Source organism: Hylemonella sp. P2_B10 (genome assembly GCF_056404875.1).
Genome location: NZ_JBFUDE010000002.1, coordinates 1 through 56383, shown reverse-complemented (window position 1 = coordinate 56383; position 56383 = coordinate 1). Strand labels below are relative to the sequence as shown.

52 protein-coding genes, 2 tRNA genes and 1 pseudogene (1 of these 55 cut by a window edge) are annotated in these 56383 nt (G+C 65.4%); 33 read left to right on the top strand and 22 right to left on the bottom strand.

Annotation, left to right across the window (positions count from 1 at the left end; all coding sequences use genetic code 11):
- The 5 genes from AC1DX2_RS08090 to earP all read right to left on the bottom strand — a co-directional run.
- Positions 1-698 carry the 5' portion of an LOG family protein gene (locus AC1DX2_RS08090; protein ID WP_477195823.1) on the bottom strand. 175 nt of this gene lie to the left of the window's left edge, so only the first 698 of its 873 coding nucleotides appear in the window; its start codon is at positions 696-698; the stop codon falls past the left edge of the window.
- Between the two features lie 42 nt (positions 699-740).
- Positions 741-1637, bottom strand: a complete 897-nt coding sequence (locus tag AC1DX2_RS08085) for a ribose-phosphate diphosphokinase (RefSeq protein WP_477195822.1) — start codon at positions 1635-1637, stop codon at positions 741-743.
- On the bottom strand, positions 1637-3229 hold the full coding sequence (locus tag AC1DX2_RS08080; RefSeq protein ID WP_477195821.1) for a thymidine phosphorylase family protein: 1593 nt from the start codon (positions 3227-3229) through the stop codon (positions 1637-1639). The genes AC1DX2_RS08085 and AC1DX2_RS08080 overlap by 1 nt, the downstream gene beginning before the upstream one ends.
- 121 nt (positions 3230-3350) lie before the next feature.
- The gene (gene efp / locus AC1DX2_RS08075) at positions 3351-3905 is read right to left on the bottom strand and encodes an elongation factor P (RefSeq protein WP_477195820.1); all 555 of its coding nucleotides are present in this window, start codon (positions 3903-3905) and stop codon (positions 3351-3353) included.
- 158 nt (positions 3906-4063) lie between these two features.
- On the bottom strand, positions 4064-5173 hold the full coding sequence (gene earP / locus AC1DX2_RS08070) for an elongation factor P maturation arginine rhamnosyltransferase EarP (protein ID WP_477195819.1): 1110 nt from the start codon (positions 5171-5173) through the stop codon (positions 4064-4066).
- A 104-nt stretch (positions 5174-5277) separates the two neighbouring features.
- On the opposite strand from earP, the gene uvrC reads away from it, so the two are divergent.
- The 8 genes from uvrC to AC1DX2_RS08030 all read left to right on the top strand — a co-directional run bounded on the left by uvrC (position 5278) and on the right by AC1DX2_RS08030 (position 12624).
- Positions 5278-7218 carry an excinuclease ABC subunit UvrC gene (uvrC, locus tag AC1DX2_RS08065; RefSeq protein ID WP_477195818.1) on the top strand — a complete coding sequence of 647 codons (1941 nt, stop codon included), beginning with the start codon at positions 5278-5280 and terminating at the stop codon, positions 7216-7218.
- 40 nt (positions 7219-7258) lie between these two features.
- Positions 7259-7834 carry a CDP-diacylglycerol--glycerol-3-phosphate 3-phosphatidyltransferase gene (gene pgsA / locus AC1DX2_RS08060; RefSeq protein ID WP_477195817.1) on the top strand — a complete coding sequence of 192 codons (576 nt, stop codon included), beginning with the start codon at positions 7259-7261 and terminating at the stop codon, positions 7832-7834.
- 9 nt (positions 7835-7843) lie between these two features.
- The gene (locus AC1DX2_RS08055; RefSeq protein ID WP_477195816.1) at positions 7844-8749 is read left to right on the top strand and encodes a DMT family transporter; all 906 of its coding nucleotides are present in this window, start codon (positions 7844-7846) and stop codon (positions 8747-8749) included.
- Between the two features lie 5 nt (positions 8750-8754).
- Positions 8755-9855 (top strand): tartrate dehydrogenase, encoded by a 1101-nt coding sequence (locus tag AC1DX2_RS08050; RefSeq protein WP_477195815.1) that lies wholly within the window; start codon positions 8755-8757, stop codon positions 9853-9855.
- Positions 9856-10145: 290 nt separating this feature from the next.
- The gene (locus AC1DX2_RS08045; RefSeq protein WP_057675617.1) at positions 10146-10418 is read left to right on the top strand and encodes an HU family DNA-binding protein; all 273 of its coding nucleotides are present in this window, start codon (positions 10146-10148) and stop codon (positions 10416-10418) included.
- Positions 10419-10435: 17 nt separating this feature from the next.
- Positions 10436-10511: transfer RNA gene (locus AC1DX2_RS08040), tRNA-Val, on the top strand.
- A gap of 62 nt (positions 10512-10573) precedes the next feature.
- Positions 10574-12508 carry a SurA N-terminal domain-containing protein gene (locus tag AC1DX2_RS08035; RefSeq protein ID WP_477195814.1) on the top strand — a complete coding sequence of 645 codons (1935 nt, stop codon included), beginning with the start codon at positions 10574-10576 and terminating at the stop codon, positions 12506-12508.
- Between the two features lie 40 nt (positions 12509-12548).
- Positions 12549-12624 (top strand) — tRNA-His (locus AC1DX2_RS08030).
- A 62-nt stretch (positions 12625-12686) separates the two neighbouring features.
- Here AC1DX2_RS08030 and AC1DX2_RS08025 read toward each other — a convergent pair.
- Positions 12687-13661: an NADPH:quinone oxidoreductase family protein gene (locus tag AC1DX2_RS08025; RefSeq protein ID WP_477195813.1), complete on the bottom strand. Its 975-nt coding sequence runs from the start codon at positions 13659-13661 to the stop codon at positions 12687-12689.
- Positions 13662-13805: 144 nt separating this feature from the next.
- On the opposite strand from AC1DX2_RS08025, the gene surE reads away from it, so the two are divergent.
- The 6 genes from surE (at position 13806) to rlmD (ending at position 19299) form a co-directional block, all read left to right on the top strand.
- Positions 13806-14576, top strand: coding sequence for a 5'/3'-nucleotidase SurE (gene surE, locus AC1DX2_RS08020; protein WP_477195812.1), 771 nt, complete (start codon positions 13806-13808; stop codon positions 14574-14576).
- The gene (locus AC1DX2_RS08015) at positions 14573-15400 is read left to right on the top strand and encodes a protein-L-isoaspartate(D-aspartate) O-methyltransferase (protein WP_477195811.1); all 828 of its coding nucleotides are present in this window, start codon (positions 14573-14575) and stop codon (positions 15398-15400) included. Before surE ends, AC1DX2_RS08015 begins: the two co-directional genes overlap by 4 nt.
- A gap of 11 nt (positions 15401-15411) precedes the next feature.
- Positions 15412-16269 (top strand): peptidoglycan DD-metalloendopeptidase family protein, encoded by an 858-nt coding sequence (locus AC1DX2_RS08010; protein WP_477195810.1) that lies wholly within the window; start codon positions 15412-15414, stop codon positions 16267-16269.
- 16 nt (positions 16270-16285) lie between these two features.
- A complete protein-coding gene (locus AC1DX2_RS08005; RefSeq protein ID WP_477195809.1) occupies positions 16286-17326 on the top strand; it encodes a sigma-70 family RNA polymerase sigma factor in 1041 nt (346 codons plus the stop codon).
- Between the two features lie 110 nt (positions 17327-17436).
- The gene (locus tag AC1DX2_RS08000; RefSeq protein ID WP_477195808.1) at positions 17437-17832 is read left to right on the top strand and encodes an iron chaperone; all 396 of its coding nucleotides are present in this window, start codon (positions 17437-17439) and stop codon (positions 17830-17832) included.
- Between the two features lie 24 nt (positions 17833-17856).
- Positions 17857-19299: a 23S rRNA (uracil(1939)-C(5))-methyltransferase RlmD gene (rlmD, locus tag AC1DX2_RS07995; protein ID WP_477195807.1), complete on the top strand. Its 1443-nt coding sequence runs from the start codon at positions 17857-17859 to the stop codon at positions 19297-19299.
- A 217-nt stretch (positions 19300-19516) separates the two neighbouring features.
- On the opposite strand, the pseudogene AC1DX2_RS07990 reads toward rlmD, so the two are convergent.
- Together AC1DX2_RS07990 and AC1DX2_RS07985 are read right to left on the bottom strand one after the other, a co-directional pair.
- A pseudogene (locus AC1DX2_RS07990) lies at positions 19517-19774 on the bottom strand (hypothetical protein); the annotation flags it as partial.
- Positions 19775-19913: 139 nt separating this feature from the next.
- Positions 19914-20603 (bottom strand): Bax inhibitor-1 family protein, encoded by a 690-nt coding sequence (locus tag AC1DX2_RS07985; RefSeq protein WP_477195806.1) that lies wholly within the window; start codon positions 20601-20603, stop codon positions 19914-19916.
- A 203-nt stretch (positions 20604-20806) separates the two neighbouring features.
- Here AC1DX2_RS07985 and AC1DX2_RS07980 point away from each other — a divergent pair, with 203 nt between their 5' ends.
- Positions 20807-21214, top strand: coding sequence for a GlcG/HbpS family heme-binding protein (locus AC1DX2_RS07980; RefSeq protein ID WP_477195805.1), 408 nt, complete (start codon positions 20807-20809; stop codon positions 21212-21214).
- Between the two features lie 51 nt (positions 21215-21265).
- Here AC1DX2_RS07980 and AC1DX2_RS07975 read toward each other — a convergent pair whose 3' ends face one another.
- Positions 21266-21508, bottom strand: coding sequence for a (2Fe-2S)-binding protein (locus AC1DX2_RS07975; RefSeq protein WP_477195804.1), 243 nt, complete (start codon positions 21506-21508; stop codon positions 21266-21268).
- Between the two features lie 190 nt (positions 21509-21698).
- On the opposite strand from AC1DX2_RS07975, the gene AC1DX2_RS07970 reads away from it, so the two are divergent.
- The gene (locus tag AC1DX2_RS07970) at positions 21699-21980 is read left to right on the top strand and encodes a FeoA family protein (protein ID WP_477195803.1); all 282 of its coding nucleotides are present in this window, start codon (positions 21699-21701) and stop codon (positions 21978-21980) included.
- The gene (feoB, locus tag AC1DX2_RS07965; RefSeq protein WP_477195802.1) at positions 21977-23860 is read left to right on the top strand and encodes a ferrous iron transporter B; all 1884 of its coding nucleotides are present in this window, start codon (positions 21977-21979) and stop codon (positions 23858-23860) included. The genes AC1DX2_RS07970 and feoB overlap by 4 nt, the downstream gene beginning before the upstream one ends.
- A 243-nt stretch (positions 23861-24103) precedes the next feature.
- On the opposite strand, the gene AC1DX2_RS07960 is transcribed toward feoB, so the two are convergent.
- A complete protein-coding gene (locus AC1DX2_RS07960; protein ID WP_477195801.1) occupies positions 24104-24475 on the bottom strand; it encodes a hypothetical protein in 372 nt (123 codons plus the stop codon).
- A gap of 300 nt (positions 24476-24775) precedes the next feature.
- On the bottom strand, positions 24776-25597 hold the full coding sequence (ppsR, locus tag AC1DX2_RS07955; RefSeq protein WP_477196654.1) for a posphoenolpyruvate synthetase regulatory kinase/phosphorylase PpsR: 822 nt from the start codon (positions 25595-25597) through the stop codon (positions 24776-24778).
- 219 nt (positions 25598-25816) lie between these two features.
- Here ppsR and ppsA point away from each other — a divergent pair, with 219 nt between their 5' ends.
- The 7 genes from ppsA to dnaB all read left to right on the top strand — a co-directional run bounded on the left by ppsA (position 25817) and on the right by dnaB (position 34103).
- Positions 25817-28237, top strand: coding sequence for a phosphoenolpyruvate synthase (gene ppsA, locus AC1DX2_RS07950; protein WP_477195800.1), 2421 nt, complete (start codon positions 25817-25819; stop codon positions 28235-28237).
- A gap of 37 nt (positions 28238-28274) precedes the next feature.
- On the top strand, positions 28275-30587 hold the full coding sequence (locus tag AC1DX2_RS07945; RefSeq protein ID WP_477195799.1) for a VC_2705 family sodium/solute symporter: 2313 nt from the start codon (positions 28275-28277) through the stop codon (positions 30585-30587).
- A 434-nt stretch (positions 30588-31021) separates the two neighbouring features.
- A complete protein-coding gene (rpsF, locus tag AC1DX2_RS07940; RefSeq protein ID WP_477195798.1) occupies positions 31022-31393 on the top strand; it encodes a 30S ribosomal protein S6 in 372 nt (123 codons plus the stop codon).
- 27 nt (positions 31394-31420) lie between these two features.
- The gene (gene priB / locus AC1DX2_RS07935) at positions 31421-31732 is read left to right on the top strand and encodes a primosomal replication protein N (RefSeq protein WP_477195797.1); all 312 of its coding nucleotides are present in this window, start codon (positions 31421-31423) and stop codon (positions 31730-31732) included.
- 10 nt (positions 31733-31742) lie between these two features.
- Positions 31743-32024, top strand: coding sequence for a 30S ribosomal protein S18 (rpsR, locus tag AC1DX2_RS07930; protein ID WP_477195796.1), 282 nt, complete (start codon positions 31743-31745; stop codon positions 32022-32024).
- A 13-nt stretch (positions 32025-32037) separates the two neighbouring features.
- Entirely contained in the window at positions 32038-32490 is a 453-nt protein-coding gene (rplI, locus tag AC1DX2_RS07925; protein WP_477195795.1) for a 50S ribosomal protein L9, read from the top strand.
- Between the two features lie 203 nt (positions 32491-32693).
- A complete protein-coding gene (gene dnaB, locus AC1DX2_RS07920; RefSeq protein WP_477195794.1) occupies positions 32694-34103 on the top strand; it encodes a replicative DNA helicase in 1410 nt (469 codons plus the stop codon).
- 400 nt (positions 34104-34503) lie between these two features.
- On the opposite strand, the gene AC1DX2_RS07915 is transcribed toward dnaB, so the two are convergent.
- The 3 genes from AC1DX2_RS07915 to AC1DX2_RS07905 form a co-directional block, all read right to left on the bottom strand.
- On the bottom strand, positions 34504-36207 hold the full coding sequence (locus tag AC1DX2_RS07915; protein ID WP_477195793.1) for a PhoH family protein: 1704 nt from the start codon (positions 36205-36207) through the stop codon (positions 34504-34506).
- Between the two features lie 194 nt (positions 36208-36401).
- A complete protein-coding gene (locus AC1DX2_RS07910) occupies positions 36402-36878 on the bottom strand; it encodes a peroxiredoxin (RefSeq protein WP_477195792.1) in 477 nt (158 codons plus the stop codon).
- A 157-nt stretch (positions 36879-37035) separates the two neighbouring features.
- The gene (locus AC1DX2_RS07905; RefSeq protein ID WP_477195791.1) at positions 37036-37410 is read right to left on the bottom strand and encodes an Mth938-like domain-containing protein; all 375 of its coding nucleotides are present in this window, start codon (positions 37408-37410) and stop codon (positions 37036-37038) included.
- Positions 37411-37482: 72 nt separating this feature from the next.
- Here AC1DX2_RS07905 and AC1DX2_RS07900 point away from each other — a divergent pair, with 72 nt between their 5' ends.
- The 6 genes from AC1DX2_RS07900 to moaD all read left to right on the top strand — a co-directional run bounded on the left by AC1DX2_RS07900 (position 37483) and on the right by moaD (position 43682).
- On the top strand, positions 37483-38721 hold the full coding sequence (locus AC1DX2_RS07900; RefSeq protein WP_477195790.1) for a pyridoxal phosphate-dependent aminotransferase: 1239 nt from the start codon (positions 37483-37485) through the stop codon (positions 38719-38721).
- Between the two features lie 94 nt (positions 38722-38815).
- Complete coding sequence (locus AC1DX2_RS07895) at positions 38816-40138, top strand: homoserine dehydrogenase (protein ID WP_477195789.1); 1323 nt, start codon at positions 38816-38818, stop codon at positions 40136-40138.
- Positions 40139-40140: 2 nt separating this feature from the next.
- Positions 40141-41619, top strand: a complete 1479-nt coding sequence (gene thrC / locus AC1DX2_RS07890) for a threonine synthase (protein ID WP_477195788.1) — start codon at positions 40141-40143, stop codon at positions 41617-41619.
- 12 nt (positions 41620-41631) lie between these two features.
- Positions 41632-42174, top strand: coding sequence for a molybdopterin-guanine dinucleotide biosynthesis protein B (gene mobB / locus AC1DX2_RS07885; RefSeq protein ID WP_477195787.1), 543 nt, complete (start codon positions 41632-41634; stop codon positions 42172-42174).
- Complete coding sequence (locus tag AC1DX2_RS07880; RefSeq protein WP_477195786.1) at positions 42171-43418, top strand: molybdopterin molybdotransferase MoeA; 1248 nt, start codon at positions 42171-42173, stop codon at positions 43416-43418. The genes mobB and AC1DX2_RS07880 overlap by 4 nt, the downstream gene beginning before the upstream one ends.
- Positions 43419-43430: 12 nt before the next feature.
- The gene (moaD, locus tag AC1DX2_RS07875; protein WP_477195785.1) at positions 43431-43682 is read left to right on the top strand and encodes a molybdopterin converting factor subunit 1; all 252 of its coding nucleotides are present in this window, start codon (positions 43431-43433) and stop codon (positions 43680-43682) included.
- An 18-nt stretch (positions 43683-43700) separates the two neighbouring features.
- On the opposite strand, the gene dapA is transcribed toward moaD, so the two are convergent.
- Positions 43701-44609, bottom strand: a complete 909-nt coding sequence (dapA, locus tag AC1DX2_RS07870) for a 4-hydroxy-tetrahydrodipicolinate synthase (protein WP_477195784.1) — start codon at positions 44607-44609, stop codon at positions 43701-43703.
- A gap of 327 nt (positions 44610-44936) precedes the next feature.
- Here dapA and AC1DX2_RS07865 point away from each other — a divergent pair, with 327 nt between their 5' ends.
- Complete coding sequence (locus AC1DX2_RS07865) at positions 44937-45428, top strand: molybdenum cofactor biosynthesis protein MoaE (RefSeq protein ID WP_477195783.1); 492 nt, start codon at positions 44937-44939, stop codon at positions 45426-45428.
- A gap of 18 nt (positions 45429-45446) precedes the next feature.
- Here AC1DX2_RS07865 and AC1DX2_RS07860 read toward each other — a convergent pair whose 3' ends face one another.
- Positions 45447-46007, bottom strand: coding sequence for a hypothetical protein (locus AC1DX2_RS07860; protein ID WP_477195782.1), 561 nt, complete (start codon positions 46005-46007; stop codon positions 45447-45449).
- A gap of 131 nt (positions 46008-46138) precedes the next feature.
- Between AC1DX2_RS07860 and clpB the strand changes: the two genes are divergently transcribed.
- Together clpB and AC1DX2_RS07850 are read left to right on the top strand one after the other, a co-directional pair.
- Positions 46139-48742: an ATP-dependent chaperone ClpB gene (gene clpB / locus AC1DX2_RS07855; protein ID WP_477195781.1), complete on the top strand. Its 2604-nt coding sequence runs from the start codon at positions 46139-46141 to the stop codon at positions 48740-48742.
- A 411-nt stretch (positions 48743-49153) separates the two neighbouring features.
- Positions 49154-49627 carry a PaaI family thioesterase gene (locus AC1DX2_RS07850; RefSeq protein WP_477195780.1) on the top strand — a complete coding sequence of 158 codons (474 nt, stop codon included), beginning with the start codon at positions 49154-49156 and terminating at the stop codon, positions 49625-49627.
- Between the two features lie 58 nt (positions 49628-49685).
- Here AC1DX2_RS07850 and AC1DX2_RS07845 read toward each other — a convergent pair whose 3' ends face one another.
- The 6 genes from AC1DX2_RS07845 to hutU form a co-directional block, all read right to left on the bottom strand.
- The gene (locus AC1DX2_RS07845) at positions 49686-49889 is read right to left on the bottom strand and encodes a hypothetical protein (protein ID WP_477195779.1); all 204 of its coding nucleotides are present in this window, start codon (positions 49887-49889) and stop codon (positions 49686-49688) included.
- A 196-nt stretch (positions 49890-50085) separates the two neighbouring features.
- Positions 50086-50883, bottom strand: a complete 798-nt coding sequence (locus tag AC1DX2_RS07840; protein ID WP_477195778.1) for an ABC transporter ATP-binding protein — start codon at positions 50881-50883, stop codon at positions 50086-50088.
- A 5-nt stretch (positions 50884-50888) separates the two neighbouring features.
- On the bottom strand, positions 50889-51668 hold the full coding sequence (locus AC1DX2_RS07835; protein ID WP_477195777.1) for an ABC transporter permease: 780 nt from the start codon (positions 51666-51668) through the stop codon (positions 50889-50891).
- Between the two features lie 19 nt (positions 51669-51687).
- On the bottom strand, positions 51688-52644 hold the full coding sequence (locus AC1DX2_RS07830) for an ABC transporter substrate-binding protein (RefSeq protein ID WP_477195776.1): 957 nt from the start codon (positions 52642-52644) through the stop codon (positions 51688-51690).
- Between the two features lie 76 nt (positions 52645-52720).
- Entirely contained in the window at positions 52721-54310 is a 1590-nt protein-coding gene (gene hutH, locus AC1DX2_RS07825) for a histidine ammonia-lyase (RefSeq protein ID WP_477195775.1), read from the bottom strand.
- 60 nt (positions 54311-54370) lie between these two features.
- Positions 54371-56074 (bottom strand): urocanate hydratase, encoded by a 1704-nt coding sequence (gene hutU, locus AC1DX2_RS07820; protein WP_477195774.1) that lies wholly within the window; start codon positions 56072-56074, stop codon positions 54371-54373.
- Positions 56075-56383 lie beyond the last annotated feature (309 nt).

Below are 56383 nucleotides of genomic sequence, written 5' to 3'. Positions count from 1 at the left end.
TTGGCCTTGCGCGTCTGCACCAGCGTGATGACCTCGAACAGCTCATCCAGCGTGCCAAAGCCGCCGGGAAACGCCACCAGCGCCTGCGCCCGCATCATGAAGTGCATCTTGCGCATGGCGAAGTAGTGGAACTTGAAGCACAGCGCGGGCGTGATGTAGGGGTTGGGCTCCTGCTCGTGCGGCAGGCCGATGTTCAGGCCCACGCTTTGCGCGCCCATCTCGTGGGCGCCGCGGTTGGCCGCCTCCATGATGCCCGGGCCGCCGCCGGTGCAGATGTACAGGCGCTCGCGCTTGGGCCGGGTGGTGGCGTAGCCGGCCACCAGGCGGGCAAACAGCCGCGCCTGGTCGTACCACTGGGCATTCTTCACCTGCAATTGGGCCGCGGCCAGCGCCTGCGGGTCGCCACTGGCTTGGGCCGCATCTAGCGCCAGCTGCGCCTGCTCGGGTGAGCGAAAGCGCGCGCTGCCGTAGACCACGATTGTGTTCTCTATGCCGGCGGCGCGCTGCTCCAGGTCGGGCTTGAGCATTTCCAGCTGCATGCGTATGCCGCGCGTCTCGCGGCGCAGCAGGAATTCGGGGTCGGCAAAGGCCACGCGGTAGGCGTCGGCTTCCAGCGGCGTGCCGGCGTCGAAGTGGTATTTGAGTTCGGCCCAGGCATCGGCCAGGGTGCGGTCGTTGGGGTTCAGTGCGCCATCCATCCCAGCATTGTCATGCAAAGCGCCGACCTGCGGGCCGCCGGGTCAGGCTTGCAGAACTTGCCGCAGCGCCTGGGCGATGGTGCTGGCCACGGACACCGCATTGGTGGCGTGCCGGATGCAGTCGGTGCTCCAGACCTCGTCCACCCCCGCCTGCTGTATCAGCGCCAGCGCGTCGCCGGCAAACAGCGCATGCGTCACCGCCACGTCCACCGAAGTGGCGCCAGCCTGCAACAGCAGGCGTGCGGCCCCCGCCAGTGTCTCGCCGGTGCTGGCCACGTCGTCCAGCAGCACCACCTGGCGGCCGGCCACACCCACCCCATCGGGCAGCAGGATGTCCACCACGTGGTCGCTGTGCCGGGTCTTGCGGCACACCGCGTGTTCCAGGCCATGGGCAGCAGCTGCCGCCGCCACCCATTGGGCGGATTCTTCATCCGGCCCCACCAGCAGTGGCCGCTGGCGCTGGCGCGCGATCAGTTCCCCAAGCGCCGGGGCCGCGCTCGGGGCAATGGCCTGCACGGAGGGAATGGCCTCGGCCAGGGTGGCCACACGGTGCAGGTGCGGGTCCACGGTGATCACGGCGTCGAACAGGTCGGCCAGGAAGTGCCCCACGATGCGCTGGCTGACCACCTCGCCGGGCGTGAACTCGGCGTCCTGCCGCATGTAGGCCAGGTAGGGGGCGACCAGGGTCAGGTGGCGCGCGCCGTGCAGGCGCGCGGCGCGCCCGGCCAGCAGCAGCTCCAGCAGCTTCTCGTTCGGGTTGTGCAGTGAGCGCAGCAGCACCACGCGTTCAGGCAGCGGCCGGGGCAACCGCAGGCTGATTTCGCCATCGGGAAAGCGGTGGCGCGCCAGCGGCAGCGCGTTCAAGCCGGCGGCCTGCGCCAGGTTGGCGGCGAAAGCCTGCTCGTCTTCGAAATACAACAGGGCGGGGGGCATGGTCATCAGAACTCCACGAAGACACGCGGCACTTCGGCGGCGCTGCCAATGCTGAAACCGCTGGCGCGGGCGCAAGCCTCGCGGGCGAATTGCAGGTCGCTGGGGAATGCCGCGTGCACGCGGTACAGCGGCTCGCCGGTCGCGACGGCATCGCCCAGCTTCTTGAACAGGTCCAGCCCGGCGCCGGCGGCCTTGGGCGCGCCGGCCGCGCGCGCCAGGTGCGCCACGTGCAGGTTGTCGATGCCGGTGACCACGCCATCGCGTTCAGCCGTCACGTCGAAGCTCAAAGCGCCCAGTGCAGGGTTGTTGTGGTCGAAATGCCTGCTGCCCTGCGCGGCCACGATGTCGTTCATCTTGGCCAGAGCGCGTCCGGAGTCCAGGATGTCGCGCGCGATAGAGAAGCCGTCGCCGCCGCGCACATCGGGGTCGCACTCGATCAGCCGGCCGGCCAGGCGCAGCGCCTTCTGGCGCAGGTCGTTGGGTGCGCGCGGGTCGTTTTCCAGCACGCGCATGACGTCGCGGGCTTCCAGCATGGGGCCGATGCCGTTGCCAATGGGCTGGCGACCATCGGTGATGACCACGTCCAGCGACAGGTGCATGCGGCCGGCCACGTACTCGAACAGCTTGCGCAGCCGCTGGGCGTCGGCCATGGAGCGCACCTTGGCGGTGGGGCCAATGGGGATGTCCAGCACCAGGTGGGTGGAGCCGGCGGCAATTTTCTTGGACAGGATGGAAGCCACCATCTGCCCCGGTGAATCCAGCGCCAGCGGGCGCTCCACCGAGATCAGCACGTCATCGGCCGGTGACAGGCTGGCGGTGCCACCCCAGGCCAGGCAACCATGGTGCTGGCGCACCATGTCCGACAGTTTGTCCAGCGGCAGTTCCACCTCGGCCAGCACCTCCATCGTGTCGGCGGTGCCGGCCGGCGAGGTGATGGCGCGTGACGAGGTCTTCGGGCACAGCATGCCGTAAGCCGCCACGATGGGGACCACCAGCATGGAGGTGCGGTTGCCGGGAATGCCGCCTATGCAGTGCTTGTCCACCACCAGCGGGTCGTGCCAGTCCATCCGGTGGCCGCTGGCCACCATGGCGTCGGTGAGGAAGAACACCTCCTCGCGGTCCAGCTCACCCCTGCTGGTGGCCACCACGAAGGCGGTCAGCTCGATCTTGGAATAGCGCAACTGGGCGATGTCGCGCACGATGCCCGCATAGTCCTCGCGGTCCAGCCGCTCGCCGGCGATCTTGCGGTGCAACGCTGCGATGGAGGCGGGCGGCACGGCTTGGGAGATGAAGGCCGGCATGGCGTCCTGCACGGCCAGTTGCGAAAATGCGTCTTCCGACAGGCCAATTTCCTCACGGCCCACGATGCTGGCGTCGTCCACCACATTCAGCGTCGCCAGGATACTGTGGCCGTTGGTGCGCACCTCGACCTTGGACAGGGCCTGGAAACCCTCGGCCCGGTACAGCGCGCAGTCGCGGTGCAGGTAGGCCACGTTTTCACGGTAGGTGTCGATGGCCACGCGGCGCAGGGTCAGCGAGGTGGGGGCGGGCCGCGCCGTCGCGACGGGCAGGGCCTGGGCGTCTGTTGCAGTGCTCATGCGTATAGCCTACCCTGGCCGGTGGCGCGACAACATGTCCCAGATCAATTGGCCTGGGGGAAGCAACAAAGCAAAAAGGCTTCCCGAGGGAAGCCTTTTCAGAGGTCTGCGCGGACGGCGCTCAGACGCGGCGGCGGTACTCGCCCGTGCGGGTGTCGATTTCGACCTTGTCGCCCTGGGCGACGAAAATCGGCACGCCGACTTCAAAGCCGGTGGCGATCTTGGCGGGCTTGAGCACCTTGCCCGAGGTGTCGCCCTTGACGGCCGGCTCGGTCCAGGTGATTTCGCGTTCCACGCTGGTGGGCAGTTCCACCGAAATGGCCTTGCCTTCGTAGAACACCACTTCCACCGCCATGCCGTCTTCCAGGTAGTTCAGTGCGTCGCCCATGTTTTCGGCTTCGACTTCGTACTGGTTGTAGTCGGCGTCCATGCACACATACATGGGGTCGGCGAAGTAGGAATAGGTGCAGTCCTTCTTGTCCAGGATGATCTGGTCCATCTTGTCGTCGGCCTTGAACACCACTTCGGTGCCGAAGTTGGCGATCAGGCTCTTGAGCTTCATGCGCACGGTGGCGGAGTTGCGGCCGCCGCGGCTGTATTCGGTCTTCAGCACGACCATCGGGTCCTTGCCATGCATGATCACGTTGCCGGCGCGGATTTCTTGAGCGATTTTCATAGTGTTGGCTTGAGTTGTCTGGTGTTCAGGTGCCAGGATTTGCGCAGTCCATGCTGCGTGGCCAGGCTGTAATTGAAAGATGGCTGATTACTTGATGTGGCCTTGCCAAAATTCAAGCCGCCAACTTCTGTAAAGCCTTGGATTATAACGTTTTTTTGCTAAGTTTTGAGCAATTCTCGGACAAAACCAAGCAGCTGGCTGCTCAGATCCGGCAAGGCCAGTTGCCTGGCCCTGGTTTGGCTGGCCCAGGCCTGCCATTCGTCGGCCAGCAGCGGGGGCAGGGGCTGGCCCATGCTGGCGTTCCAGCTGGCGTGAAATTGACACAAGGAGCCGGGCATGCCAAGCACCTGCTGCAGGGCTTGCAGCTTCAGCAAGTGCGCGCCGTCGTCCTGCGGGTATATCTGCCAGACGAAGGGCTTGCCAGCCCACAGCGCGCGCACCAGCGAATCTTCACCACGGACGAAGTTCAGGTCGCAGGCCCACAGCAGGTGGTCAAAGTCGGGTTGGCTGAATGAGGGCAGGTAAGTCACCCGCAGCCGGCCTTGGGCATTCCAGTCGCCAGCGGCAGTGGTCTTGTGGTGCATCGCCGCGCGTACCGCATCCGCAGCACGCCCATGGGTCACCAGCAGGTGGCTTTCGACTGGCCCCTGGGCCAATTGGTCCAGCAGATCGGTCAAGGCGGGCGGGTGGTAACAGAACAGCGAGATGCGCCGGACGCGGTGGTTGCTGTCCGTGCTGGCGGCAATGCCGTGTTCACGCAGCCACATGTGGGCGTCAAAACGGGCTTGTCGCTCCTGCAGGTCCTGTTCGCGCAACAGGCCACCTGTGGCCGGAGTGAAGCCGGGGTAGAAAAAATGCTTGGTCAACCCGGCGCCTGGGCCACGCATCACCGGCGAGGGCAGGCGGTGCGAGCGCTCCACATAGTCTTCGGCAGACAGGTACTCCAGGTTAACCCAAGCGGCTTTGGCGCCGGTGCGCAACAGGTGCTGGGCATAAGCAGCCACATTCTCCGGCGCGGGCTCGCAGCCGAAGGCTTCCACCAGCACGTCAGCCATGGGCATGTCATCCGGCACGGCCAACGGCGTCGTCCAATGGCGCACCTCCACCCCTGTCGGGTAGCCGTCTGGCGCCATCCAGGTCAGGGCTGTGATGTCGTCCACCCACAGTCTTGCCTGGTGTCCGCGCGCTGCCAGGTCGCGGCACAGGCGCCAGCAGACGCCGATGTCGCCGAAGTTGTCGATGACCTTGCAAAAGATGTCCCACTGCATGCTGGCTCGGTGTGAAAAAGCAGTGTCGGGTACAGTGTGGGCCGAAGGGCCGGACGGATGCCGCTGCGTTGGCATTATCGACAAACCCGCCAGCCCCTGGAGACATGACGACAACCGGCCCCAGCCATTCCGAACAGCTGCTCAGCGAAGTGGCTGCCTTGCCCGCCTTGCCCGGTGTGTACCGCTACTTCGACGCCGACGGCGCGGTGTTGTACGTGGGCAAGGCCATCAACCTGAAGAAGCGGGTCTCCAGCTACTTCCAGAAGAACCACGGTGGCACGCGCATAGGCTTCATGGTCGGGCGCATCGTGCGCATGGAGACCACAGTGGTGCGCTCCGAGGCCGAGGCGCTGCTGCTGGAAAACAACCTGATCAAGGCGCTGAACCCGAAATACAACATCCTGTTTCGGGACGACAAGAGCTACCCCTACCTGAAGATCACCGGCGCCACACCGCCCGGCGCCACGCCCAAGGCCAGTGACTTTCCGCGTGTGGCCTATTACCGCGGTGCGGTGGAGAAGAAGCACCACTACTTCGGCCCCTATCCCAGCGCCTGGGCGGTGAAGGAAGGCATTTTGCTGATCCAGAAGGTGTTTCGCCTGCGTACCTGCGAGGACCCGGTGTTCAACAACCGCACCCGGCCCTGCTTGCTGTACCAGATCAAGCGCTGTTCGGCGCCCTGCGTGGGCCACATCTCGGCGGACGACTACGCCCAGTCGGTGGCCAATGCCGGCGCCTTCCTGCGCGGCGACACACAGGACGTGTTGCGCTCGCTGGAGGGGCGCATGATGGCGCATGCCGACAAACTGGAGTTCGAGCAGGCCGCCGAACTGCGCAACCAGATGTCGGCCTTGTCCAATGTGCTGCACCAGCAATCGGTGGACACGGTCAGCGACCGCGACGTTGACATCCTGGCTGTGCGGGTGCAGGGCGGCAGGGCCTGCGTCAACCTGGCCATGGTGCGCGGTGGCCGCCACCTGGGGGACCGGCCGTATTTCCCCGCCCATGTGGAGGAGGCCACGTCCCTCCATGAAGATGCAGTGGCGGATCAGGGTGAAGAGGAGGGTGACGTGCCCCGGCTCAGCGTCGAGGCGCAGATCCTGGAGGCCTTCATTGCCCAACATTACATGGACATCGCAGTGCCGCCTTCTCTGGTGGTCAGCGAACCGGTCAGCAAGACCTTGCTGGAGGCCTTGGGCGAGCAGTCGGGCACGCGGGTGACGGCGGTGCACCAGCCGCGCGAGCAACGCCGCATCTGGCTGGAGATGGCGCAGAAGAATGCCGACATCCAACTGGCCCGCCTGTTGGCCGAAGAAGGCTCGCAACAGGCCCGCACGCGCGCGCTGGTGGACGCGCTGGACCTGGCGCCGGACAACCTGGAGACCTTCCGCATCGAGTGCTTCGACATCTCGCACACCGCCGGTGAGAACACCCAGGCCTCCTGCGTGGTGTTCCACCACCACAAGATGCAAAGCAGCGAATACCGCCGCTACAACATCGAGGGCATCACCGGCGGTGACGATTACGCCGCCATGCGCCAGGTGCTGACGCGCCGCTACAGCAAGCTGGTCGAGGCCGCGCGCAACGCCGAGGGCCGCCTGCCCGACCTGGTGCTGGTGGACGGCGGGCGCGGCCAGGTGGCGATGGCGCGCGAGGTGTTCGAAGAGTTGGGCCTGGCGTTGAACCTGATCGCGGGCGTGGAAAAGGGCGAGGGCCGCAAGGTCGGCCTGGAAGAGCTGGTGTTTGCCGATGGGCGCGACAAGGTCTACCTGGGCCGCGACTCGGCGGCGCTGATGCTGGTGGCGCAGATACGCGACGAGGCGCACCGCTTCGCCATCACCGGCATGCGCGCGCAGCGTGCCAAGGTGCGGGTGGGTGGCAGCAAGCTGGAGGAGGTGCCGGGCGTGGGCCCCAAGCGACGCGCCAAGCTGCTGCAACGCTTTGGCGGCGTGCGCGGTGTGGCGTCGGCCAGTGCCGCTGACCTGGCCACTGTGGACGGCATCTCCAAGGAGCTGGCCGAAGAGATTTACCGCGCTTTGCGCTGAGCGGGCCGCACCCAGAGCCTGCCATGCCACAATCCCCACCATGTTCCTGACCGTTCCGACCATCATGACCTGGGCGCGGATCGTCGCGATCCCGCTGATCATCGGCGTGTTCTACCTGCCGGACGAAACCGCCCCGCTGGGCCTGCGCAACCTGATCGCCACCGTGATGTTCGTGGTGTTCGCGCTCACCGATTGGCTGGACGGCTATCTGGCGCGCAAGCTGAACCAGACCTCGTCCTTCGGCGCTTTCCTCGACCCCGTGGCCGACAAGTTCCTGGTCTGCGCCTGCCTGCTGGTGCTGGTGCACCTGAAGCGCGTGGACGTGTTCGTGGCGCTGATCATCATCGGCCGCGAAATCGCCATCTCGGCGCTGCGCGAGTGGATGGCTCAGATCGGCGCTTCCAAGAGCGTGGCGGTGCACATGCTGGGCAAGGTCAAGACCGTGATGCAGATGGTGGCGCTGCCCTTCCTGCTGTTCGACGGCCGCCTGTTTGGCCTGATAGACACCCACCTGTGGGGCACGCTGCTGATCTGGGTGGCCGCGGTGCTGACGGTGTGGTCCATGATCTATTACCTGCAAAAAGCCTTGCCGGAAATCCGGGCCAAAGCCAAATAAGTTTTTCCCATGAGTGTCGCGGCGCGCCAGCAGGCGCTGATACGGGCCATGCCCTGGGTGTTCGTGCTGATCTGGAGCACCGGCTTCATCGTCGCCCGTTACGGCATGCCGCATGCGCCGCCGATGAAGTTTCTGGCTGTCCGTTACGCGTTGTCGGCCTTGTGCTTCCTGCTCTGGATCGTGGTGGCGAAGGTGGCCTGGCCCAGCCAGCGCGCGCAATGGTGGCACCTGGCTGTTGTGGGGATGCTGATGCACGGCGGCTACCTGGGCGGTGTCTGGGCGGCAGTGAAGGCCGGCATGGGCTCGGGCCTGGTGTCTCTGATGGTGGGTTTGCAGCCGGTGCTCACCGGGGTCTGGCTGGCCGTCAATGGCGGGCGTGTCAGTGGCCGGCAATGGCTGGGCCTGGCCCTGGGTTTTGGCGGGCTGGCGCTGGTGGTGTCCAGCAAGTTCGGCCACGGCGGCGAGGCCGACTGGCACAACGTTGCCCTGGCCTTGTTTGCGCTGCTCAGCATCACCGTGGGCACGCTGTACCAAAAGCGCTTCGTCACGCCCTGCGATGTGCGCAGCGCCAGCGCGGTGCAACTGGCGGCCGCGTTGCTGCTGACGCTGCCGCTGGCTTTGCTGGAGAGCGAGCCCATCAGCTGGCATCCGCAACTGGTGGGCGCGCTGGCCTGGTCGGTGCTGGCGCTGACGCTGGGTGGCAGCTCGCTGCTGTACCTGCTGATTCAGCGCGGCGCCGCTACCGCCGTCACCAGCCTGCTGTACCTGGTGCCACCCACCACGGCGCTGTTTGCCTGGGCGCTGTTTGGCGAGCCCATCACCGCCACCATGCTGGCCGGCACCGCCATCACGGTGATGGGTGTACGCTTGGTGGTGTACAACGCGCCAGCCACACAACCGGCGCCCAAGGAGTAAGCGACATGACGGTATCCACCACCGGTAAGAAACGCATCGCGGTGATCGCCGGCGACGGCATTGGCAAGGAAGTGATGCCCGAGGGCCTGCGCGTGATGGAGGCTGCGGCCAGCAAATTCGGCATCCCGCTGCAATTCGACCATTTCGATTTCTCCAGCTGGGACTATTTTGACAAGCACGGCAAGATGCTGCCCGACGACTGGAAAGACCAGATCGGCGGCCACGACGCCATCTATTTCGGCGCCGTCGGCTGGCCCGAGAAGATCCCGGACCACATCTCGCTGTGGGGCTCGCTGCTGCTGTTCCGCCGCGAGTTCGACCAGTATGTGAACCTGCGGCCGGCGCGCTTGATGCCCGGCATCATCGCGCCGGTGGTGCGCAAGGACGGCAGCCCGCGCGCACCTGGTGAGATCGACATGTACATCGTGCGCGAGAACACCGAGGGCGAGTACTCCAGCATAGGCGGGCGCATGTACCCCGGCACGCCGCGCGAGATCGTGATGCAGGAAACCGTGATGTCGCGCGTCGGCGTGGACCGCGTGCTGAAGTTTGCGTTTGAGCTGGCGCAGTCGCGCCCCAAGAAACACCTGACCAGCGCCACCAAGTCCAACGGCATTGCCATCACCATGCCGTACTGGGACGAGCGGGTGGCTGAAATGAGCAAGGGTTATCCAGACATAACCGTCGATAAGTTCCACATCGACATCCTCACCGCGCACTTCGTGCAGCGACCGGATTTCTTCGACGTCGTGGTGGCCAGCAACCTGTTTGGCGACATCCTGAGCGACCTGGGGCCGGCCTGCACCGGCACCATTGGCATTGCACCGAGCGCCAACCTGAATCCGCAGCGTGACATGCCCTCGCTGTTCGAGCCGGTGCATGGCTCGGCGCCGGACATCGCCGGGCGTGCCATCGCCAACCCCATCGGCCAAATATGGTGCGGCGCAATGATGCTGGATTTCCTGGGCCACCGCGATGCGCACGACGCCGTGCTGGCCGCCATCGAGCAGGTGCTTGATCCCCAAAGCGGTGCGCCGCGCACGCCCGACATCGGCGGGCGCGCCAGCACCACGGATCTTGGCCGCGCCATCGCCGCCGCCCTCTGACAGCGCGCTATTCCAGGCGACGTGGCGATACAAATAATTACTTGCTGCTTAGCATAAAAATGTCTGACGGCCCACCCGTGGCCAGAGTGAAAAACGTCTAGAATTCGCGTCCGCGCTGCCGCAAAACCGAATGCCGTGTTGACACGAAGAGAGTCCGTGGATTTAATCGGATTCGGCTGCACAGGCCGCGAATATTGTTCCCCGCGCTGACGCACGCACCGGCGAGTTCGGGGAAACCGATAACGTGAAATAACATTTGATCAACGCTGATACCAGACAAGGGGTTCTTTGTGAATAAAACCGAATTGATTGAGCACATCGCAAAACACGCTGACATTTCCAAGGCCGCCGCCACGCGCGCCCTGGAGTCCACCATTGGCGCCGTGAAGACCACCTTGAAAAAAGGCGGTTCGGTGTCGTTGGTGGGTTTTGGCACGTTCGCCGTGGGTAAACGCGCCGCTCGCACCGGCCGCAACCCCCGCACCGGCGCTGCGATTAAAATCAAGGCGGCCAAGGTGCCCAAGTTCCGTCCGGGCAAGGCGTTGAAAGACGCGTTGAACTGATTGGCAGATTGCAGGTGGGGCGCTTAGCTCAGTTGGTAGAGCGGCTCTCTTACACGGAGTAGGTCGGCGGTTCGAGACCGTCAGCGCCCACCACCACAATGCAAAGGCGAACGGAATGTTCGCCTTTTTATTTATTGAGTCCAGAGAGTCCACGCATGTTTGATTTTGTCCGCCAGCACACCAAGTGGATGATGGTGCTGATGTTCTTGTTGATCATCCCCTCGTTCGTGTTTTTCGGCGTCAGCGGCTACGAAAGCATGCGCGACAAGGGTGCCGCGGTGGCGCGCGTGGGCAACCAGGACATCACCCAGGCCCAGTGGGATGCCGCCCACCGCAACCAGGTGGACCGCATACGCGCGCAGATGCCCTCGGTGGACATCAAGCTGCTGGACACGCCGCAGCAGCGCTACGCCACGCTGGAGCGCCTGGTGCACGACATGGTGCTGAACGACGCCGCTGACAAGGCCCACCTGGTCACCAGCGACGAGCGCCTGGTGCGCGCGCTCAAGGAGGACCCCAACACCGCCACGCTGTGGCGCGCTGACGGCACGCTGGACGTGGACCGTTACCGCATGCTGGCGGCGGCACAGGGCCTGAGCACCGAGATGCTGGAGTCACGCATCAAGGCCAGCATGGCCACCCAGCAGGTGCAGGGCGGGCTGGCCAGCTCCACCTTCACCAGCGCGGCATTGGCCAATGTGTCGCTGAACGCGTTCTTCGAGAAGCGCGAGGTGCAGCTGGCGCGCTTCAACACCAACGACTATGTGGCCAAGGTCAATCCCAGCGATGCCGACATCGAGGCCTATTACAAGGCCAACCAGAGCCAGTTTCAGGCCGCCGAGCAGGCCGACATCGAGTACCTGGTGCTGGACCTGGCGGCGGTGAAGAAGACCATCACGCTCAATGAGGCCGACGTCAAGACCTACTACGAGCAAAACGCCGCCAAGCTCAGCGGCACTGAGGAGCGCCGCGCCAGCCACATCCTGATCAATGCGCCCAAGGACGCGCCGGCCGCCGAGCGCGCCAAGGCCAAGGCCAAGGCCCAGGAGCTGCTGGCCCAGGCGCGCAAGGCGCCCGACAGTTTCGGCGAGCTGGCGAAGAAGAATTCGCAGGATTCGGGCTCGGCCGTCAATGGCGGCGACCTGGGCTTCTTCGCCCGCGGCGCCATGGTCAAACCTTTCGAGGACGCGGCCTTCGCCCTGAAGCCCGGCGACATCAGCGACGTGGTGGAATCCGATTTCGGCTACCACATCATCAAGCTGGCCGAGGTCAAGACGCCCAAGCAGCGCAGCTTTGACGAGATGCGTGCCGAGATCGAGACCGAGCTGAAGGCGCAGCAGGCGCAGAAGAAATTCGCTGAAGTGGCCGAAGCCTTCACCAACGGTGTGTACGAGCAGGCCGACAGCCTGAAGCCCGTGGTCGACAAGCTCAAGCTGGAGTTGAAGACCGCCACCAAGTTGCAGCGCAAGCCGCTGCCCGGCGCCACCGGCGAACTGGCCAATGCCAAGTTTCTGGCCGCTGTGTTCGCACCCGATTCGATCGAGAAGAAGCGCAACACCGAGGCGGTGGAAATCGCCCCTAACACGTTGGCCGCCGCCCATGTGACGCGTTATGCGCCGGCCCGGGTGCAGCCGCTGGCCGAGGTGCAGAATGTGGTCAAGGCCCGCCTGGTTGTCGCCAAGGCCGCCGAGATGGCCAAGAAAGACGGCATGGACAAGCTGGCGGCCTGGAAGGCCAAGCCTGACACCGCCGTGGTGGAGGCTGCCGTGGTGGTGTCGCGCGACCAGACCGAGAAGCTGCCGCCCGAGGTGGTGGACGCGGTGTTGCACGCCAATGCCGCCAGCCTGCCCGCGTTCGCTGGCGTGGACATGGGCGCGCAAGGCTATGTGGTGGTCAAGCTGAACAAGCTGGTGCCGCGCGCGAGCGGTGACGAGGCCAACGCCAAGCGCGAGCGCACGGGCTACGAGCGCGCCTGGGCCGCCGCCGAGAGCGAGGCCTATTACACGCTGCTGAAAGACCGCTTCAAGGTGCAGATGAAAACTGCCGAGCCGCCCAAGGTGGCCGTGGCGGGCGCCGACGCCGCGCAGTGATGATGAGCCGGCCGCCATGGCGTTATAATGGCGGTTTACGGTGGCTGTAGCTCAGTTGGTAGAGTCCAGGATTGTGATTCCTGTTGTCGTGGGTTCGAGCCCCATCAGCCACCCCAAATAAAGCAAAAGCCCGCTATCGTTTCGATAGCGGGCTTTTTTGTTGGTGCTGCGAGACTGCTCAGTTCACCATCACCAGCTTGCCCATCACCCCGCGTGAACCCATGTGGGCGTAGGCGGCTTTCAGGTCGGCCATGGGCATGGTGCGGTCGATCACCGGCTTGATCTTGCCCTGGCCGTACCACTGGGCCAGCTCCGTCATCATGGCGGCGTTGTTCTTCGGTTCGCGCTTGGCGAAGTCGCCCCAGAACACGCCGACGATGGATGCACCCTTGAGCAGTGCCAGGTTGAACGGCAGGGCGGGGATGGGGCCAGAGGCAAAGCCCACCACCAGGTAGCGGCCGCGCCAGGCGATGGAGCGGAAGGCCGGCTCGGCAAAGTCGCCGCCCACCGGGTCATAGATCACGTCGGGGCCCTTGCCGTCGGTCAGCGCCTTGATGGCGTCGCGCAGGTTCTCGGTGCTGTAGTTGATGGTGGCGTCGGCCCCAATCTTCTTGCACAGCTCGCACTTCTCGGGTGTGGAGGCGGCGGCGATCACCCGGGCGCCCTTGGCCTTGGCGATCTGTATCGCCGCCGTGCCGACCCCGCCGGCCGCACCCAGCACCAGCACGGTCTCACCGGCCTTCAGTTGCGCGCGGTCCACCAGCGCATGGTGCGAGGTGGCGTAGATCATGATGAAGGCCGCCGCGTCGACAAACGGGAAACCCGGTGGCAACGGCATGCACAGCGCGGCCGGGGCCAGCGTGTGGGTGCCGAAGCCCCCGGTGCCCGACAGGCAGGCCACACCGTCGCCCACCTTCAGGTGCGTCACGCCTTCGCCCACCGCCTGCACCACGCCGGCGTATTCGGAGCCGGGCACGAAGGGCAGCGGCGGCTTGATCTGGTACTTGTTCTGCACGATCAGCAGGTCAGGAAAGTTCAGGCTCGCTGCCTTGATCTCCAGCAGCACCTGGCCGGCCTTGGGTTCGGGCGTGGGCAGGTCTTTCCAGGTCAGCGCGTCCACGCCGGTGGGGTTTTCACAGAGCCAGGCTTGCATGGCGGTCCTCTCTTGTCTCGGTCGGTTGAAGTCGGGTGACAAATCGTTGCTGCGGGCATCATAGAGTAAGCCTCTGGCCGCCGTTGTCTCTGGAGCGACCGCCCCGCGCTGGCGGCCTACAATCGGTTTTCACTCGCACAGAACATGAAAATACTGATTTCGAACGACGACGGTTACCAGGCGCCCGGCATCGTGGCGCTGTATGAGGCGCTGAAGGACGTGGCCGAGGTGGAGGTGATCGCCCCCGAGCAGAACAACAGCGCCAAATCCAATGCGCTGACGCTGCACTCGCCGCTGCACGTGACCCGGGCCGCCAATGGTTTTCGCTACCTCAACGGCACGCCTGCCGACTGCGTGCACATCGCACTGTCCGGCCTGCTGGATTACCGGCCCGACCTGGTGGTCTCGGGCATCAACAACGGCGCCAACATGGGCGACGACACGATTTATTCGGGCACCGTGGGCGCGGCCATGGAGGGCTACCTGTTTGGCATCCCGGCCATTGCCTTCTCGCAGGTGGAAAAGGGCTGGCAGCATCTGGATGCCGCCGCCGCCAAGGCGCGCGAGATCGTGCAGCAGGTGATTCAGCGCGGCCTGGTGGCTGGCAACCCCTGGCTTCTGAACGTCAACGTGCCCAACCTGCCGCTCGACAAGCTCGGTGCGTTGAAGGTCTGCCGCCTGGGCCGCCGCCATGCGGCCGAGCCGGTCATCACGCAGGTGAACCCGCGCGGCGACACCATGTACTGGATAGGCGGTGCCGGTGCCGTCAAGGACGATGCCGAGGGCACCGATTTCCATGCCACCGCGCTGGGCCATGTGTCCCTGACGCCGCTGAAGGTGGACCTGACCGACCATGACAGCCTGCGCTACTGGGCGCAAACCGCGTCGCAGCTGTCCGCCGCTGCCCCGGCATGAAACCCAGGCCCTCGTTTCCAGCCCGGCTGGACCAGGTGATGGAGTCGCCGGCAAAGGCGGGCGCACCGCGCCCGGCTGCAACCCAAGCCGCCAACACGGCGGCGGCGCGTGGCGCCAAGGCTGGTGCGGGGGCTGGCAAGCACGCCATCGCACGGGCGCAGGGGCTGGGCATGGACTCCAGCGCGGTGCGCATGGCCATGGTGCAGAAGATCGCCGCGCAGGGGGTCAGCGACAACGCGGTGCTGTCGGCCTTGGGCGCGGTGGAGCGACACCGCTTCGTCGACAGCGCGCTGGTCAACCAGGCCTATGAAGACACCAGCCTGCCCATTGGCCTGGGTCAGACCATTTCCAAGCCGGGTGTGGTGGCGCGCATGCTGGAGCTGCTGCGCCAGGGCATGCAGGGCAGAATAGGGCGGGTGCTGGAGGTCGGCACCGGCTGCGGCTACCAGGCCGCCTTGCTCAGCCAGCTGGCCGAGCAGGTCTACAGCATAGAGCGGCTGCGCGGCCTGCACGACAAGGCGCGTGAGAACTTGCGGCCGCTGCGCCTGTCCAACCTGCACTTGTTGTTTGGAGATGGTATGGTGGGCTACGCGCAGGGCGCGCCGTATGCGGGCATCATTGCCGCTGCGGGTGGCCAGGCGGTGCCCCAGGCCTGGGTGGACCAATTGGCGGTAGGCGGCAGGCTGGTGGCGCCCATCCATGCGCCCGGGGGCCGTGACAAGCAGGCGCAGGCCTTGGTGGTGGTGGACAAGACCGCGCGCGGTGTGCAGCACACGGTACTTGAGGCGGTTAATTTTGTGCCCTTAAAATCCGGCATAGCTTGAAGGAAAGACGTATGCTCGTTTGGCGTGATCGCAGGTTTCTTTTGGGTTGCACGGTGTTGGCCGGTGCATTGCTGGCGGGCTGCAGCTCCAAATCCTTGAATCCCGCCCCGGTGGAAGACCGCACCACGGGCCTGGCCAAACCAGCCACGCCAGCGTCCACCCCGGTTGTCACCGACACCCCGGCGCCGGCTCCCGCGCGCCTGCCGCCCGGTGCCGAAAACGCCGGCAAGCCGGGCTATTACACCGTCAAGCCCGGCGATACCCTGATTGGCATAGGCCTGGAAAGCAACCAGAACTTCAAGGACATTGCGCGCTGGAACAACCTTGAAAACCCCAATCGCCTGGAAGTCGGGCAGGTGCTGCGCGTGGCGCCACCCGCAGGCGGCGCGGTGGTGACGGCGGTGTCCAAGTCTGCGGGCACCGCGCCCGGTGCCGCAGCACCGGCATCGGCACCCGTGGCGGCCAAGCCAGTGGCCGCTGCCGCTAGCGGCGGCGGGGACGACGACATCGCCTGGCTCTGGCCCGCCACCGGTGCGGTCAGCGGCAACTTCGACGGCAGCAAGAACCTGGGCATTGACATTGACGGCAAGGCCGGCGACGCCGTGCTGGCATCGGCGGACGGCACCGTGGTCTACGTGGGCGCGGCGGTGCGCGCCTACGGCAATCTGATCATCCTGAAGCACAACAATTCCTACGTGACCGCCTACGCGCACAACCAGACCCTGCTGGTGAAGGAAGACCAGGCGGTGAAGAAGGGCCAGAAGATCGCCGAAATGGGCAGCAGCGACGCTGATCGCGTGAAGCTGCATTTTGAGTTGCGCCGCCTGGGCAAGGCGGTGGACCCGGTCAAGTACTTACCGCCACGGTAAGCCGCCGTCCCGCACCATGAGCACCGCCAAAAAACATCTGCCCAACGGCGGCAGTGGAAAAGGCGGTGGCAAGAAGGCCCAGGTGGCGCGCGACCAGGCAGCTGCGGGTGGCGCTGGGCCGGACGACCCTGAGGGCCCTGAATTCGGCGCTGAGCCGCCGAGCATCGCCTCGTCGCTGGAGGCCGCGCAACTTGCCGCCGCCGGGGAATCCGGTGACGCGCTGAGCCAGTACCTCAAAAGCGTGCGCCGCACCGAACTGTTCACGCCCGAGGAAGAGTACGCGGTGGCCACGGCGGCCCGGGCGGGCGACTTTCCCGCCCGCCAGAGCATGATCGAGCACAACCTGCGGCTGGTGGTCAGCATCGCCAAGGCGTACCTGGGGCGTGGCGTGCCCTTGTCCGACCTGATCGAAGAGGGCAACCTGGGCCTGATGCACGCCATCGACAAGTTCGAGCCCGAGCGCGGTTTTCGCTTCTCCACCTACGCCACCTGGTGGATACGCCAGTCGGTGGAGCGCGCGCTGATGCACCAGGCCCGCGTGGTGCGCCTGCCGGTCAATGTGGTGCGCGAACTGCAGCAGGTGCTGCGGGCGCGCCGCGCGCTGGAGAACGACGCCACCTTTGTGGCCCAGCGACCCGACGGCATACGCGTGGAAGACATCGCCATGCTGCTGGGGCGCGATGCCAGTTCGGTGGCCGACCTGCTGGCACTGGGCGAGGCGCCACGCTCGCTGGATGCCGCGTTGGACGCCTCCGGCGACGAGCAGACGCTGGGCGACGGCCTGGTGGACGAGTTGGCACTCGACCCCACCAGCACCACCCAGATCCACGAGGTGGAGCGGCTGCTGGAAGGCTGGATGGACACGCTGTCGCAGCGCGAGAAGGACATCCTGGAAGGCCGCTTTGGCCTGCACGACCGCGACCCGGAGACACTGGACGTGCTCAGCCAGCGCCTGGGGCTGACGCGCGAGCGCGTGCGCCAGGTGCAGAACGAGGCGCTGCTGAAGTTGAAACGCTACCTGGCGCGCCGGGGCATCACGCGCGAGGCTTTGTTGTAGTCCTGCACAAGGAGGTGGGCGATGAGACACGTGACCCGCACTGGGCCCTGGAGAGCGCTCACGGCAGGCGCAAGCCAGCTGCCCGCAGCCGGACGACCGCCGGGCCTGTCATGATCCCCAGTCCGCCCACGGCCCCCACCACGGTGGACGCCTACATGGCGGCGTTGCCGCCCAACGTGCGGCGCATGCTGCAGCGCGTGCGCAAGGCGGCCCTGGCGGCCGCGCCCGAGGCACAGGAAGTCATCAGTTACCGGATGCCTGCTCTCAAGCAGCACGGCATCCTGGTGTACTACGCGGCCTTCAAGAGCCACATCGGCCTGTACCCGCCCGTCAGGGGAGATGCCGACATCGACCAGGCCATTGCGCCGTATGCGGGCGAGAAAGGCAACCTGCGGTTTCCTTTTGACCAGCCCATACCCTACGAGCTCATCACGCGCATCACCGCGCTGCGGCTGAAGCAGAATCTGGCCAAGGCCGCCATGAAACACCTGAAAACGAAGGCCTGACTGCGCACCTGAGACAATCGGGGGATGAGTGAAGAGGAAACCAAAACAGAAGTAGCGGTCGCCACGCTGCCCGAAGGCTGGCTGGCTGTGGAGTCGTTGGACATCGAGGCCCAGGGCGTCGCCCACCGGCCGGACGGCAAGGTGGTGTTCATCGAGGGCGCGCTGCCGTTCGAGCTGGTCAGCGTCAACGTGCACCGCAAGAAGAACAACTGGGAGGCGGGCACCGTCACGGCCATCCACAAGGAGTCGTCGCAGCGCGTGAAGCCCGGCTGTCCGCATTTCGGACTGCATGCCGGCGCCTGCGGTGGCTGCAAGATGCAGCACCTGCACGTGGGCGCCCAGGTGGCCATCAAGCAGCGCGTGCTGGAGGACAACCTGTGGCACCTGGGCAAGGTCAAGCCCGAGAACCTGCTGCGGCCCATCGAGGGGCCGGCCTGGGGCTACCGCTACCGCGCCCGGCTGTCAGTGCGCCATGTGCTGAAGAAGGGCGCCGTGCTGGTGGGCTTTCACGAGCGCAAGAGCCGCTACGTGGCCGACATGGGCACCTGCCCGGTGCTGCCGCCGCATGTGGACGCCTTGCTGCTGCCGTTGCGCGCGCTGATAGGTTCAATGGAGGCGGTGAACACCTGCCCGCAGATCGAGCTGGCCTGTGGCGATGACGTCACCGCGCTGGTGCTGCGTCACCTGGAGCCGCTGAGCGCCGGTGATTTACAACGCCTGCGCGACTTTGCCGCGCTCCACCCGGGCGTGCAGTGGTGGCTGCAGTCCAAAGGCCCCGAAACCGTGCGCCTGCTGGACGAGGGCGGCCCGCAACTGGCCTATGCGCTGCCGGAATTTGGCATCCACATGCCGTTCAAGCCCACCGACTTCACGCAGGTGAACCCGCACATCAACCGCGTGCTGGTCTCACGCGCCCTGCGCCTGCTGGGCGCGCGCAAGCAGGAGCGGGTGATCGACTGGTTTTGCGGCCTGGGCAATTTCACGCTGCCGCTGGCCACGCAGGCCGGCGAGGTGCTAGGCATAGAGGGCAGCGAGACGCTGGTGGCACGCTCGCGCGACAACCACAGTGCCAACAGCGCCGCCTTGGGGGCTGGCGCGCTGTGCGCCACCCGTTTTGCCGCCCGCAACCTGTTCGACATGACACCCGATCTGCTGGTGCAGGACGGCGTGGCCGACAAGTGGCTGGTGGACCCGCCGCGCGAAGGCGCCTTCGCGCTGGCCAAGGCGCTTGCCGACCTGTACCAGCAGCGGGTGGATCCGGACAACTACCCGGCAACGCCCGGCGCTGAGGGTTGGACGCCGCCGCGGCGCATCGTCTACGTCAGTTGCAACCCGGCCACGCTGGCGCGCGATGCAGGCTTGCTGGTGCACCAGGCGGGTTACCGCTGCACGGCGGCAGGGGTGGTCAACATGTTCCCCCACACCGCGCATGTGGAAAGCATCGCGGTGTTTGACCTGGCGGTTTGACGCACGGGATTCAGTGTGTGCCGGCAGCGGCCTTGCCGGCGGCCGGTTTGACGGGCGCTTTCTCGGCCTCCTTGGCCACGGCAACAGCCACGGCCTGGCCGTCGCTGCCGGCTTTGCTGGCATTGGCCTTGCCGCCGCTGGCCTTGGTGCCACCCTTCTTGGCCTTGTCGTCCACCACTTCTTCGACCGGTTCGGGTTTGGAGGCCGCCACGGCCTTGGACGGCACGCCCTCAACCTTGTTGTCGCGCATGTACTGGTCCATCTCTTTCCAGCCGGCGAAGACGGCGGCGCGAGAGGCCTCCTCGTTCATCGCATAGCAGTCTTCGATGGAACGCACCGAGTAGCGGCAGGCGCCGCCGATGGCCTTGCCGTCGGCTTCCTTTTGCAGCGTGCGGGGGTCGGGTCCCAGACCGGGGATGTCGCAGGCCGCCAGCAGCAGCGTCAGCGACAGGGGGAAAAGCAGGCGGGCGGTCATGGGCAAATCGAGGGGTGTTCAACCATTATCGGCAGACGCGCGTGCAGATTGAATGCGCTGGCTCAAGAATAGCCAACAAAGGCGCTGGTGCCAACAAAAAAGGCCCCCGCAGGAGCCTTTTTGAGGGGAGGGGGCGCAATTACTCGCGTTCGCCGCCGAACACGCCCAGCAGCACCAGCAGGTTCTGGAACACGTTGATGATGTCCAGGTACAGGGCCAGCGTGGCGCTGATGTAGTTGGTCTCGCCGCCGTCCACGATGCGCTTCAGGTCATACAGCATGAAGGCGCTGAACAGGCCGATGGACAGCGTGGAGATCACCAGCATGCCGGCCGACGAGCCCACGAACACGTTGATGATGCCGCCCACCATGATGGTCAGCGCGCCCACGAACAGCCACTTGCCCATGCCTGACAGGTCACGCTTGATGACGCTGGACAGGCTGGCCATGGCGAAGAACACGCCGGCGGTGCCGCCGAAGGCCGTCATGATCAGCTCCGGGCCGTTCTTGAAGCCCAGCACCATGGCGATCAGGCGCGACATCATCAGGCCCATGAAGAAGGTGAAGGCCAGCAGCACCGGCACGCCGGCGGCCGAGTTCTTGGTCTTCTCGATGGCGTAGATGAAGCCGAAGGCGCCCACCAGGAACAGGATCAGACCCAGCCCGCCGCCCATGGCAGCGGTGATGCCGGTGGCCACGCCCAGCCAGGCGCCGGCCACGGTGGGCACCAGGCTCATGGCCAAGAGCAGGTAGGTGTTGCGCAACACCTTGTTGCGTTGCTCGGCCGACGCGCCGTAGCTGTGGTCGAGAACTTGGACTTGGTCAATCATGGTTTCAGGCTCCTTCAAACTCCGTAACGGAGTACAGATCAGATGAGGGGGATTCTAGGGGCTTCAAGGGCTCGCTTTACAAGCCATTTACAGATTTTGTTCCCGGATGGCGAAAAAAGTTCAATGCGGGGCTTCCTTGGTATGCTGCTTGCAAGCTTTCGCTTCGCGTTTTTCCTTCCATCCACTTTCTCACAGGCAACCCCATGCAGAGCAAACCCACCCTTGAACTGGCCGATGTCAAACAGATTGCCGCCGCCGCCGAGGCCGAGGCGCTGAAGAACAAATGGGCGGTCAGCATCGCCGTGGTCGACGACGGCGGCCACCTGCTGTGGCTGCAGCGCCTGGATGGCGCCGCACCCATCTCGGCGCAGATCGCGCCGGCCAAGGCGCACACCGCCGCGCTGGGGCGGCGTGAAAGCAAGGTGTACGAGGAAATGATCAACACCGGCCGCGTGTCCTTCCTCAGCGCGCCGGGGCTGCAGGGCCTGTTGGAAGGGGGCGTGCCCATTCTCAAGGGCGGCCAGTGCCTGGGCGCGGTGGGCGTCAGCGGCGTCAAGTCGGTGGAAGACGTGCAGATTGCCAAGGCTGGCATCGCGGCGCTGGGCATCTAAATACCCGCCGGGCCGCCCAAGGGGATTTGCGGCCCTGTCGGGGCTGAAGGCCTAGCGCGCCACGCCGGGGCGGGCATTGCGGTGCAGGTGGATGACCGTCTGCGGCGCGCTGCTGATGGCGGCCACCGGGCGGGTGGCGCAGCATTGCGCCACCACATCGCGCGCGCATTGCTCGCATTGGCCGCACTGCGTGGCCACGCCCAACTCGAACTGGATGTCGTCAAAGCCCATGCCGGCATGCACATGCCGGGCGATTTCCCGGTCAGAGACGCGTTTGCAGACACAGACGATCATGGCTTGGCGGTGGTAGGCAGTTGGTGCACGAAGTATAAATGAGAATCCGTCGCATTTGCAATACCTTTGTGATTGCAGTGCCAATATGCCTGTTGAGGCTTGCGCTACAATGCAAATGAGAATTACTATTATTTGCGGCAAAAATCAATGTTGACGGCGTCCTGGGTGACTCGCAAGCGAAAGATGGGCTATGAGCAGCGCTGAACACCTGCCGCAGCGGCTAGACCGCGCCACGCTGGGCCAGGCCTACCAGGTGCGCCATGTGCACGCGCCCGCCGGCTCACCCGAATGGGCACGCCAGCTGGAGGAGATCGGCTTTTTCACCGGTGAGCAGGTGCGCGTGATGGCGCGCGGCTTTCCGGGCGGCGATCCGCTGGTGGTGCGCGTGGGCCAATCCACTTTTGCGCTGCGTGGCGCCGAGGCCGCCTGCGTCGAAGTGGCGCCGGTGGCGGCCGGCGAGGCGCTGGCATGAATCAGGCGGTCATCCATTTCCATGCCACCGGCCGGCTGGCCGCGCTGGTGGGCAATCCCAATGCGGGCAAGACCGCACTGTTCAACCGCCTGACCGGCAGCCATCAGAAGGTGGCCAACTACGCCGGTGTGACGGTGGAGCGCAAGGAAGGCCGCATGGCGCTGGCCAACGGCAAGACGGTGCGCGTGCTGGACCTGCCGGGCACCTACAGCCTGCACCCGCGCTCACCCGACGAGCGGGTGACCTGCGACGTGCTGCGCGGCCAGGCGCTGGGCGAGAAGCGGCCCGACCTGGTGGTGTGCGTGCTGGATGCCACCAACCTGCGCCGTGGCCTGCGCCTGGTGCTGGGCGTCAAGCGCATGGGCCTGCCCTGCGTGGTGGCCCTGAACATGGCCGACCTGGCCGCCAGCCGTGGCATCGCCATCGACACCGAGGCACTGGCGCGCGAACTGGGCGTGCCGGTGGTGAGCACGGTGGCGGTGCAAGGTGACGGCGCGGCCGGCTTGAGGACATTGCTGGAAGACCCCCAGGTCTGGCAGGCCGCTGGCAGTGCGCCGCAAGATGCCACGCCGCTGGAAGACGAAACACCCGACCACGAAACCGTGCGCGCCATGCTGCAGCGCCTGCGGCTGGACCACGTGGCGCCGCACCTGGCCAGCGACCGCATCGACCGCATCGTGCTGCACCCGGTGCTGGGCCCGGTGTTGCTGGCGGTGCTGCTGTTCCTGGTGTTCCAGGCGGTGTTCGACTGGGCCACCCTGCCCATGGATCTGATCAAAAGCGCCACCGCCTGGCTGGGTGGCAAGGCCGCAGAATGGCTGCCGGCCGGCCTGTTGCAAAGTTTCGTGGCCGACGGCCTGATCGCCGGTGTGGGCGGCGTGGTGGTGTTCCTGCCGCAGATCCTGATCCTGTTCTTCTTCATCCTGCTGCTGGAAGAGTCCGGCTACCTGCCGCGCGCGGCCTTCCTGCTGGACCGGTTGATGGGTGGCGTGGGCTTGTCCGGCCGCTCCTTCATCCCGCTGCTGTCCAGCTTCGCCTGCGCCATTCCGGGCATCATGGCCACGCGCACCATCGCCAATCCGCGCGACCGGCTGGTCACCATCATGATCGCCCCGATGATGACCTGCTCGGCCCGGCTGCCCGTGTACGCGCTGCTGATCGGCGCCTTCATCCCGCAGCGCACCGTGGGGCCGGGCCTGCAGTTGCAGGGGCTGGTGCTGTTCGGGCTGTACCTGGCAGGCATCCTGGGTTCCCTGGCGGTGGCCTGGGTGCTGAAGCGCTTTTCCGCCGGCGGCCAGGTGCGCGCGCTGATGATGGAGCTGCCCACCTACCACTGGCCGACACTGCGCAACGTGGCCATAGGCCTGTGGCAACGGGTGGAGATTTTCATGCGGCGCGTCGGCGGCATCATCCTGGTGCTGACGATCGCGTTGTGGTTCCTGGCCAGCTTCCCGGCGCCGCCGGAGGGCGCCACGCATCCGGCCATCGAGTACAGCGTGGCCGGCATGCTGGGCAAGCTGCTGGCGGTGGTGTTCGCCCCCATTGGTTTCAACTGGCAGATCAGCATCGCGCTGGTGCCGGGCCTGGCGGCGCGCGAGGTGGCTGTGGGTGCCCTGGGCACGGTGTATGCGTTGTCGGCCACCGGCAGCGACACCGCGCAGGCGCTGACACCGCTGATCGCCAGCAGCTGGAGCCTGCCCACCGCGCTGTCGCTGCTGGCCTGGTACGTGTTCGCGCCGCAGTGCATGTCCACGCTGGCCACGGTGAAGCGCGAAACCGGCACCTGGCGCTGGCCGCTGGTGATGGCGGGCTACCTGTTCGCGCTGGCTTATCTGGCGTCGTTCATCACGTACCGCGTAGCGCTGGCATTGGGCGCCTGACACGACTCGCCCAGCCCCGTTCGGACTGAGCTTGTCGAAGCCCTCTTGCGGTCTTTGGCGTTGACGTGGCTCCGCAGCGCGCCAGCCTGAAAATTGGCCTTCCCAGGTTTCACATGGGGCCCTTTGCCAATTTTCAGGCTGGCACGCCGCTCCCAGGTTTACGAAAGAAATCCAGGCGCGCCGACGCCGCACCGCGCAGCCGTTATTTGGGCGATCACCTGCCTATTGCTCGTGGTCCTGCACTCATGGTTCATGAAACCACTGCAGGCGTTCGTAAAGCAGCCGCATCAAAACTGCATGCCACGCCATCGCATCACACTCCCGGGACCAAGGGGTTGAGTCGTCTGGCCGTTGCGTGTAAGTAAATTTGAACCGTTGCGTGTGTCCGTAGAACTGAATCTGAAGTTCGTTGTCACCTGGCGCGAAGTCCTCAACCCTCCCAATTCGCAGGAGATCATGCGAAGTGCAGGGGAACAACGTTTGCGCATAAGGCGAGGTGGCCAAGAACTGAACCAATTCCAGCATCGGTTGAATGGGCCATGCGTGTTGGTACACCATCCCTTCGTAAAAGCGTTCAACGTCCGGCCATTTCAGAGTGCGAAAACGATAGCTCATGGAGCTACAGCTTAACGCTCTCTGGAGCTAACCCCGACAGATGAGCAGTGCGGCTGCCGGTGATTGGCGGAAGGGCCCCCTGTGAGCAGCCGAGGAGCGCAGGCATGAGCGGAAAGAGAAGCACGCATGTTTGAGCGAAGCGAGTTTGCGTGCTTCCCGCTCATGGCGAGCACCGCAGGGGAGTCCGCGCAGCGGACCTGCTCGCCGGGGAAGGAGCCAATCACTGGCTGCCGCAATGCGTAGCCACGTCAACGAAGGAATGCAGCCCTTCGACAGGCTCAGGGCGAACGGAAAGAGGCGTCAATACGTCAACCGCTCCGGCCGGATTTCCTGCAGGATGGTGGTGGCGATCTCTTCGATTGACTTGGTGGTGGTCGATAGCCAGCGTATGCCGGATCGGCGCATCATGGCCTCGGCCTCGGCCACCTCGTGGCGGCAGTTCTCGATCGCGGCGTATTTCGAGTTGGGGCGGCGCTCGTGGCGTATCTCGGCCAGTCGCTCGGGCTGGATGGTCAGGCCGAACAGCTTGTTGCGGTGTGGCACCAGGGCGGGGGGCAACTGCCGGCGCTCGAAATCGTCGGGGATCAGCGGGTAGTTGGACGCCTTCAGCCCATACTGCATGGCCAGGTACAGCGAGGTGGGCGTCTTGCCGCTGCGGCTCACGCCCACCAGGATGACGTCGGACTGCTCCAGATCGCGGTTGGACTGGCCATCGTCGTGCGCCAGCGAAAAATTGATGGCCTCGATGCGGTCCTGGTATTCCTGGCTCTTGCTGGCGTCACTGAAGCGGCCTATGCGGTGGTTGGATTTGATGTTCAGCTCCGCCTCCAGCGGGTTGACGAAGGTGCCGAACATGTCCAGCAACATGCCTTTGCATTCGGTCTGGATGACTTTCAGCACCTCCATGTCCACCAGCGTGGTGAAGACAATGGGCTTGCGCCCCTCGGTCTCGGCGGTGTGGTTGATCTGGCGCACCGCCTGGTGCGCCTTGTCCACGCTGTCGGTGAAAGGCAGGCGTATGTGCTTGGCCTTCATCTCGAACTGGGCCAGGATGGCGTGGCCGAAGGTCTCAGCGGTGATGCCGGTGCCGTCCGAGATGAAGTACACGGTGCGGCTGGGCAGGGGGGCGTCTTGCATGGAGTGAAGGCCAACAGGGGGTTGCCGGAAACAGGCCGAAATGGAGAACTGCGGCCTACAATGGCCCCAATTTATCCGATTTCTCGCCATGCACAGCCCCGCACAACAACAAATACACCGTTGCGCTGCCGCCATGGGCAAGGCCGCCGCCCATGTGCGCGCCACCTTGCATGCAGACCCCGTTTTTACTTCTGGAGTTTTCCCATGTCTGCACTCTTCGATGAGACCGCCCTGGTCGTCCCGTTTGAAAACCTGAGAATGACCGACGTCGAGGTGGTTGGTGGCAAGAACGCCAGCCTCGGCGAAATGATCGCCAACCTGCCCACCGGCGTGCGGGTGCCCACCGGTTTTGCCACCACGGCGCATGCCTTCCGCGAGTTCCTGAAGGCCGGCGGCCTGGCCGACACCATCAACCGCATGCTGGCCACGCTGGACACCGAAGACGTGCGCGCACTGGCCCAGGTGGGCGCCGAAATTCGCGCCATGATCGAGCGCCAGGCCTTCCCGCCCGACCTGGAGCAGGCCATACGCACGGCCTTTGCCACCCTGGCCGGCGACAACGCCCAGGCATCGTTCGCGGTGCGCTCCTCGGCCACGGCGGAAGATTTGCCGGACGCTTCCTTCGCCGGCCAGCAGGAGACCTTCCTCAATGTGATGGGCATTGACGACGTGCTGCACAAGATGCGCGAGGTATTCGCCTCGCTGTACAACGACCGCGCCATCAGCTACCGGGTGCACAAGGGGTATGCCCACATCGATGTGGCCCTGAGCGCCGGCGTGCAGCGCATGGTGCGCTCCGACCTGGGTGCCGCCGGTGTGATGTTCACCATTGACACAGAATCCGGCTTCAAGGACGTGGTCTTCATCACCTCCAGCTACGGCCTGGGCGAGACGGTGGTGCAGGGCGCCGTGAACCCGGACGAGTTCTACGTCCACAAGCCCATGCTGGCGGCGGGCAAGCGCGCCATCATCCGCCGCAGCCTGGGCTCCAAGCTGCTGCAGATGGAGTTTGCCAGCGCGGCTGAAAAAGCCACCAGCGGCAAGCTGGTCAAGACCACCGATGTGCCGACCGAGCAGCGCAACCGCTACTCGCTGAGCGATGCCGACGTCGAGCAACTGGCGCGTTACGCGGTGGTGATCGAGCAGCACTACGGCCGGCCGATGGACATCGAATGGGGCAAGGACGGCGTGGATGGCCAGCTCTACATCCTGCAGGCGCGCCCCGAGACGGTGAAGAGCCAGGCCGGCAACGCCGCCGAGCAGCGCTACAAGCTGAAGGACCGCGGCACCGTGCTGGCCGAGGGCCGCGCCATTGGCCAGAAGATAGGCACCGGCCCGGTGCGGCTGGTGCACAACATCAGCGAGATGGACAAGGTGCAACCCGGCGACGTGCTGGTCACCGACATGACCGACCCCAACTGGGAACCGGTGATGAAGCGCGCCGCCGCCATCGTCACCAACCGTGGCGGGCGCACCTGCCATGCCGCCATCATCGCCCGCGAGCTGGGCATACCGGCGGTGGTGGGCTGCGGTGACGCCACCGAGCTGCTGAAGGACGGCACGCTGGTGACGGTGAGCTGTGCCGAGGGCGACACCGGCTACATCTACGACGGACTGCTGGAAACCGAGATCACCGAGGTGCAGCGCGGCGAGATGCCCGAGATCGCGCTGAAGATCATGATGAACGTGGGCAACCCGCAGCTGGCCTTCGATTTCTGCCAGCTGCCCAATGCCGGCGTGGGCCTGGCGCGGCTGGAGTTCATCATCAACAACAACATTGGCGTGCACCCCAAGGCCATCCTGGACTACCCCAACGTGGACGCTGACCTGAAGCAGGCGGTGGAGTCGGTAGCGCGCGGCCACGCTTCGCCGCGTGCCTTCTATGTGGACCGTGTGGCCGAGGGCGTGGCCACCATTGCCGCCGCCTTCTGGCCCAAGCCGGTGATCGTGCGCCTGTCGGATTTCAAGAGCAACGAATACCGCAAGCTGATGGGCGGCAGCCGCTACGAGCCGGACGAGGAAAACCCCATGCTGGGTTTCCGCGGCGCGGCGCGCTACATCAGCGCCGACTTCGGCGAGGCCTTTGCCATGGAGTGCGAGGCCCTGAAGCGGGTGCGCTACGACATGGGGCTGACCAACGTGCAGATCATGGTGCCTTTCGTGCGCACGCTGGGCCAGGCCAAGCGGGTGACGGAGTTGCTGGCCAAGCAGGGCCTGAAGCGCGGCGATGGCGCGGATGCCGCCAACGGCATCGAAGGGCTGAAGGTCATCATGATGTGCGAGATCCCCAGCAACGCCATCCTGGCCGACGAGTTCCTGCAGTACTTCGATGGCTTCTCCATCGGCTCCAACGACCTGACGCAGCTGACGCTGGGGCTGGACCGCGACTCCGGCCTGGAACTGCTGGCCGCCGATTTTGACGAGCGCGACCCGGCCGTCAAGGCGCTGATCAGCCGCGCCATTGCCGCCTGCAAGGCGCAGGGCAAGTACATCGGCATTTGCGGCCAGGGGCCCAGCGACCATCCGGACTTCGCCCAGTGGCTGGCCGAGCAGGGGATCGCATCGATCTCGCTGAACCCGGACTCGGTGATCGCCACCTGGCAGAAGCTGGCGGCCGGCCAGTAAGGCCCGCTCAGCCCAGGCCCGCAAGCCCTAGCGCGCGATGTCCCTGGCTGCGCAGCCACCCGCAAGCAGGCCCACCGGTCGCCTGACCGGTCTGCACGGCTGGCTGTTGCTGCTGTGGTTCGCGGCGTCGTTCGGCCTGGTGTTTTTCGCCCGCGACATCACCTGGGTGGTGGCCGGCTGGCCGGTGAACTTCTGGTTCGCCGCCCAGGGCAGCGTGCTGGTGTTCATAGTCATCATCGCGCTGTTCGCCTGGCGCATGAACCGGCGTGCGGCGCTGGATGGCAGCGACGGCGACACCGGCCCCGACCCGCTGGTCTATGCCGCCTACAAGCGCGGCCTGCACCGGCGCTTTGGCATTTATGTGCTGGGCCTGCTGGTCTTCATATTGGCGCTGGCGCTGGCCGAGCGCTGGGGCCTGTCCAAGGCCTGGGTGGGCGGGGTTTTCCTGTCGGCCACGGTGGTGCTGTATGCAGTGGTGGGCATCTACGGCCGCACGGCGGACGCCGACGAATACTACGTCGCCGGGCGGCGCGTGCCGGCGGTGTACAACGGCATGGCCACCGCCGCCGACTGGATGAGCGCGGCCTCATTCATCAGCATGGCCGGCGGCCTTTACCTGCAGGGCTTTTCAGGCACCGACACGCAGCCCGGCGGCCTGGCTTATGTGCTGGGCTGGACCGGTGGCTTCTGCCTGGTGGCGCTGTTTGTCGCCCCCTACCTGCGCCGCCTGGGGGCTTATACCGTGCCGGATTTTTTCGGCGCCCGCTTTGCCGGCCGTTGGCCGCGCATCCTGGCAGCCGTGGCGGCCGTGCTGTGCTCTTTCACCTATGTGGTGGCGCAGATCTATGGTGTCGGGTTGATCACCTCGCGGCTGACCGGCGTGCAGTTCGAGATCGGTATTTTGCTGGGGCTGGGTGGGGTGCTGATGTGCTCGTTCCTGGGGGGCATGCGCGCCGTCACCTGGACCCAGGTGACGCAGTATGTGATCCTGATCCTGGCCTTCCTGATCCCGGTCTCCTGGCTGGCTTACAAGCAGCTGGGCAACCCGCTGGCGCCGCTGGTGTATGGCGAGCAGTTGCCGCGCATCGCCGCGCTGGAGCAGCAGTTGAAGGCCGCGCCGGCTGAGCAGCAGGTGGTGGACGAGTACGCCCGCCGTGCCGCGCTGTATGACGCCAAGCTGCGCGATGTGGACAGCGCGCTGGCGCAAGACCGCCAACTGGCCAGGGACAAGCTGCGCCGCCTCAACGAGCAGCGCGCCGATGCCTCAGCCATCTTCCTGGCGCGGCGCGAGCAGGCTGCGCTGCCGAAAGACGCGGAGACGGCGCGTGAGCGCTGGACGCGCGCGCGCCAGGAAAACCTGGAGCGCGCCAAACCGCTGGGCGGCATGCCGGTGCACACGCTGCCGTTTGCCGGTGACCCGCAGGGCACGCCCGAGCAGCAGCAGGCCTTTGAGCTGTCCCGGCGCAACTTCCTGGCGCTGATGTTCTGCCTGATGGTGGGCACCGCCGGCTTGCCGCATTTGCTGACGCGTTTCTACACCACCCCCACGATCGCAGAGGCACGCACGTCCGTGGCCTGGTCCATGCTGTTCATCGCACTGCTGTACGTGGCTGCGCCGGCGCTGGCGGTGCTGGTGAAGTTCGAGGTCATGAGCCACCTGGCGGGGCAGAACTACGACGCCTTGCCAGCCTGGATGGCCCAATGGGGCAAGATGGACCCCGGCCTGCTGACGGCCAGCGACGTCAATGGCGACCACATGCTGCAGTTTTCCGAGCTCAAACTGGGCGCCGACATCGTGATGCTGGCCACGCCGGAACTGGGCGGGCTGCCCTATGTGGTGTCGGCGCTGGTGGCTGCCGGCGGCCTGGCGGCGGCCTTGTCCACTGCGGATGGCCTGCTGCTGACCATAGGCAACGCGCTGGCGCATGACCTGTACTTCGGCGGCGACAACGGCAAGGCCGGCGCCATGCGCCGGGTGGTGATGTCGAAATTCGCACTGCTGCTGGTGGCCCTGGTGGCGGCCTTCGTGGCCTCGCAACGCACCGCCGACATCCTGAATCTGGTGTCCGCCTCGTTCTCGCTGGCCGGCGCCGCCCTGGTGCCGGCCATGTTGCTGGGCATCTTCTGGCGCCGCACCACCAGTGCCGGCGCGGCCATGGGCATGTTGAGTGGCCTGGCCGTCACCGTGTACTACATGGCCGTCAACACGCCATCGGTGCGCGCCGCCTTCGGCCTGCAGGGCTCGGGCCTGTGGTGGGGCATACAACCCATCTCTGCCGGCGTGTTCGGCGTCGCCGCCGGAGTGGTGGTGACCTGGGGCGTCAGCCTGTTCGGCAGCCGGCGAGCGTAGCCTTGAGCAGCCGTACACGCGAGCTTGGTTGGAAGATCATGCCGACACGTCACTCGGCTCCGCGGCTGTCCCCCGGCCCTACAGGCCTCCTCCTTGATGCCGCTGCGCCGAATGCCGCATCGACCTGATCCTGCGGACAGGGTTGGCGTGCCGGCATTCCGGTGTTCCAGCGTTTTGCTTATCAATTGACCCGATGTCGCTGGGGCGTGTGGCGGAGCGGAATCAAGGAGGAGGGCCGCAGGCCCGGGGGACATCCGCGTAGCCACGCGCCCCGGCGGCGTCGGCAGCTCGAGAACAACGCCACGCGGAGGTGGGACTGAGCAAATTGACAGTCCCAGACCATTGGCATATAATCATGGGCTTCGCCTTGCCACATCCTGCCGACGCTGGGGGTGGCTTCCCTACCCATATTGGGTTACCCACAAGGAGTACTAATGCGTCACTATGAAATCATTTTGCTGATCCACCCGGATCAAAGCGAACAAGTTCCGGCCATGCTGGAGCGTTACAAGGGCATGATCACCGCTGGCGGTGGCAAGGTGCACCGTGTTGAAGACTGGGGCCGTCGTCAGATGGTCTACCAGATCAACAAGCTGGCCAAGGCCCATTACCTGTGCATCAACATCGAAGCCGACCAGGCTGTGATGGGTGAACTGGAGCATGCCTTCAAGTTCAACGATGCCGTGCTGCGTCACCTGACCGTGGCCAAGAAGAAGGCCGACACCGGTCCTTCGTCCATGATGAAGACTGTCGAGCGTGAAGACGCCCGCAAGACGCAGCAGGCGGAATTCCAGCAACAGGGCTGATAGCCCGTTGTTTGTCCGACAAGGAGTGTGAACCCCGTTGCCAGGAATCACCTTGATCTGACGGCCCATATCGCGGAGGCACAGGCCCTGCGATACACCCCCAGCGGGGTGCCGGCCTTGAACCTGTTGCTGGAGCACGAATCAGAGGCTTCAGAAGCAGGGCAGAGCAGACAGGTGAAGGCAGTGGTGAAGGCGGTAGCCTTCGGCGGGTTGGCTGAGCGGCTGGTCAAGCAGCCCATAGGCAGCAACTGGCGGTTCAGCGGCTTCGTGGCCACACCCAAGAACGGCAAACACATGGTTTTCCACATCCAGGAATTTTTGCAAGAACACCAAGCTTAGGAGCATCACCATGCCCGGACCGAAACGTTTCAACAAAGACAAGCGCCCCAAGCGCAACACGCAATCGCTGCTGTTCAAGCGCAAGCGCTTCTGCCGCTTCACGGTGGCCAATGTCGAGGAAATCGACTACAAGGACATCGACACGCTGCGTGATTTCGTTGCCGAAAACGGCAAGATCATTCCCGCTCGCCTGACTGGCACCCGTGCCATCTACCAGCGCCAGCTCAACACCGCTATCAAGCGCGCGCGTTTCCTCGCGATGCTGCCGTACAGCGACCAGCACCGCATCTAAAAGGGAACAGACCATGCAAATCATTCTGCTCGACAAGGTCGTGAACCTGGGCAACCTGGGCGAAATCGTCAAGGTCAAGGACGGCTATGCCCGCAATTTCCTGATCCCCAAGGGTCGTGCACGCCGCGCCACCGAATCCGCCAAGAAGGAATTCGAAGCCAAGCGCGCTGAGCTGGAAAAGGCTGCCGCCGCCAAGCTGGCCGAAAGCCAGGGCCTGGGCGAGAAGCTGGCCGGCACCACCATCAAGCTGACGCAAAAAGCGGGTGTGGATGGCCGCCTGTTCGGCTCCGTCACCAACTATGACATCGCCGAAGAGCTGACCAAGAACGGCTACAAGGTCGCCAAGGCGCAGGTGCGCATGCCCAACGGCCCGATCAAGGTCGTGGGCGACAGCAGCGTCAGCGTGGCCCTGCATACCGACGTGGTGGTGGACATCACCGTGTCGGTTTACGGCGAAACCGCCTGATCCGACTGCCTGCCTAGAACACAGGAACACAGTTTGCACAAGGCCGTCCGGGTTGCCCCGGACGGCTTTTGTTTTTTTGTTACGGACATTTTGTACACAAGCGTGCACAATTTATTCACAGCTTTTCAGGTGGCATTTCCCCAGCGTTGTGCATGGACGCGCAATGCCCTCGGGTTTAGCATCTGAGGCCCCGCAGGAGCACCATGGCCACCGTTTTTTCCGCTGTTGACGACGATTTCGCCCAGGACCAGCAGATTGCGCAGCTGCGCATTCCCCCCAACTCCGTCGAGGCCGAATCCAGCGTGCTGGGTGGGCTGTTGCTGGACAACGGCGCCTGGGACCGGGTGGGCGACCTGCTGGCCGAGGGCGACTTCTACCGCTACGAACACCGGTTGATCTTCGGCGCCGTCAGCGCGCTGGTCAACGCCAATCGGCCGGCCGACGTCATCACCGTCAACGAGCACCTGCAAAACCAGGGCAAGTCGGACGAGGTGGGTGGCCTGGCCTACCTGCATTCGCTGGCGCAGTACGTGCCCAGCGCCAGCAACATACGCCGCTACGCCGAGATCGTGCGCGAGCGCTCCATCCTGCGCAAGCTGGTCAGCGCCAGTGACGAGATCGCCACCTCCGCCTTCAACCCCAAGGGCAAGGCGGTGGACAAGATCCTGGACGAGGCCGAGCAAAAGATCTTCAACATCGGTGAAGAAGGCTCGCGCAACAAGCAGGGTTTCCAGAGCATGGACACGCTGGTGGTGGAGTTGCTGGACCGCGTGCAGGAGATGGCGGACAACCCGAACGACATCACCGGTGTGCCTACCGGCTTCTATGACCTGGACCGCATGACGTCGGGCTTGCAGGCCGGCGACCTGGTGGTGCTGGCGGCACGGCCTTCCATGGGCAAGACCGCCTTTGCCGTCAACATTGCCGAGCACGTGGCGCTGAACGAGGGCCTGCCGGTGGCGGTGTTCTCGATGGAAATGGGCGCTTCGCAGCTGGCGGTGCGTATCGTCGGCTCGATCGGACGCATCGACCAGACCCATTTGCGTACCGGCAAGCTGACGGACGATGAATGGCCGCGCCTGACGGAGGCGATCGAGAAGCTGCGCACCGTGTCGCTGCACATCGATGAAACGCCAGGCCTGACGGTCAGCGAATTGCGCGCCAACGCACGCCGGCTGGCGCGCCAGTGCGGCAAACTGGGCCTGATCGTGGTGGACTACCTGCAACTGATGAGCGTGTCGGGCTCCATGAGCGACGAAAACCGCGCCACCGCGGTGGGTGAAATCTCGCGCGGCCTGAAGATGCTGGCCAAGGAACTGCAGTGCCCGGTGATCGCGCTGTCGCAGCTCAGCCGGGGGGTGGAGCAGCGCACCGACAAGCGGCCGATGATGAGCGACTTGCGTGAGTCCGGCGCCATCGAGCAGGACGCGGACATCATCATGTTCATCTACCGCGACGATTACTACACCAAGGAAGCCAGCAAGGAGCCCGGGGTGTCCGAGATCATCATCGCCAAGCAGCGCAATGGCCCCACCGGCACGGTGAAGCTGGCCTTCATCAAGCCGCTGACGCGCTTCGAGAGCTTGTCGCACGGCGGCGGCGGCGACTTCTGAGGTCGATCCGCTTTCTCGCTGATTCCTGACGCCGTTGGGACGCGCACGCAAAGCTACGTGGTCTGCTAGCTGCCGACGCCACTGGTGCGCGTGGCTACGCGGATGTCCCCCGGCCCTGCGGGCCTCCTCCTTGATTCCGCTCCGCCACGCGCCCCAGCGACATCGGGGCCGTTGGCGGACGTGACCCCCGAAATGCCAAATGCCGACAGTCGAAAGCCAGATGCTGGCACGCCAACAACGGTCGCCAGATCAGGTCGTGGTGGCGTTCAGCGCAGCGGCATCAAGGAGGAGGGCCGAAGGCCGGGGGGACAGCCGCGGAGCTGAGCGCCGCCGCGGCCTGATCCCGCAAACCAATCATGGCAGTTCTGAGTACCGCCGCCATGCAGTGAGTGAGGCGCTGCTACAGCACCTCGCTGGCGAAATCAGCCAGGCGCGAGCGTTCGCCGCGCGCCAGCGTGATGTGCCCGCCGTGCGGCCAGCCCTTGAACTTGTCCACCGCAAAGGTCAACCCGGACGAGCCCTCGGTCAGGTAGGGCGTGTCGATCTGCGCCAGGTTGCCCATGCAGATGATCTTGGTGCCCGGGCCGGCGCGGGTGATCAGCGTCTTCATCTGCTTGGGCGTCAGGTTCTGCGCCTCGTCGATGATCACGTACTTGTTCAGGAAGGTGCGCCCGCGCATGAAGTTCATGCTCTTGATCTTGATGCGGCTGCGGATCAGCTCGGCGGTGGCGGCGCGGCCCCATTCGCCAGCGCTGGTTTCGGTCTTGGCCAGCACTTCCAGGTTGTCGTCCAGCGCGCCCATCCAGGGGCCCATCTTTTCTTCCTCGGTGCCGGGCAGAAAGCCGATGTCTTCGCCCACGCTGACCGTGGCGCGGGTGACGATGATCTCGGTGTAGCGGCGGTCGTCCAGCACCTGGGTCAGGCCCGAGGCCAGCGCCATCAGCGTCTTGCCGGTGCCGGCGGTGCCGGTCAGCGTGACGAAGTCCACTTCCGGGTCCATCAGCAGGTTCATGGCGAAGTTCTGCTCGCGGTTGCGCGTGGTCACGCCCCACACCGCGTTTTTCAGGTGGGTGTAGTCCTTCAGCGTCTTGAACACCGCCGTCTTGCCGCGGATTTCGGTCACGCGGGCGTACAGGCTCTGCTCGCCAGGGGCCTCGAAATAGACGAACTGGTTGATCAGCAGCTGCGGCACGATGGGCCCGCTGATGCGGTAGAAGGTGTGCTGGCCGCTTTGCCAGCTCTCCACCGTCTGGCCGTGGGTGGCCCAGAAATCGGTTGGCAAGGCCAGCGAGCCGGCATACAGCAGGTCGCCGTCTTCCAACGTCTTGTCGTTCTGGTAGTCGTCGGTGGCCAGGCCCAGCGCGCGCGATTTGACGCGCATGTTGATGTCCTTGGACACCAGCACCACCTCGCGCGGCGCGTACTGCTTGCGCAGCGCCTCCACCACGCCCAGGATCTGGTTGTCGGCCTTGCCCTGGGGCAGGCTGGTGGGCAGCGTGAAATCCAGCGGCTGGGTCTGGAAGAACAACTTGCCGCCCACGCCCTTGTGGCCGGTGCTGTCCAGCGCCAGACCGGTGGCGATGTCCCCGCCGTTGGCGCCGGCCAGCGCATCCAGCGTGCGGCTGGTCTGGCGGGCATTGCGGGCGACTTCGGTCATGCCCTTTTTATGGCCGTCCAGCTCTTCCAGCACGATCATCGGCAGGAAGATGTCGTGCTCTTCGAAGCGGAACAGGCACATCGGGTCGTGCAGCAGCACGTTGGTGTCCAGCACGAACAGCTTCTTGGGTCCGGTGGACTTGTGTTTTTTCTCCCTGGGCGTGCCGGCGGGCGTCACCTCATGCAGGCGGCTCTTGTCCTCGTTGGCTGCTTTGCGCGCAGGTTTCTTGGCCTGCTCCACTGCTTTTCGGGCTTGCACCACGGCCACTTCGGCCACGGTGCCGCCGGGTTCCTGGAAATCGCGCGCGGCGGGTTTGTCCGCGATGGGTGCGCTGTCGTCCAGGGTTTCAGATTTTCGGGAGGGTCTTAGGGGGCTGCGCGCGGGCGCGTCATACGCGTCGGGCGACAGCAGGGTGGCACGCTTGGTCGGGGCAGGAGGCAGTGGCATGTGGCGGCGGCTCGCAAAAATGAACAGGTTTATGCCGTTTCAGAAGCAAAAAAGCCGCCTGGAGGCCAAGGCGGCTTTGGGTCTGGGTGTGCTGCGCAGTTGCTAGCTTCAACGGCATGAGCCCATTATGCACCCTCCGGGTGGCTTGGAAATGGCCTGTTGCTGCGGCGCATCAGTCGGCCATCCCCTCGTCATCAAGCGGTCTTTTTCAGCGCCTTGACGGCCTTCAGCACGTCGTCCACGTGGCCCGGCACCTTCAGGCCGCGCCATTCTTCCTTCAGCACGCCGTCGGCGCCAATCAGGAAGGTGCTGCGCTCTATGCCCTTGACCTTCTTGCCATACATGATCTTGTTCTTGACGACGCCGAACATGTGGCACATTTTTTCTTCGGTGTCGGCGATCAGCTCGAAGGGCAATTCCAGCTTGGCCTTGAACTCGTCATGGGATTTCATGTTGTCGCGCGACACACCGAACACGGTGGCGCCGGCCTTGACGAAATCCTTGTACTTGTCGCGAAACTGCATCGCCTCGGTGGTGCAGCCGGGGGTGTTGTCCTTGGGGTAGAAATACAGCACCACGGTCTTGCCGAGGTGTGAGTTGTTGGATACCTTGATGCCTCCGGTGGCATTTGCTTCGAATTCGGGGATGGGTTTGTTGACAACGATCGCCATATGCCTTTAGTCTCTTGTGACAGTCTGTGTGACAGGATGTGTCAGTGGTCTAGGAGCTGCGACGCAAAGCGCTTAGCAATCCCCCAGCACCGCAACCCGTCATTTTACCCCGAAAAGAGCGCTCCACACCGGTTGCGCGGGCGGTAAAAACCCAGGATCAGTTGCTTTCCAGCAGCAATGCGGTCACCACCTTGCGCCCTTCGCCGGCCAGGATGTTGTAAGTACGGCAGGCGGCCGGGGTGTCCATGGTTTCCACACCCACCCGTTTGGCCATCAGCGGGGCCAGCCAGGCCGGCTGCGGAAAGCGTATGCGCTCGCCGCTGCCGAAGATGATGAGTTCGGCGTCCAGTGTCGCCAGCAGCGCGAAATGGGTGGCGTTCAGGTCCTCAAAGCGCTTGCAATCCCAGTCCAGGCGCTCGCCGCGCGCGCCCAGCACCACACTGGTGGTGATCTTCTCCTGGGCCACTGCCACCCAACCCGGGCCGTAGCCGCTGATGGATTGCACGTCAATTTTGTCGGGTTGCAGCTTCATGTGTTCAAATTATAGGTTTCCACTCTCAAGGAAGCTCGCTGCAGGGCTTCCTTCACCTCGCTGGAGGGGCCTTTGAAAACGATTCGGAAATCCGCCAAGCTGGCCAACGTCTGCTACGACATCCGCGGCCCCATCATGGACCGCGCGCGCCAGATGGAAGAGGACGGGCAGAAGATCATCAAGCTCAACATCGGCAACCTGGCGGTGTTTGGCTTCGACTCGCCCGAGGAAATCCAGCAGGACATGATCCGCAACCTGCCCAATTCGGCGGGCTACTCGGACAGCAAGGGCATCTTCGCGGCGCGCAAGGCGGTGATGCACGCCACCCAGCAGCAGAACATCGCCGGCGTGACGCTGGACGACATCTACCTGGGCAACGGCGCCAGCGAGTTGATCGTGATGGCCACCAACGCGCTGCTGGACGACGGCGACGAAATGCTGCTGCCCGCGCCCGACTACCCGCTGTGGACGGCAGCGGTCAGCCTGTCGGGCGGCACGCCGGTGCATTACCTGTGTGACGAATCCAAGGGCTGGATGCCCGACCTGGAAGACATCAAGGCCAAGATCACGCCGCGCACCAAGGGCATTGTGGTCATCAACCCCAACAACCCCACCGGCGCGCTGTACCCGGACGACTTGCTCAAAGCCATCGTCAAGCTGGCACGCGAGCACGGCCTGGTGATCCTGGCCGACGAGGTGTACGACAAGGTGCTGTACGACGACGTCAAGCACACCGCCATCGCGTCGCTCAGCACCGATGTGCTGACGCTGACCTTCAACTCTCTGAGCAAGAGCCACCGCTCCTGCGGCTACCGCGCCGGCTGGATGGTGGTCTCGGGCGACAAGAAGGCTGCCCGGGACTACATCGAAGGCCTGAACATGCTCTCGAACATGCGCCTGTGCGCCAATGTGCCGGGCCAGTGGGCGATACAGACCGCACTGGGCGGCCACCAGAGCATCAACGACCTGGTGTGCGAGGGCGGGCGCCTGCGCCGCCAGCGCGACCTGGCCTATGAGTTGATCACCGCCATACCCGGCGTCAGCTGCGTGAAGCCGCAGGCGGCGCTGTACATGTTCCCCAAGCTGGACCCCAATGTCTACCCGATAGCGGACGACCAGCAGTTCTTCCTCGAAATGCTGGAAGAAACCCGTGTGATGCTGGTGCAGGGCACCGGCTTCAACTGGAAGCAGCCGGACCACTTCCGCATCGTGTTCCTGCCGCACGAGGACGACTTGCGTGAGGCCATCAGCCGCATCGCCAAGTTCCTGGAGAGCTACCGCAAGCGCCACGCGCCGCTCAAGGCGGCATAACGTGACGGGCCGCTGAAGGCGGCCTGTGCGCTCCCTCGGGGCCGGCCGCCGGCTTCGCCCCCTCATCGACAGACAGACAGAAGCAAACGACAGAATGAAAGCGATACAAGTTGGCCTGATGGGCATAGGCACCGTGGGCAGCGGCGTGTTCAACGTGCTGCGCCGCAACCAGTCGGAAATCCAGCGCCGCGCCGGGCGCGGCATAGCGATCACCATGGTGGCCGATCTGGACGTGGCGCGTGCCCAATCCATCGTGGGCGAGGGCGTCCAGGTGGTCGACGACGCCCGCGCCATCATCGCCAACCCGGACATTGACATCGTGGTGGAGTTGATCGGCGGCTACGGCATCGCCAAGCAGTTGATGCTGGAGGCGATTGCCGCCGGCAAGCACGTGGTCACCGCCAACAAGGCGCTGCTGGCCGTGCACGGCACCGAGATCTTTGCCGCCGCGCATAAAAAAGGCGTGATGGTGGCTTTCGAGGCGGCGGTGGCCGGTGGCATCCCCATCATCAAGGCGCTGCGCGAGGGCCTGACGGCCAACAGCATCCAGTGGATTGCCGGCATCATCAACGGCACCACCAACTTCATCCTGTCCGAGATGCGCGACAAGGGGCTGGACTTCGCCGTCGTGCTGAAGGAGGCACAGCGCCTGGGCTATGCCGAAGCCGACCCGACCTTCGACATCGAGGGCGTGGACGCGGCGCACAAGGCCACCATCATGTCGGCCATTGCCTTCGGCATCCCGGTGCAGTTCGACAAGGCGCATGTGGAGGGCATCACCAAGCTGGCGGCGCAGGACATCAAGTACGCCGAGCAACTGGGCTACCGCATCAAGCTGCTGGGCATCACGAAAAGAACGCCCAAGGGCGTGGAGTTGCGCGTGCACCCCAGCCTGGTGCCGGCCAAGCGCCTGATCGCCAACGTGGAAGGCGCGATGAACGCGGTGATGGTGCATGGCGACGCCGTCGGCACCACGCTGTATTACGGCAAGGGCGCCGGCAGCGAACCCACCGCCAGCGCGGTGATCGCCGACCTGGTGGACATCACCCGCTTGCACACGGCCGACACCGCCCAGCGCGTGCCGCACCTGGCCTTCCAGCCCGACCAGATGAGCGACCTGCCGGTGCTGGCCATGGACGACGTGGTGACCAGCTACTACCTGCGCCTGCGCGTGGCGGACCAGCCCGGCGTGCTGGCCCAGGTGACCGGCATCGTGGCCGAAGCCGGCATCAGCATCGACGCGGTGCTGCAGCGCGAGGCCGACGAGGTGGGCGGCGAGGGCTCTACGCAGACCGACCTGATCATCCTCACCCATGACACCCGCGAGGGCGTGATGAACGCCGCCATGGCCAGGCTGCAAGCCCTGTCCACGGTGCTGGAGCCCATCATCCGCCTGCGCAAGGAAGAGCTGGCCTGACGATGCTTTACCTCTCCACCCGCGGCCACCCCGACCGCAAACAGTTCTGCGACATCCTGCTCGAAGGCCTGGCGCCCGACGGCGGCCTGTACCTGCCCGAGCACTACCCCCAGGTGGATGCCGCCACGCTGCAGAAGTGGCGCTACCTGCCGTACGCCGACCTGGCCTTTGAGGTGCTGTCGCTGTACGTGGACGACATTCCCGCGCTCGACCTGCGCGCCATCTGCCACAAGACCTACACCGAAGAAGTGTTCGGTACGCCCGAGATCACACCGCTGCGGCTGCTGCAGATGGCACCGGTCAGCGGTGGCGGCGAGGCGCCGATCTATCTGCAGGCGCTGTCCAACGGCCCCACACTGGCCTTCAAGGACATGGCCATGCAGTTGCTGGGCAACCTGTTCGAGTACGAGCTGGCGCGCCGGGGCGAGCAGCTCAACATCCTGGGTGCCACCAGTGGCGACACCGGCAGCGCCGCCGAGTACGCGATGCGCGGCAAGCAGGGCGTGCGCGTGTTCATGACCAGCCCGGATGGCCGCATGAGCCCGTTCCAGCAGGCGCAGATGTTCAGCCTGATGGACGACAACATCTTCAACCTGGCGGTGGCCGGCGTGTTTGACGATTGCCAGGACATCGTCAAGGCGGTCTCCAACGACCTGGAGTTCAAGCGCAAGTACAAGATAGGCACCGTGAACTCCATCAACTGGGCGCGCATGATGGCCCAGGTGGTGTATTACTTTGCCGGCTATTTCCAGGCCACGAAGGACGCGCCCGTGGAAAGCCTCACCGAGCCGGCGTTGGACAAAATGCCCCAGGTCAGTTTCACCGTGCCCTCGGGCAACTTCGGCAACGTGTGCGCCGGCCATGTGGCGCGCATGATGGGCCTGCCCATTGCCACGCTGGTGGTGGCCACCAACGAAAACGACGTGCTGGACGAGTTCTTCCGCACCGGCCTGTACCGGGTGCGCGCTGCCGCCGACACGCACGAGACCTCCAGCCCGTCCATGGACATTTCCAAGGCCTCCAACTTCGAGCGCTTCGTGTTCGATCTGTTGGGACGCGACGCTGCCAAGACCAAGGCGCTGTTTGCCGGCCAGCTGTACGTGCAAAGCCAGTTCGATCTGGGGGTGGACCCGTTGTTCGCCGACGCTTCGCGCAAGTTTGGTTTTCGCAGTGGCAAGAGCCTGCATGCCGACCGCCTGGCCACGATACGCGACTGTCATACACAGTTCAACACCATGGTGGACACCCACACCGCCGACGGCGTGAAGGTGGCGCGCGAGAACCTGCAGGCCGGTGTGCCCATGGTGGTGCTGGAGACGGCCTTGCCCATCAAGTTTGCCGAAACCATCGTGGAAGCGCTGGGCCAGCCGCCCCAGCGGCCAGCGCGGTTCGAGGGCATCGAGGATTTGCCCAAGCGCGTGACCCGGGTCAAAGCCGATGTCGAGCAGATCAAGGCTTTCATTGCCAAAAACTGCGACTAGGCGGGTGTGCCCATGAACGTGGTGGGTTTCGCCGGCTATTCCGAGTCCGGCAAGACAACGCTGGTGGAGCGCTTGATCCCGCTGCTGCGGGATCGCGGGCAACGCGTGTCGGTGCTCAAGCACGCTCACCACAGCTTTGACATCGACCACCCCGGCAAGGACAGTCACCGCCACCGCGAGGCCGGCGCCTACGAGGTGTTGATCGCCTCCAGCCGCCGGCTGGCGCTGATGCGCGAATACCCCGAAGAGGCGCGGCCTGACGTGCATGCACTGCTGGCCCAACTCAGCCCAGGGGTGGACTGGGTGCTGGTGGAAGGCTTCAAAAGCAGCGACCTGCCCAAGATCGAAGTCTGGCGCGCCGTGGCTGGGCACCCGCCGCGCTACCCACAAGACAACCGCATCGTCGCCGTGGCCACCGACGCGCCGGCCAGCCTGCCGGCGCCCACCGCGCTACCCTTGCTGGACCTGAACCAGCCCGCGCAGGTGGCGAATTGGCTACTGGACCAGGCCGGGCGCTTTGCCTACAGACAAGACACGATGGAGAAACCCGCGTGAGCACCGACCGACCCGCGCTGAAACCCCTGGACGACGCCCTGGCCGAGTTGCTGGCCCATGCCCGGCCACAGACGGCGGTGGAGTCTGTCTCCACCTTTGACGCCGATGGCCGGGTGCTGCGGCAGGCGCTGACGTCCGAATTGCAGGTGCCGCCGCAGGACAACAGCGCCATGGACGGCTATGCCATGCGCTGCGCCGATGTGCCGGCGCCCGGAGCGGTGCTGCCCGTCAGCCAGCGCATCCCCGCAGGCAGCAGCGGCCAGCCGCTGGCGGCTGGCACGGTGGTGCGCATTTTCACCGGCGCTCCCATTCCCCAAGGGGCGGACACGGTGGTGATGCAGGAGCAGTGTGAGCCAGTGGCTGACGGGCAGGTGCGCGTCAACTCGCTGCCCAAGCCGGGCCAATGGATACGCCGCGCGGGCGAGGACGTGACACGCGGCGCCGTGGTGCTGGCCGCCGGCATGCGGCTGACGCCGGCCGAACTGGGTTTGGCTGCCAGCATAGGGTTGGCCACATTGAGCGTGGCCCAGCGCCCGCGCGTGGCGCTGTTTTCCACCGGCGACGAGTTGGTGATGCCCGGCGACGTGGCGCCGCAGGCGATGGCACCGGGCGCCATCTACAACTCCAACCGCTTCTTCCTGCGCGCGCTGCTGCAGCGCCTGGGTTGCCAGGTGACGGACCTGGGCATCGTGCCGGATCAGCGCGACGCCACCATCGCCGCACTGAAAGCCGCCAGCCAGTCGCACGACCTGGTGCTGACCAGCGGTGGCGTGTCGGTGGGGGAAGAGGACCACATCAAGCCCGCCGTGCAGGCGCTGGGCCAGCTGGACCTGTGGCAGATCGCCATCAAGCCCGGCAAGCCGTTCGCCTATGGCTGGCTGGGCGGTGCGGACAGCGCCCGCCGCTGCCATTTCATCGGTCTGCCCGGCAACCCGGTGTCCAGCTTCGTCACCTTCCTGCTGCTGGTGCGGCCCTTCCTGCTGGCCTTGCAGGGTGCGGTGGATGTGCAGGCCCCCGCGCTGGCCATGCCGGCGCATTTTGACTGGCCGCGCGCCGACAAGCGGCGTGAGTTCCTGCGCGTGCGGCGCAACGCGCGAGGCGGCCTGGACCTGTTCCCCAACCAAAGTTCCGGCGTGCTGACCTCCGCCACCTGGGGCGACGGCGTGGTGGACAACCCGGCGGGCCAGACCATTGCCAATGGCGACACGGTGCGTTACATCCCGTTCGCCATCCTGCTGGCGTGAAGGGCTGAGGCCATGAAAATCACCATCAAGTACTTTGCCTCGCTGCGCGAGGCCGTGGGCCAGGCCAGCGAGCAGCGCGACACCGCTGCCACCACGTTGGGCGCGTTGCGCGACGAATTGCTGCAGGCCAGCCCGGCCCACGCTGCCGCACTGGCGCGCGGCAAGGCGGTGCGCATGGCGCTGAACCAGGTGATGAGCGACGAGGCCGCGCCCCTCAGCGACGGCTGCGAGGTGGCCTTCTTCCCGCCGGTCACCGGTGGTTGAGGGTCTGCCGGGCCCAGTTCAGGCTGGTTCAGGCACCTGCACCGGCGCGGGCAGCAGAGCCTGGTGGAGCCTGTACACCTCTTCTTCCAAGGCTGCCGAGGCCGGCGTCATCGGGCTGCGCAGGGTGTTGCCCAGCAGGCCCAGCCGCGCCATCAGCGCCTTCAGCGGCGCCGGGTTGGGTTCGGCGAACAGGCCTTGCACCAACGGCAACAGCGGCTGCCACAGCGCATGGGCCTGTGTCAGCTCACCGGCGCGCAAGTGGCGCAGCACCTTGACGAAGCGCCCGGTGTGCAGGTGCGCCGCCGCTGCGATGGCGCCGTGCCCGCCCTGGGCCAGCGTGCTGTAGATCAACGCGTCCTCACCGCACAGCACCTGCAGCCGACCATCGGCAATCAGCGCCTGGGTCTTGGCGGCGTCGCCGCCACAGTCCTTGATGGCGCGAATGTTGGGGTGGGCGGCCAGCGTCAGCAGCGTCTCCAACTCCAGCCTGGCGCCGGTGCGGTAGGGAATGTCGTAGACGATGACCGGCACCGTGCTGGCATCGGCCAGCCGGGTGAACCATTGCAGCAGCCCGGCCTGGGCCGGCCGTATGTAGCTGGGGGCAGGCAGCAGAATGCCTTGCACGCCCTGGCTGCTCCAGGCCCGCATGCGCTGGGCCGTCTTGCCCAGGTGGTAGCCGCTGACGCCCATCACCAAGGGCAGGCCGGGTGCGGCCTCACGCACGGCGCCCAGCACGGCTTGCTGCTCGTCATCATCCAGGGCGGCGGCTTCGCCGGTGGAGCCGCAGACCACCAGGCCGGCAATGCCGCTGCCCTGGTAGTGCTTCACCAGGCGTTTCAGCGCGGCAAAGTCAATGCCCTCGTCAGCGGTAAACGGGGTGATCAGCGGAATCCACAGGCCCGAAAAATTGGGTTGCGCAAAAGCCATGGTGACAAATCCAATCTGTATGAAAACGACAAGACCGGCTAACAAGCCGTCGCCGTTTCAGCAGATGGGGTTCGTCAAGGGGAGGGGACCGGATCACGGTCACTTGCACGGCTCCATCGCTCATTCGACGACGGAACCGCAGCCCCGGTCAAATGAGCTTGGGTTTTTTGCACTTGACGGCACGCAGCACGGCAGCCACACCGGGCCGCAGGGCCTGTGGGTGGGGGAGCGTGTGGCGGGCAGTCATGACAGCATCTTAGCCCATGCCGATGCGCCCAGTGGGGCTACCCGGCCCGCCCGGCTGGGGCCCAGTGGCAAAATCGCTACATGACCGGTCCACGCGTACGCATCTGCACCGAAGACTTCAACCTGGCGGACGAGGTGGCGGCACTGCGCGCGGGTGACGCCCGGGTGGGCGCGGTGTGCAGCTTTGTGGGCACGGTGCGCGACCGCCACCCCAACCAGGGCGACGGCGCCGCGTCCGTGCAGGCGCTGGAGCTGGAGCACTACCCCGGCATGACGGAACGCGCCATCGAGGCCATGGTGGACGAGGCGCTGCGCCGCTTCGACATCTACGCCGCCCGCGTGGTGCACCGGGTGGGGCCGCTGCTGCCCATGGACCAGATCGTGCTGGTGGCGGTCAGCTCCGCGCACCGGGGCGAGAGCTTTCAGGCCTGCGAATTCCTGATGGACTACCTGAAAACCCAGGCGCCGTTCTGGAAAAAGGAGCAGACGCCGCAGGGCGCGCACTGGGTGGATGCCCGCGTCAGCGACGACCAGGCGCTGGCTCGGTGGGGCATTACCGCCAGCAACGCCTGAGGCGGCTGCCAGCCGGTCTCAGTTCAGGTATTTGGGCGGCTGGGCCAGCGCCTCGGCCGCATCGGCGGGGGTTGGCTGTGACGCCTTGCCGTGGCCATCGACAGCCCAGTCGGCGGCGTCCAGCGCCTTGTCCAGCAAGCGCATCATGCCCACCAGCAGCTGGTATTCCAGACGCACGGTGAAGCCGCGCGGCGTGGCCTGGCCGGGCAGGATTTCCTCGAACATGATGTCCAGCGCGCCACCTGCCGCAGCGGCGAACTGGGTGTGGGTGACCAGCAACGGCTCCTGGCCCAGCGGCAGGGCGACCGGCTGGGCATTGAAGGGGGTGGCAAAGTCGGCCTGCTGCAGCACCGCTTCCTGGCGGAAGTCGTTCAGCATCTTCTTGCCGGCTTCGTCCTGAGGCAATTCGCTGGCGCCCGCTGTGGTCTGGGACAGCACCCGGTCCAGATGCGGCAGCACGATGGCCAGCATGCGCCGCGTCAGCCACAGGCGGTATTCCTCGCCTTCGGCATTGTTCATGCGCACCAGCAGGCGGTCCTGTTCGGCAATGTGGCGTAGGGAAAGCTGCTTGACCTGCATGCCTTGATTTTAATCAAGCATGGTCACTGCCAACCGGGTCAGAGCGCACCGTTTGGCCATGTCCAGGTCCAAAATGCCTTGAAAACCGGGCCACTGGCCTCAGTTTCGTGACAGTTCAAAGGATAGCCGCCATGCGCATAGACAAACTCACCACCAAATTCCAGGAAGCCCTGGGCGACGCCCAATCGCTGGCCCTGGGCAATGACCACGCCTACATCGAGCCGGTGCACATCCTGCTGGCCATGCTGCGGCAGGACGACGGCCCCAAGGCCTTGCTGGCGCGCGCCGGCGTCAATGTCAGCGCGCTGGCCACCGCCGCCGAGGCGGCGATGAAGCGCCTGCCGCAGGTGCAGGGCCAGGAGCAGGTGCAAGTGGGGCGCGACGCCGTCACGCTGCTGCAGGCGGCCGAGAAGGACGCCATCAAGCGCGGCGACCAGTTCGTCGCCAGCGAACTGTTCCTGCTGGCCGCCGCCGACAGCAAGGGCGACATCGGCAAGCTGGTGAAAGAGCACGGGCTGACGCGCAAGTCATTGGAAACCGCTATCGAAGCGGTGCGTGGCGGTCAAAACGTCAACAGTGCCGATTCCGAAGGCCAGCGCGAGGCACTGAAGAAATACTGCCTGGACCTGACCGAGCGCGCCCGCCAGGGCAAGCTGGACCCGGTGATTGGCCGTGACGATGAAATCCGCCGCGCCATCCAGGTGCTGCAGCGGCGCACCAAGAACAACCCGGTGCTGATTGGCGAACCTGGCGTGGGCAAGACCGCCATCGTTGAAGGCCTGGCCCAGCGCATTGTGGACGGCGAAGTGCCCGATTCCCTGAAGGGCAAGCGGGTGCTGTCACTGGACATGGCCTCGCTCTTGGCCGGTGCCAAGTTCCGCGGCGAGTTTGAAGAGCGGCTGAAAACCGTGCTGTCCGAACTGGCCAAGGACGAAGGGCAGACCATCGTCTTCATCGACGAGCTGCACACCATGGTGGGTGCCGGCAAGGCCGAGGGCGCGATGGACGCCGGCAACATGCTCAAGCCCGCTCTGGCGCGTGGCGAGCTGCACTGCGTGGGCGCCACCACGCTGGACGAGTACCGTAAATACATCGAGAAAGACGCCGCGCTGGAGCGCCGCTTCCAGAAAATCCTGGTCGGCGAGCCCACGGTGGAGGCCACCATCGCCATCCTGCGCGGCCTGCAGGCGCGCTACGAGACGCACCACGGCGTGCAGATCACCGACCCGGCCATCGTGGCCGCGGCCGAACTGAGCCACCGCTACATCACCGACCGCTTCCTGCCGGACAAGGCGATCGACCTGATCGACGAGGCGGCCTCCAAGATCAAGATCGAGCTGGATTCCAAGCCCGAGGTGATGGACAAGCTGGACCGCCGGCTGATCCAGCTGCAGATCGAGCGCGAAGCCGTTCGCCGCGAGAAGGATGAGGCCTCGCGCAAGCGGTTTGGCCTGATCGAGGAAGAGATCGCCAAGCTGCAGAAGGAAATTGCCGACCTGGATGAGGTCTGGAAAGCCGAAAAGGCGCAGGCCCAGGGCTCCAAGGTCATCATGGAGGAAATCGAGAAGTACAAGGCGCAGATCGAAGACCTGACGCGCAAGGGCGATTTCAACAAACTGGCCGAGTTGCAATATGGCAAGTTGCCCGAACTGGAAAAACAGCTGAAGGAAGCCCAGACCAAGGAAGCCAAGAAGGGTGCCGCTGGCACCGCGCCCAGGCTGCTGCGCACCCAGGTGGGTGCCGAGGAAATTGCCGAGGTGGTGGCGCGGGCCACCGGCATCCCGGTGTCCAAGCTGATGCAGGGCGAGCGCGACAAGCTGCTGGTGATGGAAGACAAGCTGCACCAGCGCGTGGTGGGCCAGGACGAGGCCATCACCGCCGTGGCCAACGCCATCCGCCGTTCACGCTCTGGCCTGTCGGACCCGAACCGGCCCACCGGCTCCTTCCTGTTCCTGGGCCCCACCGGCGTGGGCAAGACCGAGCTGTGCAAGGCGCTGGCAGGCTTCTTGTTCGACTCTGAAGACCACCTGATACGCGTGGACATGAGTGAATTCATGGAGAAGCACTCGGTGGCGCGGCTGATCGGCGCGCCCCCTGGCTACGTGGGCTACGAGGAGGGCGGCTACCTGACCGAAGCGGTGCGTCGCAAGCCCTACAGCGTGCTGCTGCTGGACGAGGTGGAAAAAGCCCACCCGGATGTCTTCAACGTGCTGCTGCAGGTGCTGGACGACGGCCGGCTGACGGATGGCCAGGGTCGCACCGTGGATTTCAAGAACACCGTGATCGTGATGACCAGCAACATTGGCTCACCCATCATCCAGAGCATGGTGGGCCAGGACAGCGACGACATCAAGGACGCGGTGATGGCCGAGTTGAAGAACTACTTCCGCCCGGAGTTCCTGAACCGCATCGACGAGACCGTGGTGTTCCATTCGCTGGATGCCCGCAACATCGAAGCCATCGCCGCCATCCAGCTGAAGGCGCTGACGGACCGGCTGGCCAAGATGGACCTGACGCTGGAGGTGTCCAAAGCCGCACTGGCCGAGCTGGCCAAGGTGGGCTTCGACCCGGTGTTCGGCGCCCGGCCGTTGAAGCGCGCGATCCAGCAGCGCATCGAGAACCCGCTCTCGAAGCTGCTGCTGGAAGGCAAGTTCGCGCCCAAGGACGTGATCCCGGTGGAGGTGGACACCATCCACGCGCCGGGTCAGTTCAGCTTTGAGCGGGTGGTGCACTGAGTTCTCGCGGGCGTTGAGTCCTCACGAGTGTTTGGTCCTCGGAGCGTTGAGTCCTCGCGGGATCAGGCCGACACGGCACTCGGCTCCGCGGCTGTCCCCCGGCCTGCGGCCTCCTCCTTGATGCCGCTGCGCCGAATGCCGCATCGACCTGATCTTGCCTACGTGGTGGGCGTTCCAGCGCCGCGCATGCCAACGTGTCCGATGTCGCTGGGGCGTGTGGCGGAGCGAAATCAAGGAGGAGGGCCGCAGGCCCGGGGGACATTCGCGTAGCCACGCGCACCAGTGGCGTCGGCAGCTACAAGATCGTCGCCCCAGCGTCTCCGGCTATCGGGCGTTGTACTGTCGCGGATTCGACCGCTGCAGTGGCCACGCCGGGGTAGGATGCAGTCCTCGCATTTCCTGCCCATCCTCGTGACGACTTCTGCTGACACCACGCAACCAGACATTCCCGCCGGTTTTCGCCCCATCGAGGTGGGCGGGCCTTACATGAGCTTCAACGGGCCGCTGTACGCGAAGCTGGAAGGGGGCCGGCTGCTGATGGGCTTTCGGGTGGAGATGCGGCACACCAACCCGCTGCAGATCTGCCACGGCGGCATGATGGCGTCGTTTGCCGACATGCTGATTCCCTGTGCCAGCATGTACCAGTCGGACATGCTGCGCCGCTTTTTGCCCACCATCAGCCTGAACATCGACTATGTGGGTGCTGCGCCCTTGGGGGCTTGGGTGCAAGGGGAGGCCCAGGTGCTGCGGACCACACGCAACATGCTGTTTGGCCAGGGGCTGGTCACCGCCGATGGCGAGGTGGCCTTGCGCTTCAGCGGCATCTTCAAGATGGGGCCATTGATTGGCGATGGCGCCAACCGCGATCCGCTGAAGCTGCGTTAACCAGGTTCTCGGCCCGCGCCCGATGGCGCTGGCCAGAGCCCGGCTGCTGGCTTCAGGGTTAGGCGCGGGAGGCCGTGATGGTGACGGTAGGCAGCGTCACGCGGGCAACGTGCTGCGAGGCGCTGTACTGGGCCGAGCTCTTGGCGCCTTCGGTGGCGACCTGGCTGAAGCCCACCATCACGGCACCGTTGATGCCAGCGGCCATCAGCAGGGCGGCGGCGAAACCGGCGAACTTGGAAGCTTGGTTGTTGGCGTTGAACATGATGATCTCTCCTGATTGACCTTGAGTGGAAAAGCCGTTTCGGGCTGCGTTAGGAGAGACTGTAGTGAGGCCCTTGCCACCTTGCACGCGGGATGTGACGAACTGCGGAAATGTCCGCGCAAACGCCGGAAAAACCGGACGAATGGGCGCAAGAAATGGCGCAACAGGCCCCCAATGAGGCCTGTGCAGGCCGGTTTCAGGCCTGCTGGGCCGCCGCGCGGCGCACTTCGATACGGATTTCCTCGGTCAGCCGCGCTTTCAGCTCCACGAAGGGCGGCGTGGTCTTCACCGCATAGTGGCGCGGGTGCTCCAGCGGCACCATGATGTCGCATTTGATGCGGCCGGGCCGGGCGCTCATCACCACCACGCGGCTGCCCATGAACACGGCCTCGTCGATGTCGTGGGTGACGAACAGCACGGTCTTGCGCTGCCCCTCCCACACGCCCAGCAGCAGCTCCTGCATCAGCTCGCGGGTCTGGTGGTCCAGCGCGCCGAAGGGCTCGTCCATCAGCAAAATGCGCGGGTCATTGGCCAGCGCGCGGGCGATGGCCGTGCGCTGCTGCATGCCGCCGGACAACTGCTTGGGGTAGTGGTGCTCAAAGCCGTTCAGGCCCACCTTGTGCAGGAAGTCCTGCGCGATCTCCAGTTGCTGGGCGCGCGGCAGGCCGCGCTCGCGCAGGCCGAAGCAGACGTTGTCGCGCACGGTCAGCCACGGAAACAGCGTGTAGCTCTGGAACACCATGCCCCGGTCTGCGCCGGGGCCCTGGATGCGTTTGCCGTCCAGCATCACCTGCCCGGAGCTGGGCTGGTCCAGCCCGGCCACAATGCGCAGCAGCGTGCTCTTGCCGCAGCCCGAGGGGCCCAGGATGGTGACGAAGTCGTTCTCTGCCACCTGCATGTCGGTCTGCTGCAAGGCCACGGTGGGCGTGGTGCTGTTGCCGGCACTGGCGAAGCTGCGGGAGACTTGCTCTATGCGCAATATCGGTTGGGTCATTGGTGTCAGCGCCCCAGCAGAGCCCACGGGAACATCCGTCGATTGAGCCATTTGAAGCCGAGATCGCTGGCCAGCCCTATCAGGCCGATGACGATGATGCCAAAAATGATCTGGTCGGTGGCCAGCAGCGCCTGGCTGTCGGTGATCATGTGGCCTATGCCGCTGGAGGCGCCTATCAGCTCGGCCACGATCACATAGGTCCAGGCCCAGCCCAGCACGGTGCGCAGGATCTCACAGATCTCCGGCGCGGCGCTGCGTATCAGCACCCGGCGCACGATGCCGGCGTTGCCGCAGCCCAGCGTGTAGGCGGCTTCCACCAGGTCGCGCCGGGTGTTGCCCACCGCCACCGCGATCATCAGCACCAGCTGGAAGAAGCTGCCAATGAAGATCACCGCCAGTTTCTGCGCCTCGCCAATGCCGGCCCACAGGATCAGCAGCGGGATGAAGGCGCTGGCCGGCAGGTAGCGCGCGAAGCTGACGAAGGGCTCGAAGAACGCCTCCACCGGTTTGTAGGCGCCCATGGCCACGCCCAGCGGCAGGGCCACGATGGCGGCGATGGCAAAGCCGCCCACCACGCGCCACACCGTCCAGCCGATGTCCCAGCCAAAACCCATCTGGGTCAGCAGCACCCAGCCGGACTTGACCATGGTGATGGGGTCGGCCAGGAAGGTCTTGGAGACAAAGCCACCCAGTGTGGCCGCACCCCAGACCAGCACGAAGACGACGAAGAAGGCAATGCCCAGCCCCACCCGGGCCTGGGCACCCACCGGTTGCAAGGGTGTCATGCGTGGTGTGCCGGGCGGTTTACTTCAGGAAGCGGGTGTCGGCCAGCTTGGTCAGGTCGGGGGCCTGCTTGATGATGCCGGCTTCCAGCAACAGGTCGGCGGCTTCCTTGCTGAAGGCGGCGTGCTCACCGGCGAAGAACTTCAGGTTGGCTGCGCGGTCCTGCCAGCGCAGGTAGGCCTGGCTCTTCTCGAACTGCTCGCCGGTGGATTTGACGTCCGCGCCCATGATCTCGAAGCTCTTCTTCGGGTCCGCCTTGATCATCTCCAGCGCGTCGAAGTAGGCGTCGGCCAGCGCCTTGGCGGCCTTGGGGTTGTCGGTCAGGAACTTCGGGCTGCAGCCGAAGGTGTCCATCACCATCGGGTAGTCCAGCGTGGTGGCGATGATCTTGCCGGCCTCGGGCTTGGCGCGCACGGCAGACAGGTAGGGCTCGTACGTCATGCCGGCGTCCAGGTCGGTGGTGCCGGCCACAAAGGCGTTGGCGGCGGCCTGCGGCTCCAGGTTGACCACCTTCACGTCCTTGATGGACAGGCCGTTCTTCTTCAGCATCCAGGCCAGCGTGAAGTAGGGCGCGGTGCCGGGGGCGCTGGCGGCCACGGTCTTGCCCTTCAGGTCGCTGATCTTGTTGATGCCGGCCTTGACCACCATGCCGTCGGCGCCGTAGCTCTTGTCCAGCTGGAAGATCTGTGTCGCCGGCACGCCGTTGGCGTTCCAGACGATCCAGGTCTCCACCGTGGTGGCGGCGCACTGGATGTCACCCGAGGCCAGCACCAGGTGGCGGTCTTTCTGCGGAATCTTCTTGATCGTCACGTCCAGGCCCTGCTTCTTGAAGATGCCGGCTTCCTTGGCCAGCGTCAGTGGCGCGAAGCCGGTCCAGCCGGAAATGCCGATGGCGACCTTGACCTCCTGGGCCTGGGCAGCGCCGGCAAAGGCCAGCGCCAGCAGCGATGCGACAAGGGATTTCTGGGTGAACGTCATGCTTTTTTCTCCTGGTGGTGAATGTGAAGGCGAGGAACAACAACACTAACAAATCATGGTGACTTGCCAATACGGCTTACCCCAGGTGCAGGGCCAGCAACTCGGTGGTGCGCGTCTCAATCGCGTCGCCCACCGTGCCGTCCAGCACACAGGTTTGCATGGCTTGCATATCGCGTGCCAGGCTGCGGTCGTGCATCATCGCGGCGGACTGGCCGCGCACCAGTTGCATCACCGCCTCCATCGGCGCCGAGCTGGTCAGCGGGCGCAAAAACTCTATGCCCTGGGCGGCGGCCAGCAGCTCGATGGCGATGATGTGGGCGGTGTTGCCCAGCATGGGGCGCAGCCGGCGCGCGGCAAAGGTGGCCATGGACACATGGTCTTCCTGATTGGCCGAGGTGGGCAGGCTGTCCACGCTGGCCGGGTGGGCCAGCGATTTGTTCTCGGAGGCCAGCGCGGCGGCCGTCACGTGCACGATCATGAAACCCGAATTGAGCCCCGGCTCGGGCGTCAGGAAAGGCGGTAGCCGCGACACCGAGGTGTCCACCAGCATGGCGATGCGGCGCTCGGCAATGGCGCCGACCTCGGCGATCACCACCGCCAGCGCGTCGGCGGCCAGCGCCACGGGCTCGGCGTGGAAGTTGCCGCCGGAGAGCAGGTTGCCTTCAGCATTTGAAGGCCCCTGCGGTAGGCCGGCGAACACCAGCGGGTTGTCGGTGACGGCATTGGCCTCGCGCAGCAGCACCTGGGTGGCGTAGCGCATCTGGTCCAGGCAGGCGCCCATCACCTGCGGCTGGCAGCGCAGGCAATACGGGTCCTGCACGCGGTCGTCACCCTCCAGGTGCGACTGGCGTATGGCGCTGCCGGCCAGCAGCGCGCGGTAGGCGGCGGCGCATTCCATCTGGCCGGGCTGGCCACGCACGGCGTGGATGCGCGGGTCGAAGGGGCCATCGCTGCCGCGCGCGGCGTCCAGCGTCAAGGCGCCGGCGATCACCGCCGCTTCGAACACCCGCTCGGTGCTGAACAGCGCGTCCAGCGCCAGCGCGGTCGAGACCTGCGTGCCGTTGATCAGCGCCAGCCCTTCCTTGGCCGACAGTTGCACCGGCTTCAGCCCGGCCAGCGCCAGGCCCTCTGCGGCGGGCAGGCGCCGGCCTTGCCAGAGCACCTCGCCTTCGCCCACCAGCGGCAGGCACAGGTGGGCCAGCGGCGCCAGGTCGCCCGAGGCGCCCACCGAGCCTTGGGCTGGGATGACCGGCAGCAGTTGCGCGTTGCACAGCGCCAGCAGCAGGTCAATGACTTCTGCGCGTATGCCGGAAAAACCGCGCGCCAGGCTGGCTGCCTTCAGCACCAGGATCAGCCGCACGACGGACGCCGGCAGCGGCTCGCCCACGCCCACCGCGTGCGAGCGCAGCAGGTTCAGTTGCAGCGTGGCCAGGTCATCGGCGGCAATGCGCTGGCTGGCCAGCTTGCCAAAGCCGGTGTTGACGCCGTAGACCGCTGCCTCGCCGCTGGCCACGCGCTGCACCAGTTCGGCGCTGGCGCGCACCGCGGCCTGGCAGGCAGGGTCCAGCCGAACGGCGACAGGCCCTTTGAACACCTGCCGAAGCTGCGACAGCGTCAATTGGCCGGGGATCAGGGTTTCGGTGGATGCGGCGGGGCTCTGGCTCATGAACGGGGGAACGGGCTGTGCAGACAATGAAAAAAGGAAGGCGGGGGGAGTGCGAGGCGCTCAGCCCAGCATGGGCAGCTTCAGGTGGTTGTCCTTGGCGCTTTGCTTGGCGATGTCGTAGCCGGCATCGGCATGGCGCATCACACCGGTGGCGGGGTCGTTGAAAAGCACGCGCTCCAGTTTCTGTGCTGCGTCGGCGGTGCCGTCGGCCACGATCACCACGCCGGCATGCTGCGAATAACCCATGCCTACGCCGCCGCCATGGTGCAGGCTGACCCAGGTGGCGCCGCTGGCGGTGTTCAGCAGCGCGTTGAGCAGCGGCCAGTCGCTGACGGCGTCGCTGCCGTCGCGCATGGCCTCGGTCTCGCGGTTGGGCGAGGCCACCGAGCCGCTGTCCAGGTGGTCGCGGCCGATGACGATGGGGCCTTTCAGCTCACCGCTTTTCACCATGGCGTTGAAGGCCAGGCCGGCAAGATGGCGCTCGCCCAGGCCGATCCAGCAAATGCGCGCTGGCAGGCCCTGGAAGCTGATGCGCTCTTGCGCCATGTCCAGCCAGCGGTGCAGGTGCGTGTTGTCGGGGAACAGCTCCTTCATCTTGGCGTCGGTCTTGCGAATGTCTTCCGGGTCGCCGCTCAGCGCCACCCAGCGGAACGGGCCTACGCCGCGACAGAACAGCGGGCGGATGTAGGCCGGCACGAAACCGGGGTAATCGAAGGCGTTGGCCACGCCAAAGTCCTTGGCCACCTGGCGCAGGTTGTTGCCGTAGTCCACAGTGGGCACGCCCATCTGGTGGAAGGCCAGCATGGCGCGCACATGGGCGGCGCAAGACTCGCCTGCGGCCTGCGTCAGTTCCGCGTGCTGCGCGGCATCGCTCTGCGCAGCCTGCCAGCGTTCCACGCTCCAGCCGGCGGGCAGGTAGCCGTTGATGATGTCGTGTGCCGAAGTCTGGTCGGTGACGATGTCCGGCCGCGGACCGCCGGCCTGGGCGCGCCGGGCCAACTCGGGCAGCACGTCGGCGGCGTTGGCGCACAGCGCGATGGAGACGGCTTCCTTGCGCGATGTGTGATGTTGGATCATGGCCAGCGCCTCATCCAGCGTGGCGGCCTGCTTGTCCACATAGCGGGTGCGCAGGCGGAAATCGATGCGCGACTGCTGGCACTCGATGTTCAGCGAGCAGGCGCCGGCAAAGCTGGCAGCCAGCGGCTGGGCGCCGCCCATGCCACCCAGCCCGGCGGTCAACACCCAGCGGCCCGACAGGTCACCGCCGTAGTGCTGACGGCCGGCTTCCACAAACGTCTCGTAGGTGCCCTGCACGATGCCCTGCGTGCCGATATAGATCCAGCTGCCAGCAGTCATTTGGCCGTACATCATCAGGCCCGCGCGGTCCAGTTCGTTGAAGTGTTCCCAGGTGGCCCATTTAGGAACAAGATTCGAGTTCGCGATCAGCACGCGCGGCGCGCCTTCGTGCGTGCGGAACACGCCCACCGGCTTGCCGGACTGCACCAGCAGCGTCTCGTCGGCTTGCAGCTTGCGCAGGCTGTCCAGGATGGCGTCAAAGCACGGCCAGTTGCGAGCCGCCTTGCCGATGCCGCCATAGACCACCAGCGCCAGCGGGTTCTCGGCCACCTCCGGGTCCAGGTTGTTCTGGACCATGCGGTAGGCCGCCTCGATCTGCCAGTTGGCGCAGTGCAGTTCGCTACCGCGCGGGGCGCGCACGGTGCGCGGCTGGCTGTCCAGGAAGGGGGTCTGGGAAAGGTCGGACATGGCGCGCTCCTTCATCGCAAATGGCAGTCGGGCATCGACGGGTGCTGGTCGATTCCGGCGCATCATAGTTGTCTATACAACTTAAGTCAACTCGGGTAAAGTACAGGGCCTGTACACACTATTTTTGCAAGATGCGTTGCGGATCAAAAAGGCTATGGGCAAGGCGCGAAACGCCGCCGGGGTATTTCCCCGGCAAGGCTTCGCAACGCGGCCCATGGCCTTTTTGGCCGCATTTTTGGCCGCGACCCGGAGGGAATGGGGTTAAAACAGCGCCAMTCAAGGCGCGCGACGACGGCCAGGCTGGGTGCC

Bases quoted from the DNA above. Each gene is read 5' to 3' on its own strand.
- surE (WP_477195812.1), top strand. From the start codon at position 13,806: ATGAAAATACTGATTTCGAACGACGACGGTTACCAGGCGCCCGGCATC.
- mobB (WP_477195787.1), top strand. From the start codon at position 41,632: ATGAACGTGGTGGGTTTCGCCGGCTATTCCGAGTCCGGCAAGACAACG.
- AC1DX2_RS07985 (WP_477195806.1), bottom strand. From the start codon at position 20,603: ATGATTGACCAAGTCCAAGTTCTCGACCACAGCTACGGCGCGTCGGCC.
- hutH (WP_477195775.1), bottom strand. From the start codon at position 54,310: ATGAGCCAGAGCCCCGCCGCATCCACCGAAACCCTGATCCCCGGCCAA.
- dapA (WP_477195784.1), bottom strand. From the start codon at position 44,609: ATGGCTTTTGCGCAACCCAATTTTTCGGGCCTGTGGATTCCGCTGATC.
- AC1DX2_RS08010 (WP_477195810.1), top strand. From the start codon at position 15,412: ATGCTCGTTTGGCGTGATCGCAGGTTTCTTTTGGGTTGCACGGTGTTG.
- efp (WP_477195820.1), bottom strand. From the start codon at position 3,905: ATGAAAATCGCTCAAGAAATCCGCGCCGGCAACGTGATCATGCATGGC.
- AC1DX2_RS08080 (WP_477195821.1), bottom strand. From the start codon at position 3,229: ATGAGCACTGCAACAGACGCCCAGGCCCTGCCCGTCGCGACGGCGCGG.
- AC1DX2_RS07945 (WP_477195799.1), top strand. From the start codon at position 28,275: ATGTCCCTGGCTGCGCAGCCACCCGCAAGCAGGCCCACCGGTCGCCTG.
- AC1DX2_RS08085 (WP_477195822.1), bottom strand. From the start codon at position 1,637: ATGACCATGCCCCCCGCCCTGTTGTATTTCGAAGACGAGCAGGCTTTC.
- rplI (WP_477195795.1), top strand. From the start codon at position 32,038: ATGCAAATCATTCTGCTCGACAAGGTCGTGAACCTGGGCAACCTGGGC.
- rlmD (WP_477195807.1), top strand. From the start codon at position 17,857: ATGAGTGAAGAGGAAACCAAAACAGAAGTAGCGGTCGCCACGCTGCCC.
- AC1DX2_RS08035 (WP_477195814.1), top strand. From the start codon at position 10,574: ATGTTTGATTTTGTCCGCCAGCACACCAAGTGGATGATGGTGCTGATG.
- AC1DX2_RS08015 (WP_477195811.1), top strand. From the start codon at position 14,573: ATGAAACCCAGGCCCTCGTTTCCAGCCCGGCTGGACCAGGTGATGGAG.
- thrC (WP_477195788.1), top strand. From the start codon at position 40,141: ATGCTTTACCTCTCCACCCGCGGCCACCCCGACCGCAAACAGTTCTGC.
- AC1DX2_RS07915 (WP_477195793.1), bottom strand. From the start codon at position 36,207: ATGCCACTGCCTCCTGCCCCGACCAAGCGTGCCACCCTGCTGTCGCCC.
- clpB (WP_477195781.1), top strand. From the start codon at position 46,139: ATGCGCATAGACAAACTCACCACCAAATTCCAGGAAGCCCTGGGCGAC.
- AC1DX2_RS08055 (WP_477195816.1), top strand. From the start codon at position 7,844: ATGAGTGTCGCGGCGCGCCAGCAGGCGCTGATACGGGCCATGCCCTGG.
- AC1DX2_RS07840 (WP_477195778.1), bottom strand. From the start codon at position 50,883: ATGACCCAACCGATATTGCGCATAGAGCAAGTCTCCCGCAGCTTCGCC.
- uvrC (WP_477195818.1), top strand. From the start codon at position 5,278: ATGACGACAACCGGCCCCAGCCATTCCGAACAGCTGCTCAGCGAAGTG.
- AC1DX2_RS07845 (WP_477195779.1), bottom strand. From the start codon at position 49,889: ATGTTCAACGCCAACAACCAAGCTTCCAAGTTCGCCGGTTTCGCCGCC.
- pgsA (WP_477195817.1), top strand. From the start codon at position 7,259: ATGTTCCTGACCGTTCCGACCATCATGACCTGGGCGCGGATCGTCGCG.
- rpsR (WP_477195796.1), top strand. From the start codon at position 31,743: ATGCCCGGACCGAAACGTTTCAACAAAGACAAGCGCCCCAAGCGCAAC.
- feoB (WP_477195802.1), top strand. From the start codon at position 21,977: ATGAATCAGGCGGTCATCCATTTCCATGCCACCGGCCGGCTGGCCGCG.
- AC1DX2_RS08025 (WP_477195813.1), bottom strand. From the start codon at position 13,661: ATGCAAGCCTGGCTCTGTGAAAACCCCACCGGCGTGGACGCGCTGACC.
- moaD (WP_477195785.1), top strand. From the start codon at position 43,431: ATGAAAATCACCATCAAGTACTTTGCCTCGCTGCGCGAGGCCGTGGGC.
- AC1DX2_RS07905 (WP_477195791.1), bottom strand. From the start codon at position 37,410: ATGAAGCTGCAACCCGACAAAATTGACGTGCAATCCATCAGCGGCTAC.
- AC1DX2_RS07895 (WP_477195789.1), top strand. From the start codon at position 38,816: ATGAAAGCGATACAAGTTGGCCTGATGGGCATAGGCACCGTGGGCAGC.
- AC1DX2_RS07860 (WP_477195782.1), bottom strand. From the start codon at position 46,007: ATGCAGGTCAAGCAGCTTTCCCTACGCCACATTGCCGAACAGGACCGC.
- AC1DX2_RS07960 (WP_477195801.1), bottom strand. From the start codon at position 24,475: ATGAGCTATCGTTTTCGCACTCTGAAATGGCCGGACGTTGAACGCTTT.
- AC1DX2_RS07980 (WP_477195805.1), top strand. From the start codon at position 20,807: ATGCAGAGCAAACCCACCCTTGAACTGGCCGATGTCAAACAGATTGCC.
- AC1DX2_RS08005 (WP_477195809.1), top strand. From the start codon at position 16,286: ATGAGCACCGCCAAAAAACATCTGCCCAACGGCGGCAGTGGAAAAGGC.
- ppsA (WP_477195800.1), top strand. From the start codon at position 25,817: ATGTCTGCACTCTTCGATGAGACCGCCCTGGTCGTCCCGTTTGAAAAC.
- hutU (WP_477195774.1), bottom strand. From the start codon at position 56,074: ATGTCCGACCTTTCCCAGACCCCCTTCCTGGACAGCCAGCCGCGCACC.
- AC1DX2_RS07970 (WP_477195803.1), top strand. From the start codon at position 21,699: ATGAGCAGCGCTGAACACCTGCCGCAGCGGCTAGACCGCGCCACGCTG.
- AC1DX2_RS07910 (WP_477195792.1), bottom strand. From the start codon at position 36,878: ATGGCGATCGTTGTCAACAAACCCATCCCCGAATTCGAAGCAAATGCC.
- rpsF (WP_477195798.1), top strand. From the start codon at position 31,022: ATGCGTCACTATGAAATCATTTTGCTGATCCACCCGGATCAAAGCGAA.
- AC1DX2_RS07830 (WP_477195776.1), bottom strand. From the start codon at position 52,644: ATGACGTTCACCCAGAAATCCCTTGTCGCATCGCTGCTGGCGCTGGCC.
- dnaB (WP_477195794.1), top strand. From the start codon at position 32,694: ATGGCCACCGTTTTTTCCGCTGTTGACGACGATTTCGCCCAGGACCAG.
- AC1DX2_RS07975 (WP_477195804.1), bottom strand. From the start codon at position 21,508: ATGATCGTCTGTGTCTGCAAACGCGTCTCTGACCGGGAAATCGCCCGG.
- AC1DX2_RS07835 (WP_477195777.1), bottom strand. From the start codon at position 51,668: ATGACACCCTTGCAACCGGTGGGTGCCCAGGCCCGGGTGGGGCTGGGC.
- AC1DX2_RS07865 (WP_477195783.1), top strand. From the start codon at position 44,937: ATGACCGGTCCACGCGTACGCATCTGCACCGAAGACTTCAACCTGGCG.
- earP (WP_477195819.1), bottom strand. From the start codon at position 5,173: ATGCAGTGGGACATCTTTTGCAAGGTCATCGACAACTTCGGCGACATC.
- AC1DX2_RS08000 (WP_477195808.1), top strand. From the start codon at position 17,437: ATGATCCCCAGTCCGCCCACGGCCCCCACCACGGTGGACGCCTACATG.
- AC1DX2_RS08050 (WP_477195815.1), top strand. From the start codon at position 8,755: ATGACGGTATCCACCACCGGTAAGAAACGCATCGCGGTGATCGCCGGC.